The organism is Streptomyces sp. NPDC052016 (genome assembly GCF_044548445.1).
Classification (GTDB): domain Bacteria; phylum Actinomycetota; class Actinomycetes; order Streptomycetales; family Streptomycetaceae; genus Streptomyces.
In genome coordinates, this window is the sequence record NZ_JBIUBX010000044.1 from 1 (window position 1) to 55917 (window position 55917).

Here is a 55917-nt window from a genome sequence, read left to right on the forward strand (position 1 = left end):
CGGACGCTTCCTTTGTACTCACCCGAGAGACTCTCTCAGGCTTTCCTCCGGGCGCTTCCCTTCGGTCTTGCGTTTCCGACTCTATCAGATCTTTTTCTCGATCCGATTCCCTGTCGGCGGGATTGTGTCGAGGGCTTCTGGCTTTCGCCTGTCGGCCTTTCGACATTCACTACGTTAGCCGATCCCCTCGCCAACTCATAATCGAGTTCCGCCGAGTTCGAATTCGAGCATGCGGGCACATCGAATTCGACCCCGCTGAGGGGCGTCGTAGGTAGTGGGTTGGCCGCTTCCGGCTGCAGGCGATCGCCGTACCCGGTTCAAGCGGCTCGGGCCACGTTACGCGTCTGCCGGGGGCGAGTCAACTTCGTCGGCGCCTCGGGACATGGGCCCTGTAGGGGCTCACCGTCGGGTCGGCGGCGATCCAGTAGCGCCAGGGGTGGACGGCTCCGTCGCCGGAGACTCCCGTGCGGGGCCCGTTACGTACCTGGTCATGAGGAACGGGGGTGCCCGTCAGGATGCGGAGGGGGGTGTCTCCGGGGGTGCAGGCGTCGGTGCCGTCGAGGGCTCGGTCCACGTCCAGGGCCGTCGCGAGACGTGCGGGGCCTTTGGCCAGTTCCTTGTCATTGCGGGCCGATAGTCGACGGGTGCGTGCCAGCTCGGCGCCCTCGACGATCTCGCCGGCGCGGAGGAGTACGGCGCTCGCTCTGCCGTCGGGGCCGCAGACGAGGTTCATGCAGTGCCACATGCCGTAGGTGAAGTAGACGTACACGTGCCCGGGCGGACCGAACATCACGCTGTTGCGGGCCGTGCGGCCTCGATAGGCGTGGGAACCGGGGTCGTTCTCGCCGTCGTAGGCCTCGACCTCGGTGAGGCGGAGGGTGATCGGACCGTCCGGGGTCGTGCGGACGAGGAGGCGGCCGAGGAGGTCGGGGGCCACTTCCAGGACAGGGCGGTCGAAGAAGGACCGGGGAAGGGGCGTACGGTCGGGGGTCGCGATCATGCCCTCCGAGCGTAGTGCAGACGGGTGGGTGCGTCGGGGTGGTCGGTGGGCACTCGGCTTGCCAGGGTGGGTGTACGGAACCGGCCACGGTCGGATCGCGTTTGTAGGGATCAAGGATCCCGTCACAGAGGTCGTAGAGGGAGAGTCATGGCGTTCAAGAAGCTGCTCGCGAGTCTCGGGGCCGGTGGGGCTTCGGTCGAGACGGTGCTGACGGAGGTCAACGTCGTCCCGGGCGGCGTCGTCCAGGGCGAGGTGCGCATCCAAGGCGGGGCCGTCAACCAGCAGATCGAGGGGCTGTCGGTCGGGCTGCAGGCCAAGGTCGAGGTCGAGAGCGGCGACCAGGAGTACAAGCAGGACATCGAGTTCACCAAGCAGCGTCTCGGCGGGGCGTTCGAGCTGCAGGCGAACGCGGTGCACGCCGTGCCGTTCGGTCTGGAGATCCCGTGGGAGACGCCGATCACGATGATCGACGGGCAGGCGCTGCGCGGGATGAACATCGGTGTGACCACCGAGCTGGAGATCGCGCGGGCCGTGGACTCCGGCGACCTGGACCCGATCAACGTGCACCCGCTGCCGGCGCAGAAGGCGATCCTCGACGCGTTCATCCAGCTGGGCTTCCGTTTCAAGAACGCGGACCTGGAGCGCGGTCTCATCCGGGGTACGCGGCAGAAGCTGCCGTTCTACCAGGAGATCGAGTTCTTCCCGCCGGCGCAGTACCGGGGGCTGAACCAGGTCGAGCTGAGTTTCGTGGCCGACGCGCAGGCGATGGACGTCGTACTGGAAATGGACAAGAAGCCGGGGCTGTTCAGCGAGGGCAGTGACACCTTCCGGTCGTTCCAGGTGGGGCTGAACGACTACCAGGGGACCGACTGGACGGCGTACCTCAACCAGTGGCTGTCCGAGGTCGGCAGCAAGCGCAACTGGTTCTAGTTCAGGCGGGCGATCGTCGCGGAGAGGGCCTGGAGCGCCGTGGATGCTCCGGGCCCTCTCGCCGTGTGCGCGCGCGGCGGGTGACAGATCGCCGATCGGCGCGGGAGTGACCGGATGTGACGCCCTGTTGGTCGTAGGCTCGCGGATGGATCTCTTTCCGACTGATCAGGAGGTATCGAGGTGACCGAGCTGAAGAGGCGGCCGCTGCCCCACGACTTCCATCCGCCGGTGCCGTCGTTCACGGTCACGAGCGATGACGTGCAGGAGGGGGCGACGCTCAAGGCCGCTCAGGTTCACGCGGAGGGCAACACCTCGCCGCAGCTGCGGTGGGAGGGGTTCCCGCCGGAGACGAAGAGCTTCGCCGTGACCTGCTACGACCCGGACGCGCCGACGGGCAGCGGGTTCTGGCACTGGGTGCTGTTCGACATCCCGGCCTCGGTGACCGAGCTGCCGGCGGGTGCGGGCAGCGGCAAGTTCGAGGGCCTGCCGGCGGGCGCCGTGCACGTGCGCAACGACTACGGGTCGAAGGACTTCGGCGGGGCCGCGCCGCCGCCCGGGGACGGGCCGCACCGGTACGTCTTCACGGTGTACGCGGTCGACAAGGAGAAGCTCGGACCGGATGCCGACGCCTCGCCGGCCGTCGTCGGGTTCAATCTGCGGTTCCACGCGATCGCGCGCGCCCAGCTGATCGGTGAGTACGAGAACCCCGCGAAGGGCTGAGGAAGCGGCAGAGTCAGCTCATCGTTCATTCAACGTTTGCCCGCCCCTGGTCTTGGAAGTGATCAGGGGCGGGCATTTTTGTTGCCGGGGGTCGCGGGGGTCACCCCCCGTGGGAGCAGCAGATATTGCGTTGTCCATCTCGGCGTGCCCGGCCAGAGTTGATCCCAGCCCGCCAGGGGGTGGGCCGGTGCACACGGGAGGTGGGCTGGTATGCGGGACACGCTGGTACTGAACGCGAGCTTCGAGCCGCTGTCGACGGTGACGTTGAACCGAGCCGTCGTTCTGGTGCTTCAGGACAAGGCCGTCGTCGAGCAGGCCCACCCCGAACTGCGGATGCGCGGCGCCGAGGTCGACATACCGGCGCCCCGGGTGATCAGGTTGTGCAGGTACGTACGGGTGCCGTTCCGAAGACAAGCGCCGTGGTCGAGGCGGGGTGTGCTGGTCAGGGACCGGCACCGGTGCGCGTACTGCGGGCGGCGGGCGACGACCGTGGATCACGTGGTGCCGCGGGCGCAGGGTGGGCAGGACTCGTGGCTGAACACGGTCGCGTCGTGCGCGGAGGACAATCACCGCAAGGCGGACCGGACGCCGGAGCAGGCGGGGATGCCCTTGCTGCGGCTGCCGTTCGAGCCCACGCCGCAGGACGCGATGTTGCTGGCGCTGGGGCAGGACGACCTGGCCGCGCTGCCGGAGTGGCTGACGGGTGAGGCTGCCTAGCGGTTCGCCGTAGGACTTCGGGTTGTTCATGGGCTGCGGGCTGCCGGCGCAGCAACGGGCGGTTCCCCGACCTCCTAGAGGTGCGGGGAACCGCCCGTTGCTGCGCCGGCAGTTGTCAGTCGATCGACGGCTTCTCCCGGCGCTCCGTGCCGTTGCCGGTGCCGGACGAGCCTCCGCCGTTGGAACCGCCGCCCAGAGGGCCGAAGTTGCCCATGGCTCCGGAGAGGCCCTTGAGGGCGTCGCCGATTTCGCTGGGGACGATCCAGAGCTTGTTGGCGTCGCCCTCGGCGATCTTCGGGAGCATCTGGAGGTACTGGTAGGACAGGAGCTTCTGGTCCGGGTCGCCGGCGTGGATCGCCTCGAAGACCGTGCGGACGGCCTGGGCCTCACCCTCGGCGCGCAGCGCGGCTGCCTTGGCCTCACCCTCGGCGCGCAGGATCTGGGACTGCTTCTCGCCCTCGGCGGTGAGGATCGCGGCCTGGCGCGTACCTTCGGCGGTGAGGATCGCGGCGCGCTTGTCACGGTCGGCGCGCATCTGCTTCTCCATCGAGTCCTGGATGGAGGTGGGCGGTTCGATCGCCTTGAGCTCGACGCGGTTGACGCGGATGCCCCACTTGCCGGTTGCCTCGTCGAGGACGCCGCGCAGGGCCGCGTTGATCTCCTCGCGGGAGGTCAGGGTGCGCTCGAGGTCCATGCCGCCGATGATGTTGCGCAGCGTGGTGACGGTGAGCTGCTCGATCGCCTGGATGTAGCTGGCGACTTCGTAGGTGGCGGCGCGGGCGTCGGTCACCTGGTAGTAGATGACGGTGTCGATGTTGACGACCAGGTTGTCCTGGGTGATGACCGGCTGCGGCGGGAACGGCACGACCTGTTCGCGCAGGTCGATGCGGTTGCGGATGGTGTCGATGAACGGGACGACGATGTTGAGGCCCGCGTTGAGTGTGCGCGTGTAGCGGCCGAAGCGCTCCACGATGGCGGCACTTGCCTGCGGGATGACCTGGATCGTCTTGATCAGGGCGATGAAGACCAACACCACCAGAATGATCAAGACGATGATGACCGGTTCCATCGTGCTCCCCGTACCCTTCTCCGCCTCGGCGCTTTCGGAAGATCTTATGGCTGTTGAAGATCTTGCTGGTCGAGTCTGACAGACCGTCGTCCGGCTCGTGGTGCGTTCGGTTCACTTGCGTCGTGCGGGAGTTGTGCAAGGTCAGATGACGATCGCCGTGGCCCCCTCGATGTCCACGACGTCGACTTCCTGGCCGACGTCGTAGGTGCGGTCGGTGTCGAGGGCGCGGGCCGACCAGACTTCACCGGCCAGCTTGATGCGTCCGCCGGAACCGTCGACCCGCTCCAGCACGACGGCCTGTTTGCCCTTCAACGCGTCCACGCCCGTGGCGAGTTGGGGTCGCTGCGCGCTGTGCCGGGCCGCGATGGGCCGTACGACGGCGATGAGAGCGACCGACACGGCGACGAACACGAGCACTTGGGCGACGGTTCCGAGGCCGAGACCCGCGCCGACCGCGGCCGCGACGGCGCCGACCGCGAGCATGCCGAATTCAGGCATCGCGGTCACCACGAGCGGGATTCCGAGCGCTGCCGCGCCGACGAGCCACCACACCCACGCGTCGATGTCGTTCACGCGTTCATGGTAGGACCGCGGTCCTGCCGCCGACAGGGCGCGAAGGGGGGCGGTCAGGACGGCCGTCGGGACAGTGGTCGGTGAGGCGGTCGGGGCGGTGGCCGGTGAGGCGGTCAGGACAGCGGCAGGCCCTGGGCGGTCCAGCGGTCGCCGACCTGCTCCACGACGAGGGGGAGGCCGAAGCAGTGGGAGAGGTTGCGGGAGGTGAGCTCCAGCTCGACCGGGCCGGCGGCGAGGACCTTGCCCTGGCGGATCATGAGGACGTGGGTGAAGCCGGGGGCGATCTCCTCGACGTGGTGCGTCACCATGATCATCGACGGGGCGATGGGGTCGCGGGCGAGACGGCCGAGCCGGCGCACGAGGTCCTCGCGGCCGCCGAGGTCCAGGCCGGCGGCGGGCTCGTCGAGGAGCAGCAGCTCGGGGTCGGTCATCAGGGCGCGGGCGATGAGGGTGCGCTTGCGCTCGCCCTCGGAGAGGGTGCCGAACTTCCGCTCGAGGTAATCGCTCATGCCGAGTCGGTCGAGGAAGGCGCGGGCGCGCTGCTCGTCGACCGCCTCGTACTCCTCCTGCCAGCCGGCCGTCATGCCGTACGCCGCGGTCAGGACGGTCTGCAGGACGGTCTGGCGCTTGGGGAGCTTGTCGGCCATGGCGATGCCGGCCATGCCGATGCGGGGACGCAGCTCGAAGACGTCGGTGCCGGGCTTGCCGAGGGTCTCGCCGAGGATGGTGGCGGTGCCCTTGCTGGGGTAGAGGTAGCTGGACGCGACGTTCAGCAGGGTCGTCTTGCCCGCTCCGTTGGGACCGAGGATGACCCAGCGCTCGCCCTCCTTGACCGACCAGGAGACCTGGTCCACCAGAGCCCGGCCCTCGCGGACCACGGATACGTCCTGAAGCTCCAGAACATCGCTCATGAGCGCGTTGTCTCCCCTTGCAGTGTGGCCGGACTCGGTCGTCGCGTACGCCTGTGGCTCGGACCGCCGCGCGCGGGTGGGCGCGGCCCTCCAGGAAAATCTACGCCACCGGTCGGGGAAGCCGTTCCATCGGTCCGGTCCTTAGGGTGGGGGCATGCTCTCGGAACCGCGCTCTGGTCGCCTTGCCGCTTGGGGAAATGCACTCTTGGCCGGACTTGTCTCTCCGGACGACGCCGTGCTCGCCGTCGTCGGCGAGGACGCCGTGCACCGGGTGGAGGGGTTGCCCGGCGAGGCGGCGCCCGTCGGTCTCACGCTGGCGCTGGGGCGGCTGCGGGCGCTGGGGGTGAAGGGGCTGCGGGTGGCGTTGCCCGCGCCCGGGCATCCGCTGGGGCTGAGCGGGCCGCCGGAGTTCAACGCGCGGGCGCTGGAGGCGGAGGAGGCCGTGGTGTGCCACGGGGCTGCGCTGGGGCTGGTGCCCGAGGTGCACGAGGCCGGGCCCTCGGGCGATGTGCACGCCGAGGTGGTGTGGCACTGCCTCGCGGTGCGGGAGGCGCCGCCTGCCGACGTGCCGTCGCTGGGTGAGGCCGAGCGGGAGCTGGCGGAGGCGTTGCGGGAGGCCACGGCGGTGTTGTCGCGGTTGGACGTGGCGGCGTCGGGGCCGGTGGCGGAGGCGGCGATCGACGCGTACCGGGCTCGGGCGGAGCGGGGGCGGGAGGTGTTGGCGCCGGGGTATCCGCCTCGGGCTGTGCGGGTGCTGGAGTTGGCGCAGCGGGTGGGGTTGTTGATCTCCCTTGCCTTGGAGAGGGGGCATGGGGGTGCGGTGAGTGCGTCGGAGATGGTGGCTCGGGGGGAGGCGCTGCGGCCGGTGGAGCGGACGGCTCGGCGGGCGCAGGTTGCTGCGTACAACGCGTATGTGGAGGAGATGGAGCGGGGGGTGCGGTGAGGTTGGGGGCGGCGCTGTGAGGTTGGGGGCAGGGCAGGGCGGGGGGTGAGGTTGGGGCGCGGTGCGGTCGGGGGTGCGGTGCGGTCAGGTCGGGTGAGGCGGGCGTCGGTCGGGTGGTGGCCGGGGCGGTGCTGGGAGGTGGGGTGCGCAGCCCGGCGCTGACGGGGTGCCGCCGCGCCCACCCGTGCCGCCCCAGGCGGCACGACTGCCCGCGGATTGACGGCTTCGGGGCGGGCGGCACGGGTCGACGGGGCACCGGCGATCGGCGTGCGGCGAGGCCTCGACGACGGTTGAACGGCCAGGGGCGGCGCGGATTGACGGTTACGGGGCAGCGGGGATCGGCGGCTTCGGGGCGGGGCGAGGTCTCCGCCGCCGTTCGCCGGGGATCGGCGGCTTCGGGTGGGGCGGGGAAGGGCCCCGCGTCGGGGGACGTGGGGCCCTGTGGGGTGTTGAGCAGCGTGGGGAGTGGTCGGGACGGTGCGGGGGTCGGTCCCGGCTCTGTCCGTTCTGGTTGTTGGGGTGACGAGCGGACCGGCCTCCCCCGGCGCGTTGCCGGTGGAGGCCGGTGGTGCTGCGGGGTGCGGGAGGGTCTCAGTGGTTGAGGCCCGTGTTGCCGAAGGCCGGGTTCAGCGCGCCGATGACGTTGACGCTGTTGCCGACGGCGTTGACCGGGATGTGCACCGGAGCCTGGACGACGTTGCCCGAGCCGACGCCCGGCGAGCCCTTGGCCGCGCCGGCCGCCGAGGCGCCGCCGGTGGCGGAGGCCATGCCGGCGCCCGCGGCCACCAGGCCGCCGGCCACCATCGTCACGGCCACTGCCTTCTTCAGGTTCTTCACTTCTCATGCCTCCTAGCGACTGCCGCGGCAGTCGCCGCGGCACGCACTGGAGAACGGCGGAGAGCGGCGGAGGATGCGCCATGTGGGGGACATTCCCACGACGGTATGAATCTCGGACCGGAGGTAACTCGTCCGCATCAGCGCCACCCCCTGCCCCCGGTGGTGCGCCGGAGCGTGTTTCAGCCGGTCACGCCATGGCGTACGGCCCACAGGGCCGCCTGGGTGCGGTCGGCGAGATCGAGCTTCATCAGGATGTTCGAGACGTGGGTCTTGACGGTCTTCTCCGACAGCACGAGGGCTCGGGCGATCTCGCGGTTGGAGCGGCCGTCCGCTATCAGGCCGAGCACCTCGCGCTCCCGTTCCGTGAGCGAACCGCCTCTGCCCTGGCCGGAGTTGGCCTCCTCCTGGGAGAGGAGGGCACCGGCGACCTCCGGCTGGAGCAGGATGTGGCCGGCGTGGACCGAGCGGATGGCGCCGGCGAGCGCCTCTGGATCCACGTCCTTGTAGACGTACCCGGCGGCGCCCGCGCGCAGGGCGGGAACCACGGTGCGCTGTTCGGTGAAGCTGGTGACGATCAGCACGCGCGCGGGGTTGTCGAGTTCGCGGAGCTTGCGGAGCGCCTCCACGCCGTCCATGCCGGGCATCTTGACGTCCATCAGGACGACGTCGGGCTTCAGCTCCTCGGCGCGGGCGACTCCTTCGGCGCCGTCGGAGGCCTCGCCGACGACCTCGATGTCGTCCTGCACCTCCAGGAAGGTGCGCAGGCCCCGGCGGACGACCTGGTGGTCGTCGACGAGCAGCACCTTGATTGGGTCAGCCACCGGGGGCCTCCATCTCGATCGTGGTGCCCTTGCCGGGCGCCGATTCCACCGTCAGGCTGCCGCCGATGCCGCTCGCCCGGTCGCGCATGGACACCAGGCCGAGATGGCGGCCGGCCCTGCGGACGGTCGTGGGGTCGAAGCCGCTTCCGTCGTCCGTGACGCGCAGGAGCGTGTCGGAGCCGCGCTTGTGGAGGGTCACTTCGACGTGCTCCGCGCCGGAGTGGCGCAGCGCGTTGTGCAGGGCCTCCTGGGCGACGCGCAGCAGGGCCTCCTCCTGGGCGGCGGGCAGGGCGCGGACGCCGTGGCTGCTGAAGGTGACGCGCGCGGAGTGGGCGCGGTCGAGGACCTGTATCTGGGTGCGGAGGGTGGCGACGAGGCCGTCCTCGTCGAGGGCAGCGGGACGCAGTTCCACGACGGCGGCGCGCAGTTCGTCGGCGGCCTCGGCGGCGAGCGCGGCGACCTGCTGGAGTTCGCCCTTGGCGCGGGAGGGGTCGCGGTCGACCAGGGCGGAGGCGGCCTGGGCGGTCAGGCGCAGGGAGAACAGCTTCTGGCTGACCGCGTCGTGCAGTTCGTGGGCCAGCCGGGAGCGCTCCTCGGCGATGGTCAGTTCGCGGCTGCGCTCGTACAGGCGGGCGTTGGTGAGGGCGATCGCGGCGTGCTGGGCGAGGATGGAGAGGAGTTCCTCGTCGTCCTCGGTGAAGCCGCAGGTCCCCTCCGGTTTCGGGCACGGGGGGTGTCCCTCCGCAGGACGCAGCTTGTTGGCGAGGAAGAGGGCGCCGATGACCTCGTCGCCGTCGCGGATGGGCAGGCCGAGGAAGTCGGACATGTCGGGGTGGGCGGAGGGCCAGCCCTCGAAGCGCGGGTCCTTGCGCACGTCGGCGAGGCGCTCGGGCCTGGCTTCGTGCAGCATCGCGGCCAGGATGCCGTGCTGGCGGGGCAGGGGGCCGATGGCCTTCCACTGCTCCTCGCTGACGCCGTCGACGACGAACTGGGCGAAGCCGCCGTGGTCGTCCGGGACGCCGAGCGCGGCGTACTGCGCGTCGAGCAGTTCGCGGGCCGAGGCGACGATCGTCTTGAGGACGTCGCGCACCTCGAGGTGCCTGCTCATGGCCAGCAACGCGGAACTCACCGCGGCCAGGCCGGACCGGGGGCCTTGACTCATGCCCTCACGGTACCGGCGAGGTGCGACAGCGGGGATCGGACCGGTGGCGGCCGCGGGTGGGGCCGGAGACCTAGGGCCGCAGACCTCGGTACTGGGGCGTAGGGCCGGGGCCGGGGTGCGGGGGCGTACGACGAAGGGCCCCGGTGTCTCCCTTCCCTCGTCCGAGGCGGGGCGGGCGGTCCGGTTCCTACGGTGAGGCCACCGCCGAGTGGCGGCGGATCGGACGAGGGGACGGGTGTCATGCCGGTGGCGATCATCACGGGGGCGTCTAAGGGGCTGGGGCGGGCGCTGGCCGAGGCGCTGGCCGCGCGGGGCTGGGACCTGGTGCTCGACGCCAGGACGGCGGAGGTGCTGAAGGAGGCGGCGGCCGTGGTCGGGGAGCACGGGACGCGGGTCGAGGCGGTCGTGGGGGACGTCACGGATTCCGCGCACCGGTCCGCGCTGGTGGCGGCCGCCTGGCGGCTCGGCGGCTGCGATCTGCTGGTGAACAACGCGAGCGCGCTGGGTGCCGAGCCGCTGGTCCGGCTGGAGGATCTGCCGCTGGACGGGCTGCGCCGGGCGCTGGAGGTGAACGTCGTGGCCGCGCTGGGTCTGGTCCAGGAGGCGTTGCCCCTGCTGCACGGGGCGCGGGCGGGCGGTTCGGTGATCACCGTGAGCTCGGACGCGGCAGCGGAGGCGTACGCGACGTGGGGCGGTTACGGGGCCTCGAAGGCGGCCCTCGACCAGCTCGCGGCGGTGCTCGGCGAGGAGGAGCCGGAGCTGCGGGTGTGGGCGGTGGACCCGGGGGACATGGCCACGGACCTGTATGCCACGGCCGTACCGGAGGACGACGGTCCGAGGCCGGAGCCGGGCAGTGTGGTGCCGGCGTTCCTGCGGTTGCTGGACGAGCGGCCGGCGAGCGGGCGGTACGGGGCGCCGGCCCTGCTGGAGGGGCGGCGATGACCCTGGCCCTGCACGTTCCGGAGGGTTTGTCGGCGCGCGTTCCGGCCGAGCAGCGTGGCCCGGGGCGGGACCGGGACTCCGTGCGGCTGCTGGTGACGCGGGGGACGGACGTCGCGCATCACGTGTTCCGGGAGCTTCCCCGGCTGCTGCGGGCCGGGGACCTGCTCGTGGTGAACACCTCGCCGACGCTGGCGGCCGCGGTGGACGGGCGGCTGGGGCACGCGCGCGTGGTGGTGCACTTCTCCACGCGGGGGGACGACGGTCGGTGGGCGGTCGAGCTGCGGGAGCCGGACGGGAGGGGAACCACACGCGCGCGTGCGGGAGGGCCGGCGGGGGCGGAGGTACGGCTGGCGGGAGGTGCGCGGCTGGTGCTGGAGGAGGCGTTGGGCGGCAGCGGACGGCTGTGGTGGGCGCGGGTGTCCGGCGGGACGGTCCTGGGCCTGCTGCGGGAGCACGGGCGGCCCATTCGTTACTCCTATACGGAGCGGGACCAGCCGTTGTCCGCGTATCAGACGGTGTTCGCGCTGCCGTCGGCCGACGGGGCGGGGAGTGCCGAGATGCCGAGTGCCGCCCGGCCTTTCACGGCGCGTCTCGTGGCGGAGCTGGTGAGCCGGGGGGTGCAGTTCGCGCCGGTCACGCTGCACACGGGGGTGGCTTCGGCGGAGGCGCACGAGCCGCCGTATCCGGAGCGGTTCGCGGTGCCCGAGGCGTCGGCGCGGCTGATCAACGCAGCCCGGGCCGGTGACGGACGCGTGGTCGCGGTGGGGACGACGGCGGTGCGGGCCGTGGAGTCGGCGTCCGGGTCCGACGGGGTGGTCCGCGCGCGTGAGGGGTGGACGGACCTCGTGGTCACGCCCGCGCGGGGCGTGCGGGTGGTGGACGGGCTGCTGACCGGGCTGCACGAGCCCGAGGCCTCGCATCTGCTGATGCTGGAGGCGGTGGCGGGACGGGTCGCGATCGAGCGGGGCTACGAGGAGGCTCTCCGCGGGCGCTACCTGTGGCACGAGTTCGGGGACGTGCACCTCGTCCTCCCGGCGGAGAACGCTCACCGAGCGCATTGCTTGAGCAACCTGGAGTGAGCTGAGCGAGGGACCGGTGTGAGCCCGCGCATAGGGTGCACGTCACGTACTAAGACCCATAGGAGTGAAAAGAGCACGGTGTGAACGGGACAGACGGCCTGGTCTGTCCCGTTTTGCCCTTCCCTGATCCACTATGAGGCTTCGTACATCACACCTTTGCCTGCGAATTTTGCGGCCGCTAACAATTACTGCCGTCGCTCAGCGCCGCGGTTTCCCCCCGCGACGTTCGTGCCGAAAGCACCCGTGTCCGCCGACGGACAAACAGAGCGACCTCCGCGCAATCCGAAGAGGTCCTTCACCATGCCCAAGAACACTCACAAGATCGCGATCGCCGGTGTCACCACGCTCGGTGCCGCCGCCCTCGCCTTCTCCGTGGTGCCGGCGGACGCCAGGACGACCACGACGGACGCCGTCCCGTCCGCCCGCGTCGCCTACAGCTCCGAGCAGGTGAAGGACGTCAAGGCCAGCGTGACCGACCAGCTGGCGGGCGCCAGCCTGAAGGTCGAGGCCATCGAGGCGAAGAAGCAGGCCGCGGCCGCCGCCGTGGCCAAGAAGAAGGCCGCCGCCGCTGCCGCCGCCGCGCAGAAGAAGGCCGCGGCCGCCGCGCAGAAGAAGGCCGCCGAGAGGGCCGCCGCCGAGCGCGAGGCGCAGGAGATCGCGAGCCGGGCCGCGAAGCGCGCCGTGATGGCGAAGGCCGTCTCGAAGAGCTACTCGAACAACCTCGACGGCTGGATCCGTGAGTCGCTCGACATCATGAAGAAGCACGGCATCCCGGGCTCCTACGAGGGCATCCACCGCAACATCATGCGGGAGTCCTCCGGCAACCCGAACGCCATCAACAACTGGGACATCAACGCCATCAACGGCGTCCCCTCGAAGGGGCTGCTGCAGGTCATCCCGCCGACCTTCAAGGCCTACCACGTCCCCGGCACCTCCTGGAACATCTACGACCCGGTCGCCAACATCACCGCCGCCTGCAACTACGCGGCCGACCGGTACGGCTCCATGGACAACGTCAACAGCGCGTACTGAGCCTCCGCGCACGCCGAAGGGCGGCACCCCGGCCGGGGTGCCGCCCTTCGGCGTCGTACGAGGACGACTACTTCCGCATGACCTCCGGCTCGTGGCGGCGCAGGAAGCGGGCCACGAAGAAGCCGCAGATCACGCCGAGGGCGATCAGGGCGGCCATGTCCAGACCCCAGGCGCCGAGGGTGTGGTCCCACAGCGGGTCGGTGTCGCCGCCCTCCTTGGGCGGGCTGATCTTGTTGAAGTCCAGCGTGGCGCCGGCGGCGGCGACCGCCCAGCGCGACGGCATCAGGTACGAGAACTCGTTGACGCCGATCGAGCCGTTCAGCGTGAAGAGGCAACCCGTGAACACGACCTGGATGATCGCGAACATGACCAGCAGCGGCATGGTCTTCTCGGCCGTCTTCACCAGCGAGGAGATGATCAGGCCGAACATCATCGAGGTGAAGCCCAGCGCCATGATCGGGATGGAGAGCTCGATCATGGTGGCGCTGCCGAGGACCAGGCCCTCCTCCGGGATCTCGCGGCTCGCGAAGCCGATGACGCCCACCAGCAGGCCCTGGAAGACGGTGATCAGGCCGAGCACGAACACCTTGGACATCAGATACGCGGAACGCGACAGGCCGGTCGCGCGCTCCCGCTCGTAGATGACCCGTTCCTTGATCAGCTCACGCACGGAGTTGGCGGCGCCGGCGAAGCAGGCGCCGACCGCGAGGATCAGCAGGACGGTGGTGGCCGTGCCGTTCGGGATGATCCGGCCGGTCTTCGGGTTGACCGGGTTGGGCAGCAGGCTGTTGCCCGAGTCGATCAGCAGGCTCACCGCGCCCAGGACGGCCGGGAGGATCACCATCAGGGCGAGGAAGCCCTTGTCGGAGGCGATCACCGAGACGTAGCGGCGCACCAGCGTGATGAACTGGGACATCCAGCCCTGCGGCTTCGGCGGCTTCATCGCCTGCATCGGCGGCATCTGTACGGACTGCGGCGCGATGGCGTCGATGTCCGCGGCGTACATCTGGTAGTGCTGCGAGCCCTTCCAGCGGCCCGCCCAGTCGTAGTCGCGGTAGTTCTCGAAGGCGGAGAAGACGTCGGCCCAGCTGTCGTAGCCGAAGAAGTTCAGCGCCTCCTCCGGCGGGCCGAAGTACGCCACCGCACCGCCCGGCGCCATCACCAGCAGCTTGTCGCACAGGGCGAGCTCGGCGACGGAGTGGGTGACGACGAGCACCGTGCGGCCGTCGTCGGCGAGGCCGCGCAGCAGCTGCATGACGTCGCGGTCCATGCCCGGGTCGAGGCCGGAGGTCGGCTCGTCAAGGAAGATCAGCGACGGCTTGGTGAGCAGCTCCAGGGCCACCGAGACGCGCTTGCGCTGGCCGCCGGAGAGGGAGGTGACCTTCTTCTCCTTGTGGATGTCCAGCTTCAGCTCGCGCAGCACCTCGTCGATGCGGGCCTCGCGCTCCTGCGCCGTGGTGTCGGCGGGGAAGCGGAGCTTGGCCGCGTACTTGAGCGCCTTCTTGACCGTCAGTTCCTTGTGCAGGATGTCGTCCTGCGGAACCAGGCCGATGCGCTGGCGCAGCTCGGCGAACTGCTTGTACAGGTTCCGGTTGTCGTAGAGGACGTCGCCCTGGTTGGCGGGCCGGTAGCCGGTGAGCGCCTTGAGCAGGGTGGACTTGCCGGAGCCGGACGGGCCGATGACCGCGATCAGGGACTTCTCCGGGACGCCGAAGGATACGTCCTTCAGGATCTGCTTGCCGCCGTCGACGGTGACCGTCAGGTGCCGTGCGGAGAAGGAGACCTCACCGGTGTCGACGAACTCCTCGAGGCGGTCGCCGACGATCCGGAACGTCGAGTGGCCGACACCCACGATGTCGGCCGGACCGAGCAGCTGCGAGCCGCCCTTGGCGATCGGCTGACCGTTGACGTACGTGCCGTTGTGCGAGCCGAGGTCGCGGATCTCCATCCGGCCGTCGGGCGTCGAGTGGAACTCCGCGTGGTGACGGGACACCTGCAGGTCGGACACGACCAGGTCGTTCTCCAGGGCACGGCCGATGCGCATGACGCGGCCGAGGGAGAACTGGTGGAACGTGGTCGGGCTGCGGTCGCCGTACACCGGCGGCGCCCCCGCGCCGACGCCGGGGCCCTGCTGGTGCGGAACCTTCGCCACGGGCGGCTGCGGCTGCTGCCAGCCGGCCTGCGGCTGCGGCTGCTGCTGCTGCGCCCAGCCGGGGTTCGCCGCCTGCGCGGCGTACGGCTGCTGCTGCGGCTGGGCGACAGCCGCGGCGGCTCCGGAGAGGTTCAGGCGCGGCCCGTCGGTCGCGTTGCCGAGGTGCACGGCCGAGCCCGGGCCGATCTCCACCTGGTGGACCCGCTGGCCCTGCACGAACGTGCCGTTGGTGCTGCCGTGGTCCTCCAGGACCCAACCACGGCCGTTGAAGCTGATCGTGGCGTGACGCCAGGAGACCCTGGCGTCGTCGAGGACGATGTCGCCCTGCGGATCGCGTCCCAGGGTGTAGGTCCTGGACGGATCGAGCGTCCAGGTGCGTCCGTTCAATTCCAGTACGAGTTCCGGCACTCCATGCCCCACTGAGTAGTCCCCCGAGTTACCCCCATCACAGGGAGTCTAGGGATGTCGAACATCGTCGGGAACTATTTCAGGCGCGGCCCCCTGACCGAAAGTCGGGCCTTGTGAAGACCGCGCACGGGCTCATCGGCCGTTCCCGTTGACGGGGTTGAAACCCGGCCGGAGAGTGGTAAACGCACGCGAGGGGGACGGAAGCGGCGATCTTCGCCGCTCCGCACCGCGGATCGGGGGGTTCGCATGGGTGCCGGTACGGATGTCGAGGCCGTCGGGAGCGCGGAGTACGGCAAGGGTGTGCCGTGGGCGGACGTGGTGCTGTCCGCGATCGCCGCGGTGAGCTGGGCGTTGATCGGGATGGCGGGGACCGCGGCACTCGGGCTGCATCTGCTGGGGGCGGACGCGGCGGGCTCGTTGGGGCCGATGACGGCGGCGGTCGTGGCGCTCGCGGCGGGTGGTTCGGTGACGCCCTCGGGCGACGTGTCGGCCTTCGGTCTCACGGGCGCGCAGGCCGACACGGCGATCGAGATCACGCCACTGGGCGTGGGCCTGGTCGGGGCGCTGCTGCTGTCGTGGTTCTTCCTGCGGTCCCTGCGGGCGGCGGGAGTTGTCGTCGCGCCGGCCGAACTCCTCGCCCGGGCGGGCGCGGTGGCCGCGCTGTTCGTGGCCATGCTGGGCGGGCTGGCCTGGGCGGGGCACGACGTCATCACGATCGACGGGGGCGCGCTGGGGCTGGACGGCCTGCCCGGCGGGGACGGCGGCGGAGGCGGCGGAGGTGCCGGGATCCCCGGGCTTGGTGAACTCGGGGACATCGGCGGGCTGCTGCCGGACCGGATCGGGGATCTGGTCGACGCTCAGGCGGCCGTCGGCTTCACCGTCGACACGGTTCCGACGCTGCTCGGTGGGCTGGGCTGGTCGGTGGCAGTCCTGACGATCGCCCTGCTGGCCTCGCGCCGTACGCCGCTTCCGCGCGGGTGGCAGGCCGTGCACCGGGTGGTACGGCCCGCCGTGTCCGCCGTCGTCACGGTGCTGCTGGTGGCCGTGGCGGCCGGCTTCGCCGCGGCCGCGTACGCGGCGATCGGCGACGACCGTCCGAAGCGGATCGCGGGAGCAGCGCTGCTCGGCGCGCCGAACGGGGTCTGGCTCGGCGTCGACATCGGCCTGTGGGTGCCGTGGGACGGCCGCGCGTCGGGCGCCCTGACCGGCGTGCTGCCGGACCCGCTGGACGAGTTGCTGGGCGTGGGGACCGAACAGTCGGTGACGCTGGGGCGCCTGGCCGAACTCGACGCCCGCGTGTGGCTGTTGGGTGCCGCGACGACTGTGATGATGCTGTCGGCGGGGGTGTTGATGGGCGCGCGGACGCCGTTCGGCGGGACACGGGGTGCGGGCGTCCGCGGTTTCGTCGGGCGCTGCGCGCTGCGGTTGGGGCTGGTGACCGCGGTGACGCTGCCGCTGCTCGCCCGGCTGACGGACGTGTCCGTGGGCGCCTCCCTGTCCGTCCTCGGGTTCGACGCGTTCGACGCCGGCCTCGAGTTGCGCGGGCACCTCGGCCTGGCCTTGCTGCTCGGCGCCGTGTGGGGCGCGGGGGCGGGCGCCGCCGGCGCGGCGCTGGCCTGCGCGACGGGCGCGGCGGGGCGACGGGCGGCCCCGCTGGCACTGGGTGACAGCGGGGCGGGGGCCGGGGCGAGGGGTGGCGGGGCGAGGGATGGCGGGGCGAGGGGTGGCGGGGTGAGCCATGGCGGGGCGGATTCGCGATCGTACGGGGATGACCGGCCGGGGGGTGCGGGGACTGCGGCGGGAGCCGGGCGGGCGTCGTACGGGGACGACCGGAGGACGGTGGCGGGGGGATCGGCAGCGGGAGCCGGGCCGGCGTCGTACGGGGACGACTGGAGGACGGTGGCGGGAGGTGCCGGGGCTGCATCCGGGCAATCGCCGCACGCGGACGATTGGTCGACGGTGGCGGGGGATGCCGGGGCTGGGACCGGGCAACCGCCGCACGGCGACGACTGGCGGATGGTCGGCGGGACGGCGACGGGGGGCCCGGGGGACGCGCGGCGCAGGGGCGAGCGGTCCGGGCCGTACGCGCCGGGCACGCCGTACCGGCCGCCCAACCCGGCGACGAATCCGTATCTGCGGGTTCCGGAAGACCTGGGTGACCCGGAGGACGCACGGCCGGAGGGCCAGGGCCGCCGGCCCTCCCCCCGCCCGCCGGGAGGTGGGCGGGGGGAGGCGGCGACCGGCGGCGAGGAGGCGGGGTGGGCCGACGGGCCGGGCGAAGGGTCCAGGTCCGGCGCGAGCCCGCCCGTGCCGCCTCCGCCCGGTTCTCGGTCGGTCTCCGGTGAGGGCGGTGTGCGGCCGGACAGCTCACGGACGGACAGCTCACGGACGGACGACTCACGGACGGACGACTCACGGACGGACGAGGCGTCCGGCCCTGGTGCCGAGCAGGCGTCGGGAGGGCCGCCGTCCCTGGGGGACCTGTACGACGCCCCCACGATGGTCCGGCCCGTCGGGCCGCCGCCCCGGGCGCCCCGGCGTCCGAGCGAGGCTCCGGGCTCGGGTGAGCGGCCGTCGCGGCCCTCGGACGAAGGACCTCCGCCGCCTCCTCCCCCGCCACCGGCCGCCCCTCCACCCGACAGGCCGAAGCGGACCCGCTGAGCCGTCCGGTCGTCACCCCGTGCGTGGAGCGCGCGCGGGGCGCGGGCGGGGCGCGGGCGGGGCGCGGGCGGGGCGCGGGCGGGGCGCGGGCGCGAGCCGCCGTCGTCCTGGCGTAAGGCGTGCGCCACCCGCATGTCACGCACTGTTCCGTGTCCGCCAGGCGGACCTCGGCGGCGGTGGGCACGGGGTGCCGGATACGGTGGGTACACCATGAGCGCTGAGCAGATCTCACCGACCGACGTCCCGACTCTCCTCGTCAAGATCTTCGGCAAGGACCGTCCGGGCATCACGGCCGGCCTCTTCGACACCCTGGCCGCCTACTCCGTCGACGTGGTCGACATCGAGCAGGTCGTCACCCGTGGCCGCATGGTGCTGTGCGCGCTCGTGACCGAGCCGCCGCGCGGGCTGGAGGGCGACCTGCGGTCGACCGTCCACAGCTGGGCGGAGTCGATGAAGATGCAGGCGGAGATCATCTCCGGCATCGGTGACAACCGCCCGCGCGGCCTCGGCCGCTCCCTCGTCACCGTGCTGGGCCACCCGCTGACCGCGGAGGCCACGGCCGCCGTCGCCGCCAAGATCACCAAGGTGGGCGGCAACATCGACCGTATCTTCCGGCTCGCCAAGTACCCGGTCACCGCCGTCGAGTTCGCGGTCTCCGGCGTGGAGACGGAGCCGCTGCGCACCGCCCTGGTCACGGACGCGGCGGCGCTCGGTGTGGACGTCGCCGTCGTGGCGGCGGGCCTGCACCGGCGCGCCCAGCGGCTCGTCGTCATGGACGTCGATTCCACGCTCATCCAGGACGAGGTGATCGAGCTCTTCGCCGCGCACGCCGGCTGCGAGGCCGAGGTCGCCGAGGTGACGGCGGCGGCGATGCGCGGCGAGCTGGACTTCGAGCAGTCGCTGCACGCGCGCGTGGCGCTGCTCGAGGGCCTGGACGCGTCGGTCGTGGAGAAGGTGCGCGCGGAGGTGCGGCTGACGCCGGGCGCGCGCACCCTCATCCGCACGCTGAAGCGGCTCGGCTATCAGGTGGGGGTCGTCTCCGGCGGCTTCACCCAGGTCACCGACGACCTCAAGGACCGGCTGGGGCTCGACTTCGCCCAGGCGAACACGCTGGAGATCGTCGACGGCAAGCTGACGGGCCGGGTCACCGGGGAGATCGTGGACCGCGCGGGCAAGGCGCGGCTGCTGCGCCGGTTCGCCGCGGAGGCGGGCGTGCCGCTGTCGCAGACGGTGGCGATCGGCGACGGCGCCAACGACCTGGACATGCTCAACGCGGCGGGTCTCGGTGTCGCCTTCAACGCCAAGCCCGTCGTCCGCCAGGCGGCGCACACCGCGCTGAACGTGCCGTTCCTGGACACGGTGCTGTATCTGCTGGGCATCACCCGCGAAGAGGTCGAGGCGGCGGACACCCACGACGAGCAGTAAGACAGCCGGAAGAAAACGTTTCGCCAAACGTCTCGGCAGTCTCGGGTGCCGACGGCGAGGGCCCGGCACCGTCGCGGTGCCGGGCCCTCGCGATGTTGGACCTTCGCAGACGCCCGACCCGCGCGGAAGCCGGAAGCGCCCGGAAGCCCGACCCATGCAGACGCCCGACCCGCGCGGAAGCCCGACCCGCACAGACTCCGGAACCGCGCAGACCCCGGAACCGCATGGAGTCCGACCCGCGCGGACGCCGCACCCTCACGGAAATTCCGACCCGCACGGAAACCCGACCCGCGCAAACGCCGCACCCGCGCGGAAACCGGACCCGCACGGAAACCGGACCCGCACGGAAGCCCAGAGTCACGTCCGTCGGAGGCTCAGTCGGAGGGCGTCCAGAAGTCGAGCAGGGTGCCCACGCCGGGCTCCACGGACTTCCAGGAGCCCTCGAAGGACACGACGGCGAAGGTGGCGGCCGGGAAGCCGCGGCGGTTCATCCGCTCCCGGGCGTCGCCCTCGTCCGCTCCGGAGAGGATGTCGGCGAGGCCGTGGATACCCGGGTTGTGGCCGACCAGGAGGACGTTGCGCACCTCGTCGGGGGTTTCGTTGAGCAGGGCGATCAGCTCGCCCGGCGAGGCCTCGTAGATCCGCTCCTCGTACACGGTTTTCGGCCGCTGCGGGAACTCCTGGACGGCGAGCTTCCAGGTCTCGCGGGTGCGCGTGGCGGTGGAGCACAGGGCCAGGTCGATGGGGATGCCGGTGTCGGCCAGCTTGCGTCCGGCGACGGCGGCGTCCTTTCGGCCCCGCTCGGCGAGCGGCCTCTCGTGGTCGTTCACCTGGGGCCAGTCGGCTTTCGCATGCCGGAAGAGGACGATCCTGCGGGGTTCTGCGACGCTCATGGCTCCCAGCTTCGCACGAAACAGGCCACGCGGCGCAGGGAGTTGACATGCGCCTTCACCGGTGGACCGGGCTGTGAAGGGTGTGCCCGGGGCGTGATCGACACGGCTAGCGCGAGAGAAGGTCCCGCACGCGCTCGACGAGGTGCGCTATCGCCGGGTCGCCGGTGGACGCGTGGGCGTCGGACGGGTGCAGTATCAGCGCGAGCAGGGTGACGAAGGCCAGGGTCGGGAGGGCGAGGGCCCACCAGGGCAGCCGGGTGCCGACGCCGCCCGGGGTGGCCGGGTGGGGCCGGGTGTGCGTGGGAGCCGACATGAGTGCCTCCGCTGTCCTCGAGTGGTCCGTGGGCCGCGTCCCGCGGTCACGATTCGAAGGTACGGATCCGGCGGCGCCCGGCCCATCCGGTGATCCACCCACTTGACCCTGACCTTGGCCCCCTAGGGGACAGGGGGGTTAACCCCACCACCAGGTCGCCGCGGCCGTCGGCGCGGGTCGGAGGGGCGGAGCAACCGAGCAGCCGAGCAGCGGAGCAGAAAGATCAGCGGGGGGGTCCGACCGTCAGGGCGAGGCGATCGTCGCGATGATCCCGATGATCACGAAGATGAGGAGGAACGAGCCGAAGACGATCAGCATCTTCTTCTGGCCGTTCTGGGGGTTCGGGTCGAGCACGGGCATGCGCCCAGTCTCGCACCCGGCGCGGGCAGCGGTGCGCCCGGGGTCAGCGGGCGGCCTCGTCCTCCACGGTGCGGTCACGTCCTGCGAGGACGCCCACGACCATCTGCGGCACCATCAGCGCCGCCATCAGGGCGAGGGGCAGGCCCCAGCCTCCGCTGTGCTGGTAGAGCACGCCCACCAGCAGGGGTCCCGGGATCGAGATCAGGTAGCCGGTGCTCTGCGCGAAGGCCGACAGCTGCGCCACGCCCGCGCCGGTCCTGGCCCGCATGCCGACCATGGTGAGGGCCAGCGGGAAGGCGCAGTTGGAGACGCCCAGCAGCAGCGCCCAGGCCCAGGCGCCGCCGGCGGGAGCGAAGTGGAGGCCGGCGTATCCGGCGAGGCCGCAGACGCCGAGCACGAGCACGATGGGGCCCTGGTGCGGCAGCCGGGCCGCCACGCGCGGGATGACGAAGGCCAGCGGCACGCCCATGACCATCGTGACGGCGAGGAGCAGACCCGCCGTGCCGGCGGCCACGCCCGCGTCCCGGTAGATCTGCGCCATCCAGCCCATGGTGATGTAGGCGGCGGTCGCCTGGAGCCCGAAGAAGACGGCGAGCGCCCAGGCCGTACGGCTCCGGGTGACGCGCGGGGCGGCCGGCGTCTCCGTGCGCGCGGAGGTCTGCTCGGCGGGAGCCGTGTCCCGCTTCCGCACCTGCGGCAGCCAGGGCAGTACGGCGGCCGCCGCCAGGACCGCCCAGACCGCGAGCCCGGGCTGCCAGCCGCCGCCCAGCGTCTCGGTCACCGGCACGGTGATCGCGGCGGCCGCGGAGGTGCCGAGGGCGAGGGCCATCGAGTACAGGCCGGTCATGGAACCGACCCGGTCGGGGAACCAGCGCTTGACGATAACCGGCATCAGGACGTTGCTGACGGCGATGCCCATGAGGGCGAGGGCGCTGGCCGCCAGGAAGCCGGCCGTACCGCCGGCGTACGGCCGTATCAGCAGGCCCGCGGTGATGGCGGCCATGCCGGCGCACACCACCGCGCCCGGCCCGAAGCGGCGGGCGAGACGGGGGGCCATGACGCCGAAGACGGCGAAGCAGAGCGGGGGCACGGAGGTGAGCAGCCCGGCCACGCTGCCGCTCATGCCGAGGCCGTCGCGGACCTCTTCGAGGAGGGCGCCGAGGCTGGTGATGGCGGGACGGAGATTGAACGCGGCCAGCACGATGCCGACCACGAGCAGCCGTTGCGCCCACGCGCGCGTGGACGCCCGCGGGGGCCCCTCGGCCATCGGGGTGCGCACGGCCGGGGGCGTCTTCGTCCGGGTTTCCTCACTAGCCATACAGCCATCATAGAATCATGGGATGATTGGTTGTCCATCCCTGGGCGCTCCTCCCCCGCCCGGACCGTGCGAAGGTGTGCCATGCCCCTGAGCCATCCCCGTCGCTCGGCACTCTCCGAGCAGGTCATCGCCGCGCTGCGCCACCAGATCACCTCGGGCGAGTGGCCGGTGGGCTCGCGCATCCCCACGGAGCCCGAGCTGGTCGAGCAGCTGGGCGTCGCCCGCAACACCGTCCGCGAGGCCGTGCGCGCGCTCGCGCACAACGGCCTGCTGGACATCCGGCAGGGCTCGGGCACGTACGTGGTGGCGACCAGCGAGCTGGCCGGCGTGATGCACCGCCGCTTCGCCGACGCCGATCCGCGGCACATCGCCGAGCTGCGCTCCACACTGGAGTCCGGCGCGGCGAAGCTGGCCGCCGTGCGGCGCACGGAGAAGGACCTGAAGCAACTGGACACGCTGCTGCTGCGGCGCGAGGAGGCGTGGGAGTCGGGCGACACGGAGGCCTTCGTCGCGGCGGACGCGACGTTTCACCTGGCGGTGGTGGCCGCCTCCCACAACGACGTCATGACCGCGATGTACGCGGACCTGGGCGAGGTGCTGCGGGACTGGCTGCGTGAGGACGTCGGCCAGGAGCTGACCCCGGAGACGTACATGGACCACACGCGGCTGGTGGACGCCCTCCGCGCCGGGGACGCGGAGCGGGCCGCCGCCGAGGCGGCGAGCTATCCGTTCCTGTGCCGGCCCGGGCGGTTCACGGCCTCCGACGGCTGACGCGCTTCACGGCACGGCCTCCGACGGCTGACGCTTTCACGTACGGCCGACGGCGGGCTGACCGCCGTGCACCGCCTCCGGCGACCCTCTGACCGCTGTGCACGTCCTCCGGTGGCCGGCCGACGCGCTCAGGTCCTCTGGTGGCTCACCCAGGCCTTGTCGACCTCCTTCCAGCACCGGCCGGTCAGCCGTACGGTCATGGCGGGTCCGACGTCGGCAGGGGCGCCGTCGGTGTCCAGGTCCCACCAGCGGGCGCACTCGATGTGCAGGCGGACGCGGTCGGTGTCGGCGTAGGGGTTGTGGCAGTAGGCGACGACATGGGAGCCGTGGACGCTGGTGCGGCACTCCGCGCCGAACGGCTCCGACGTGACGATGGCGGGTTCCGGCACTTCCGGGCGCGGTCCCCCCACGCGGGGCGCCTCCCCGCGCGCGTGGGGCAGCGCGTCGTACGGCACGGAGAGGACGAGACAGACGGCGACGGTCACTGGGGCCACGCTGCGGGACAGGCGCACAAGGGGACCTCCTCGGCCGTGCTGGGGAGGGAAGCGCGTGCGGACACGCACTTCAGCGTGCCTGGTGGTGCCCCTCCCCCGCCCGGCCAAGTGAGCCGAACGGGTGACGCCCCGCTCCCGCGCGGTGCGGGAACGGGGCGTCGGGGACGTGCGAGGGGATCAGGCGCCGATGGCGTGCAGACCGCCGTCCACGTGGATGATCTCGCCCGTGGTCTTCGGGAACCAGTCGCTCAGCAGGGCGACGACACCGCGTCCGGCGGGCTCGGGGTCCTTCAGGTCCCACTCCAGCGGGGCGCGCGTGTCCCACACGGAGGCCAGCTCGGCGAAGCCCGGGATGGACTTGGCGGCCATGGAGCCGATCGGGCCGGCCGAGATCAGGTTGCAGCGGATGTTCTGCTTGCCCAGGTCACGGGCCATGTAACGGCTGGTGGCCTCCAAGGCGGCCTTGGCCGGGCCCATCCAGTCGTACTGCGGCCAGGCGTACTGCGCGTCGAAGGTGAGGCCGACGACCGAGCCGCCGTTCTGCATCAGCGGCAGGCAGGCCATGGTGAGCGACTTCAGCGAGTAGGCCGAGACGTGCATGGCGGTGGCGACCGACTCGAACGGCGTGTTGAGGAAGTTGCCGCCGAGCGCGTCCTGCGGGGCGAAGCCGATGGAGTGCACGACGCCGTCCAGGCCGCCGAGCTCCTCGCCGACGATGTCGGCCAGCCGACCCAGGTGCTCGTCGTTGGTCACGTCGAGCTCGATGACCTTGGTGGGCTTGGGCAGCTTCTTGGCGATGCGCTCGGTCAGCGTGGGCCGCGGGAACGCGGTCAGGATGATCTCGGCACCCTGCTCCTGGGCCAGCTTGGCGGTGTGGAAGGCGATGGAGGACTCCATCAGCACACCGGTGATCAGGACGCGCTTGCCCTCGAGAATTCCGCTCATGGTGATCAGTGACCCATTCCCAGTCCGCCGTCAACGGGGATGACGGCTCCAGTGATGTACGAGGCGTCGTCCGAGGCGAGGAACCGCACCGCCGCGGCGACCTCCTTCGGCTGCGCGTACCGGGCGAGCGGAACCTGCGACACGATGGCCGCGCGCTGCTCGTCGGTGAGCACCTTGGTCATGTCGGTGTCGACGAAACCGGGCGCGACGACGTTGAAGGTGATGTTGCGCGAGCCCAGCTCACGGGCGAGGGAGCGCGCGAAGCCGACCAGGGCGGCCTTGGAGGCGGCGTAGTTCGCCTGGCCGGGCCCGCCGTAGAGGCCCACGACCGACGAGATGAGGACGACGCGGCCCTTCCTGGCGCGCAGCATGCCGCGGTTGGCCCGCTTGACGACCCGGAAGGTGCCGGTGAGGTTGGTGTCGATGACCGAGGTGAAGTCCTCCTCGGACATGCGCATCAGGAGCTGGTCCTTGGTGATGCCGGCGTTGGCGACCAGGACCTCGACGGGACCGTGCGCCTCCTCGATCTCCTTGTAGGCCTGCTCCACCTGCTCGGGGTCGGTGATGTCGCACTTGACGGCGAGGAAGCCCGCCGGCGGCTCCCCCGAGCGGTACGTGATCGCGACCTTGTCGCCGGCATCGGCGAACGCGCGGGCGATGGCGAGGCCGATGCCCCGGTTACCTCCGGTGACGAGAACCGAGCGGCTCAACGGATCACCCTTTCCCTAGGGGTCTGACACAACCGCCAGGACGCTGGGCGACAGGCGGCTTCCTTCGAAACCTATCGGTCCGATCCGGCCTGCGGACATTCGGGCACCGACAGTGGCGCACCGGACTCGCTGTGGGGTCCCTACAGAAAGTCGCGGACCGGGACGGAAAGGTGTGGTCCGGGGGTCGGCTCCCGCGACATGATCGGAGCCATCACAGGCGACGACCACAGGGAGAGACGTAGGTGCCTCATACCATCGATGAAAGTTTCACGGCACTACCCCTGCGCGCCCTGGCCGACGCCGCGCTCGCACGCGCGCGTGCGCTGGGCGCGGAGCACGCGGACTTCCGTTTCGAGCGGGTGCGCAGTGCGTCCTGGCGGCTGCGGGACGCCAAACAGTCCGGGTCGTCGGACACCACCGACCTCGGGTACGCGGTGCGCGTCGTGCACGGCGGGACCTGGGGGTTCGCCTCCGGTGTGGACCTGACCATGGACGCGGCCGCGAAGGTCGCCTCGCAGGCGGTCGCGATGGCGAAGCTGTCCGCGCAGGTGATCAAGGCCGCCGGGGCGGACGAGCGCGTGGAGCTGGCCCACGAGCCGGTGCACGCGGAGAGGACGTGGATCTCCTCGTACGAGATCGACCCGTTCACCGTGCCCGACGAGGAGAAGTCCGCGCTGCTCGCGGACTGGAGCACGCGGCTGCTGGCCGCCGACGGCGTCAACCACGTCGACGCCTCGCTGCTCACCGTGCACGAGAACAAGTTCTACGCCGACACCGCGGGCACGGTGACCACGCAGCAGCGGGTACGGCTGCACCCGCAGCTGACGGCGGTGTCGGTCGACGAGTCCAGCGGCGAGTTCGACTCGATGCGCACGATCGCGCCGCCGGTCGGGCGGGGCTGGGAGTACCTCACGGGCACCGGCTGGGACTGGGACGAGGAGCTGGCGCGCATCCCCGAGCTGCTCGCCGAGAAGATGCGGGCGCCCAGTGTCGAGCCGGGGCTGTACGACCTGGTCGTGGACCCGTCCAACCTGTGGCTGACCATCCACGAGTCCATCGGGCACGCCACCGAGCTGGACCGGGCCCTCGGCTACGAGGCCGCCTACGCCGGCACCTCCTTCGCCACCTTCGACCAGCTCGGCAAGCTCAGGTACGGCTCGGAGCTGATGAACGTCACCGGCGACCGCACCGCCGAGCACGGGCTGGCGACCGTCGGCTACGACGACGAGGGCGTCGAGGCGCAGTCCTGGGACCTGGTGAAGGACGGCACGCTCGTCGGCTACCAGCTGGACCGGCGGATCGCGCGGCTCACCGGGTTCGAGCGGTCCAACGGGTGCGCGTTCGCCGACTCCCCCGGCCATGTGCCGGTGCAGCGCATGGCCAACGTGTCGCTGCTGCCGGATCCGGCGGGGCTGTCCACGGAGGACCTCATCGGGGGCGTCGACCGGGGCATCTACGTCGTCGGGGACCGGTCCTGGTCGATCGACATGCAGCGTTACAACTTCCAGTTCACCGGCCAGCGTTTCTTCCGGATCGAGAACGGGCGGATCACCGGGCAGCTGCGGGACGTGGCCTACCAGGCGACGACCACCGACTTCTGGGGCTCCATGGCCGCCGTGGGCGGCCCGCAGACGTACGTGCTCGGGGGTGCCTTCAACTGCGGCAAGGCCCAGCCGGGGCAGGTCGCGGCGGTGTCGCACGGCTGCCCGTCGGCCCTGTTCAAGGGCGTCAACATTCTGAACACCACGCAGGAGGCCGGCCGATGAGCGCCCGTGTGTCCAACGGCACCACTTCGCCGACGAACAAGCCGCACGAGATCGTGGAGCGGGCGCTGGAGCTGTCGCGGGCCGACGGCTGTGTCGTGATCGCCGACGAGCGGTCGACGGCCAACCTGCGCTGGGCGGGCAACGCGCTCACCACCAACGGCGTCACCCGCTCACGCACGCTCACCGTGATCGCGACGGTCGACGGCAAGGAGGGCACCGCCTCCGGGGTCGTCTCGCGGGCGGCGGTGACCGCGGACGAGCTGGAGCCGCTGGTGCGGGCCGCCGAGGCCGCCGCGCGCGGGGCCGGGCCCGCGGAGGACGCGCAGCCGCTGGTGACGGGGGTGGCGCAGTCCCCCGAGTTCACCGAGGCGCCCGGCGAGACCTCGTCGGCCGTCTTCGCGAACTTCGCGCCGGCGCTGGGCGAGGCGTTCGCACGCGCGCGTGCGGGCGGTCGCGAGCTGTACGGCTTCGCCAACCACGAGCTGGTGTCGACGTACGTGGGCACGTCGACCGGGCTGCGGCTGCGGCACGACCAGCCGAACGGGACGCTGGAGCTCAACGCCAAGTCGCCGGACCGTACGCGCTCGGCGTGGGCGGGCCGGTCGACCCGGGACTTCAAGGACGTCGACCCGGCGGCGCTCGACGCCGAGCTCGCCGTACGCCTGGGATGGGCGGAGCGGCGGATAGAGCTGCCCGCCGGGCGGTACGAGACGCTGCTGCCGCCGACCGCCGTCGCGGACCTGATGATCTACCAGCTCTGGTCGGCGTCGGGCCGGGACGCGGCCGAGGGGCGGACGGTGTTCTCCAAGCCGGGCGGCGGCACCCGTCTCGGCGAGAAGCTGACCGCGCTGCCGCTGACCCTGCGCAGCGACCCGCACGAGCCGGGACTGGAGTCGGCGCCGTTCGTCGTCGCGCACTCCTCCGGCGGTGACCAGTCGGTGTTCGACAACGGGCTGCCGATCCGGGCCACCGAGTGGATCGGCGGGGGCGAGCTGAAGCACCTCGCCACCAGCCGGCACAGCGCGGCCCTGACCGGCCTGCCGGTGGCGCCCGCGGGCGACAACCTGATCCTGGACGGCGGCGCCGACCGCTCCCTGGAGGAGATGGTCGCGAGCACCACGCGCGGGCTGCTGCTGACCTGCCTGTGGTACATCCGGGAGGTCGATCCGGCGACGCTGCTGCTGACCGGCCTGACCCGGGACGGCGTGTACCTCGTCGAGGACGGCGAGGTGGTCGGCGAGGTCAACAACTTCCGGTTCAACGAGTCCCCGCTGGACGTGCTCGGCCGGGCCACGGAGGCCGGGCGCACGGAGAAGACGCTGCCCAGGGAGTGGAGCGACTGGTTCACCAGGGCCGCGATGCCCGCGCTGAGGGTGCCGGACTTCAATATGAGCTCTGTCAGCCAGGGCGTATAACCTCGTACCTGATTACGACCCACTCGAGGAGACACGAGAACCGTGACGGACATCGTCGACGAGCTGAAGTGGCGGGGGCTGTTCGCCCTGTCCACTGACGAGGACGCTTTGCGCAAGGCGCTCGCGGACGGTCCCGTCACCTTCTATTGCGGCTTCGACCCGACCGCCCCGTCCCTGCACGTCGGGCACCTCGTGCAGGTGCTCACCGTGCGCCGGCTGCAGCAGGCCGGTCACCGGCCGCTGGCGCTGGTCGGCGGGGCGACCGGCCTGATCGGCGACCCCCGCCCGACGGCGGAGCGCACCCTGAACGACCCGGAGACGGTCGCCGGCTGGGTCGGCAAGCTGCGCGCCCAGATCGAGCCCTTCCTCTCCTTCGAGGGGGAGAACGCGGCCGTCATGGTGAACAACCTCGACTGGACGGCCGGCCTGTCCGCGATCGAGTTCCTGCGCGACATCGGCAAGCACTTCCGTGTCAACAAGATGCTGACGAAGGACTCCGTGGCCCGCCGCCTGGAGTCCGACCAGGGCATCAGCTACACCGAGTTCAGCTACCAGATCCTGCAGGGCATGGACTTCCTCCAGCTCTACCGGCGCTACGGATGCACGCTCCAGCAGGGCGGCAGCGACCAGTGGGGCAACCTCACGGCCGGCCTGGACCTGATCCACAAGCTGGAGCCGCACGCGAACGTGCACGCGATGGCCACGCCGCTGATGACCAAGGCGGACGGCACCAAGTTCGGCAAGACCGAGGGCGGCGCCGTCTGGCTCGACCCGGAGATGACGACGCCGTACGCGTTCTACCAGTTCTGGCTGAACGTGGACGACCGGGACATCTCCACCTACATGCGGATCCTGTCCTTCAAGTCCCGCGAGGAACTGGAGGAGCTGGAGCGGCAGACCGAGGAGCGACCGCAGGCCCGGGCCGCTCAGCGGGCGCTGGCGGAGGAGCTGACGACGCTGGTGCACGGCGCCGACCAGACGGCCGCCGTGATCGCCGCGTCCAAGGCGCTCTTCGGTCAGGGCGAGCTGGCGGACCTCGACGACCGGACGCTGGCGGCGGCCCTGTCGGAGGTGCCGCACATCCGGGTCGCCGAGCTCGGACCGGTCGTGGACCTGTTCGCCGAGGTCGGCCTGGTGGCCAGCAAGTCCGCCGCGCGGCGCACGGTGAAGGAGGGCGGCGCCTACGTGAACAACGTCAAGGTCGCCGCGGAGGACGCCGTGCCGGCGAAGGAGGACCTGCTGCACGGGCGCTGGCTGGTGCTGCGGCGGGGCAAGAAGAACCTGGCCGCGGTGGAGGTCACCGGCGCCTGAGCGTCGCCCGGTGCTCCGCGGGGTGCGGGTTCTCCCGTGCTGCCGGTCGTCGTGGCCGGCAGCACCCCCGGCGGAGCCGTGGAGACGGTACGGTCCCACGCCCCCGTCACGGTGCCCTTCGGGGCGGCCGTGACGGGGGCGCCGCGCGTCAGACCCGGTGCTTCCTCTTCCCCAGCGTCTGCATGTACAGCATGTCGCCGAAGGCCACGATGATGATGGCGGCGATCAGCTGGAAGATGTGACGGCTCCAGTCGATGCCGGGTGTCTCGTCGATACCGAACCCCCGGGCGACCGCGTTGCCGACGATGGCGCCGAGGATGCCGAAGATCGTGACCAGCCACAGCGGGCTGTGCTGCTTGCCCGGGATGACCGCCTTGGCGATCATGCCCAGCACGAATCCCACGATGATCGCCCACAACCAGCCCATGGCTGCCTCCTCGTACGGCTCGACGTGAGCATTGATCCCAGTTTCGGTCCGTGCGCCGTACGGCGCATGTCGGGTGTGGGCGTACGCGGTACGACGCAGGTCGGCCGCCTCGGTGGGAGGCGCCCCGGTCTCCGGGTCGGCGGAGCCGCGGCGTACCGTGGTTGCCGGGGAGTGTTCGACGCGGGCGGATGGTGGAATGCGATGCGGAAGCAGGGTGGCGGCGGCAACGTCCAGGTGTTCCGGATCACCGGGGCCCGTCAGGGGCTCCAGGAGGACGTGCGGGGCCGGCAGCGGCGCTATGTGATCTCGATGTCGATCCGCACGCTCTCGGTGATCCTCGCGGCGGTGCTGTGGAACGTGGAACGGCATGTGGCCGTGGTGGCGCTGGTCCTCGGGGCGGTGCTGCCCTACATCTCGGTGGTGATCGCCAACGCCGGGCGGGAGAACGCGCCGGGTCTGCCCTCGACGTTCGTGGCCACGCCGACGCGGCCGATGCTCACGCCGCCGCGTGCGGAGGACGGCGCGGGGGCGCCGGGCACCGAAGAGGAGCGCTTCGCGGAATCGGCCCGTGAGGACGCGCAGGCCGATCCGACCGAGCGGCGGCCGTGAACCGGCCCTGCGCCGGCTGTGGGCCAAGCTCAGGAAAAGCTCAGATCAATCATGTTGTTCCGGTGCCGTCGGGCCCGTGACCCATGACATACTTCGTACGCGCTCCGCATCCCCCGTCGGAGCGACGGACCGACGCCGGGCAGCTCCCCCCGTGGCTGCTCGGCGTCGCCTTTTGCGGCCGATCGGCCGGCCACGATGGCGCGGACCTCGCGCGGGTTAGGGTCGACGCGTGAACATCCTCGACGTCCCCGGCTCCGACCCCGCCTCCCCGATCTGCTCCGCCAAGGGCTGCCGTACCGACGCGGTCTGGGTCCTCGCCTGGAACAACCCGAAACTGCACACGCCGGAGCGGCGCAAGACGTGGCTAGCGTGCGAGGAGCATCGCGAGCATCTGTCGCAGTTCCTCGGCATCCGGGGGTTCCTGAAGGACGTCGTCCCGCTCGAGGAGTGGCAGGCGCGGGAGGTGTGACGACCCCGCGCCCCGCGGGTGCCGTCCTAGCCGCCGATGGCGGACATCGGCCGGTCCGGCTGGACGAAGGACGGGTCGTCCAGGCCGGCGCCCGCCTTCTTGCCCCACATCGCCAGGCGCCAGATGCGGGCGATCTCCTCGTCGGGGGCGCCGGAGCGCAGGGCCGCCCGGAGGTCGGTCTCCTCGCGGGCGAAGAGGCAGGTGCGGATCTGGCCGTCGGCGGTGAGGCGGGTGCGGTCGCAGGCCGCGCAGAACGGGCGCGTGACGGAGGCGATGACGCCGACGCGGTGGGGGCCGCCGTCGACGATCCAGCGCTCGGCGGGGGCGGAGCCGCGTGCCTGGGAGCCCTCGGGGGTGAGGTCGAAGCGGGTGCGCAGGGCGGCCAGGATGTCCCCGGCCGTGACCATGCCGTCGCGCTTCCAGCCGTGCTGGGCGTCGAGGGGCATCTGCTCGATGAAGCGCAGTTCGTAGTCGTGCTCGACGGCCCAGGCCAGCAGGTCGGGGGCCTCGTCGTCGTTCAGGCCCGGCATGAGGACGCTGTTGACCTTCACCGGGGTCAGGCCGGCCTCGCGGGCGGCCTGGAGGCCTTCGAGGACGTCCTTGTGGCGGTCGCGGCGGGTGAGGGCCTTGAAGACGTCCGGGCGCAGGGTGTCCAGGGAGACGTTGACCCGGTCCAGGCCCGCGGCCTTCAGGGCGGTCGCCGTGCGCCGGAGGCCGATGCCGTTGGTCGTCAGTGACATCTGGGGGCGCGGGGTGAGGGCGGCGACCCGCTCGACGATGCCGACGAGGCCGGGGCGCAGCAGGGGCTCGCCGCCGGTGAAACGGACCTCCTCGATGCCGAGGGAGGTGACGGCGATGTCGATCAGGCGGACGATCTCGTCGTCCGTGAGGAGGTCGGGCTTGGACAGCCACTGCAGGCCCTCCTCGGGCATGCAGTACGTACAGCGCAGGTTGCAGCGGTCGGTCAGCGAGACCCTCAGGTCGGTGGCCACTCGGCCGTAGGTGTCGATGAGCACGCGGGCCCCCTCCCTCGTCGCGGAGCGCATGTGTTCCGTCATCTGCGAGCCTACGTGACGGCGCCGACATCGCCACAGACCCGATCCCACGAGGCAAGACGCGGCCGCGTCGTAGGGACCTACAGGTGACCTACGACGCGGCCGCTCCGGAGCGTCCCGGTGGGCGTCCCTCAGTGGGCGCCGGTGCCGGTCAGGGACCGGACCTCCAGCTCCGCGTACTTGCCGCTGTCCGGCCCCTCCTTGGACAGGACGGTGCCGAGCCAGCCCATGAGGAAGCCGAACGGGATGGAGATGATGCCGGGGTTCTTCAGCGGGAACCAGGCGAAGTCGACGTCGGGGAACATCGCCTTGGGGTCGCCGGAGACCACGGGCGAGAACAGCACCAGGCCGACGGCGACGATCAGGCCGCCGTAGATCGACCACAGGGCGCCCTGGGTGGTGAACCGCTTCCAGAACAGGCTGTAGAGGATGGTCGGCAGGTTCGCGGACGCGGCGACCGCGAAGGCCAGGGCGACCAGGCCGGCCACGTTGAGGTCCCGGGCGAGGGCGCCCAGGCCGATGGAGACGACGCCGATGAAGACGGTCGCCCAGCGGGCCGCCCTCATCTCCTCCTTCTCCGTGGCCTTCCCCTTGCGGATGACGTTGGCGTAGATGTCGTGCGCGAAGGACGACGACGAGGCGAGGGTGAGGCCGGCGACCACCGCGAGGATCGTCGCGAACGCCACCGCGGAGATCGTGGCGAGCAGGATCGCTCCCCAGGCCGAGTCGACGCCGCCCAGGTGGAGGGCGAGCAGCGGGGCCGCCGTGTTGCCGGACGGGTTGGACGCGATGATTTCGTCCTGGGAGATCAGGGCCGCGGCGCCGAAGCCCAGCGCGATGGTCATCAGGTAGAAGCCGCCGATGATGCCGATGGCCCAGTTCACGGACTTCCGGGCGGCCTTGGCGTTGGGGACGGTGTAGAAGCGGATCAGGATGTGCGGCAGGCCGGCCGTGCCGAGTACCAGGGCGATGCCCAGGGAGATGAAGTCCAGCTTGGTGGTGCCGGTCGCGCCGTACTGGAGGCCGGGCTCCAGGAAGGCGGCGCCCTTGCCGCTGTTCTCGGCGGCCGTGCCGAGCAGGTCGGAGATGTTGAAGTCGAACTTCAGCAGCACCAGGAAGGTGATCAGGATGGTGCCGCCGATGAGCAGCACGGCCTTGACCATCTGGACCCAGGTGGTGCCCTTCATACCGCCGATGGAGACGTACACGATCATCAGGACGCCGACGAGGGCGACGATGAGGACCTTGCCGGCGTCGGAGGTGATGCCGAGCAGCAGGGAGACCAGGACGCCGGCGCCCGCCATCTGGGCGAGCAGGTAGAAGATCGACACGACGATCGTGGAGGTGCCGGCCGCCGTACGGACCGGGCGCTGGCGCATGCGGTAGGCCAGCACGTCGCCCATGGTGTAGCGGCCGGAGTTCCTGAGGGGCTCGGCCACCAGGAGGAGAGCGACCAGCCAGGCGACGAGGAACCCGATGGAGTACAGGAAGCCGTCGTAGCCGAAGAGGGCGATCGCGCCCGCGATGCCGAGGAACGACGCGGCCGACATGTAGTCGCCGGAGACGGCGAGGCCGTTCTGGAAGGCGCTGAACTGGCGGCCGCCCGCGTAGAAGTCCGCGGCGTCCTTGGTCTGGCGGCCCGCCCAGATGGTGATGCCGAGGGTCGCGACGACGAACAGCGCGAACAGGGTGATGATCAGCGGGCGGTGCTCGCTGGCCTCGTTCGCGGCGAGGAAGGTTTGCTGTACGGGGCTCATGCGCCGCCCTCCATCCGGGACTTGATGGCCTCGGCCTTGGGGTCGAGCTTCGCGGCGGCGTGCCGCGAGTACCACCAGGCGATGAGGAACGTGGTGACGAACTGGGCGACGCCGAGGACGAACGCGACGTTGATGTTGCCGAACAGCTTGGCGCCCATGAAGTCGCCCGCGTAGTTGGACAGCAGGACGTACAGCAGGTACCAGGCGATGAAGGCCACGGTCAGCGGGAAGGCGAAGCTGCGGTAGGAACGGCGCAGTTCACCGAACTCCGCGCTCTCCTGCACCGCGACGAACTCCTCGGTGGACGGGAGTTGGGCTTGGGTATTCGAGGGTGGCGGTGTCTCGGTGGCCACGGAGTCTCCTCGCGTTGCGGATGACGGCTGGGTGCGGGGGCTCGATCGTCCTCGGGCTCCCTGCCCAAGGTCACGGCGGCGCGCAAGGGCCGGTTCAACTCGATCGGGTTCTTTCGAAAGTCGTCGATCGGTGTCTTTTCGTCAGCCGCCGACCGGGTTGTTTCGGAAGTCGTCGCCTTAGGTCATTGCTGGCCGGCGAGTCAGGAAGATAGCTTCGGGCGAGCACCACCCGTCATGTACCTGTCCAGGCGCCACCTGCGCCCGGACGGTCTCGTTTCCGGATGATGTGGAGACCCCATGGCTCATCTGCCTTCCAGACGCCGCCTCGCCCTCGCGGTGCCCGTCGTGCTCTCGCTGACCGCCTCCCTCGGCTTCCTGCCGGCGGCGGCCTCGGCGGCCCCGGTGGCGACCTCCGCCGCCCAGGCGGCCGACGCCGGGACCCTGGCTTACGTCGTCAACACGAAGGTGGACCACCGCACGGTCGAGTCGGTGAAGAAGGCGATCGCGGCGGCCGGCGGCACGGTCACCGCGGCGTACGAGAAGATCGGCGTGCTCGTCGTGCACTCGGCGAACCCCGACTTCGGGCCGACGATACGCGCGGTGCGCGGCGTGCAGTCGGCGGGTGCGACCCGTACCGCGCCGCTGAGCCTCGCGGGCACCACCGACGAGGGCGCGGCGCAGCTCCTGTCGAAGGCGGAGGCGGCGAGGACCGCGAGCGCTTCCGCCGCGGCGGGCGAGAGCGAGCCGCTCGAGGCCGACCAGTGGGACCTGCGCGCGATCGGCGCCGACAAGGCCGCGCAGATCAACCCGGGCAGCGAGAAGGTGACGGTCGCCGTCATCGACACCGGCGTCGACGACACCCACCCGGACCTCGCCCCGAACTTCTCCGCGTCCCAGTCGGCCAACTGCGTCGGCGGCGTCGCGGACACCTCCGAGGGAGCCTGGCGCCCGTACACCGAGCAGGACTACCACGGCACGCACGTCGCCGGTGAGATCGCGGCGGCCCGCAACGGCATCGGCGTCGCCGGTGTCGCGCCCGGGGTGAAGGTCTCCAGCATCAAGGTGAGCGACCCCAAGGACGGCCTCTTCTACCCGGAGAACGTCGTCTGTGCCTTCGTCTTCGCCGCCGACCACGGCGTCGAGATCACGAACAACAGCTACTACGTCGACCCGTGGCTGTACAACTGCATGGACGACCCCGACCAGAAGGCCATCGTCGACGCGGTCAACAGGGCGCAGCTGTACGCCCAGAAGAAGGGCACGCTGAACGTCGCCTCGGCGGGCAACTCCAACCACGACCTCGACGCCGACGAGATCGTCGACACCAGCAGCCCGGACGACTCGACCCCGGTGACGCGGACCGTCGACCCGCACGAGTGCCTCGACGTGCCGACCCAGCTGCCGGGCGTCGTCACGGTGAGCGCGACGGGCGTCAACGGCGCCAAGTCGTACTACTCCAGCTACGGTCTGGGCGTCGCCGACGTCGCGGCGCCGGGCGGCGACCGGTACCAGATCCCGGACACCCCGTCGGCCAACGGCCGCATCCTGTCGACGATGCCGAACAACGGGTACGGCTTCCTGCAGGGCACCTCGATGGCCTCCCCGCACGTCGCGGGCGTGGCGGCGCTGCTGAAGTCGAAGCACCCGTACGCCTCCCCGGCGATGCTGCAGGCGCTCCTCAAGGCGCAGGCGGACAACCCGGGTTGCCCGACCGAGCCGTACGACGGCAACGGTGACGGCGTGGTGGACGCCACGTGCGCCGGCGGCAAGCGGATCAACGGGTTCTACGGCTTCGGCGTCGTGAACGCGTTGCGTGCGGTGAAGTAGCCGGTGTGTGCCTCGAGGGCCGGGCGGGCTTCCGTCCGGCCCTCGTTGGTCGCCACCACTCGTGCACAGTGTCGTCATGACTGACATCGAGTTCGCCTGGTCGGCGCTGGGCGGCGATCCCGCCCTCCTCGCGCGCGTGTCGACGGTCGTCCGGGAGGGCGCCCTCCCGGCACGGCTCCCCGTACGGGAGCTGGCGCGGGCCTGTGTCGGCGTGTGCGCGCTGGCGGGGGCCGAGCTGGGGGCGCGGCGGGCCGGGCTCGCGGAGGCGCCCCGGGTGCGGGTGGACGACGGGGCGGTGGCCACCGCGTTCGTCAGTGAGCGCCATCTGCGCGTCGACGGGAGGGCGCCGGTCGGCTTCGCACCGCTGTCGAGGTTCTGGCGGACGGCCGACGGGTGGGTGCGCACGCACGCCAACTACCCGCACCACCGCGCCCGGTTGCTCCGTGCGCTGGACCTTGGCCCGTCGGAGGACCCGGCCGCCGTCGAGTCGGCACTCGCCGGACGCGCCGCCCTCGAGGTCGAGGAGACGGTGTACGCCGCCGGAGGCCTCGCCGTGGCGCTGCGCACGCCGAAGGAGTGGGCCGCGCACGAGCAGGCGGCGGAGATCGCCCGGCGACCCCTCGTCGAGAGCGCCCGTGTGGACACCGCACGCGCGCGTGCGCTGCCGCCGCTGGACGGCGTCTCTCCCCTGCTGCCCGCCGCCGGGCTGCGCGTGCTGGACCTGACCCGGGTCATCGCCGGTCCGGTCGCCACCCGCACCCTCGCCCTGCTGGGCGCGGACGTCCTGCGCGTCGACGCCCCGCACCTGCGCGAACTCCCCGATCAGCAGGCCGACACGGGCTTCGGGAAGCGGTCGGCGGCCCTGGACCTCGGCGTCGACCGGCGGACGTTCGAGGAGTTGCTCGGCGCGGCGGACGTCGTCGTCACCGGCTACCGCCCGGGCGCCCTGGACCGGTTCGGCCTCTCGCCGGAGGCGCTGGCCGCGCGCCGGTCCGGGCTGGTCGTGGCGCAGCTGTCGGCGTGGGGCGCGTACGGGCCGTGGGGCGGGCGGCGCGGCTTCGACAGCCTCGTACAGGTGGCGACCGGTGTCGCGGCGACCGAGGGGACCGCCGGACAGCCCGGCGCACTGCCGGCCCAGGCGCTCGACCACGGCACCGGCTACCTCCTCGCGGCCGCGGTCCTGCGCGCGCTCACCGAGCGCTCCGCCGAGGGACACGGCCGGGTGCTGCGGGTGGCGCTCGCGCGGACGGCGGCCTGGCTGACCGAGGGGACGCGGCCGGAGCAGGCGAGCCCGCGGCGGCCGCGGCCGGGGAGGGCTCGGCCGGGCGAGGAGGAGGTGGGCGCCGCCTACGACAGCCAGGTCGCGCAGGCGTGGCTCAGCGAGAGGGACAGCCGTATCGGACGGCTGCGGTACGCCCTGCCGCCGGTGTCCTTCGCCGGCGGACCCGGCGACTGGGCACGGCCGCCTGGACCGTGGGGGGCCGATCCGGCCCACTGGGAGAACTGAGCCACCGGCTGCGGCGCGCGGGCAGGCCGGGGCGTCGGGGGCGGGACACGCGGCCCGCATCTCCTCGACCGGCGCGGGGGTCGCCGCGGGGCGCACCGGCTGCCGGCCCGGCCCGGCCCGCGGAACACATGCCCCGCCCCAGCCGCGGGCCGCCTTCACCACGCGCGGACCGAGGCTGCCGAGTGCCCGGGTGATCAGTGCCTTGGTGAGCGCCTCCTCCTCGCTCATGGCCTGCAGCCACATGAGGAACCCGGCACCGTCATGGGGGCGGACGGCGTAGGAGACGACGCCGACCACGTGCCCATCCGCGTCGTGCAGAACGTCCGTCACGGGCGTTGCCGGTTCGGCCCACCAGTCGCCGTCCACCGGCGACCGGCCGGCCAGGGCCTCGGCGAGCATCTCCGGCGTGGTCTCGGGCTGTCCCGGCAGCCTGTCGGCGTTGACCAGGTCGAGCACCGCTCGCTCGTCAGCCGCCGTGGACCGCTGTACCGAAAGCTGCGTCGCCGGACCATGCGATGAGGTTGCCAAGGGTCCTTGCCGCCCTTCCTGGTCGCCGCTTCTCTGCTCCAGCCTGCGCCACGGCACGACCGCGATCCGTTCCGCGTGAGGGCGAACCCCTCGATCTCCCCCCGGGCGTGCGTGAGCGGCACGGCACACATGAGTGGCGCAGCGGCGCCGGTCCGCGCAGTAAACAAGTGGCGCCCGTTCTCGCGCCCGTTCTACAGTCAGGGCCACGGGGGCGGCTCCGCCGGTGTGCTTCCTTCTTCCTTCCTGCGAATCCCGTAGCGCGCCCACTCTCCGCCCCCGCTCCGCACCCGTCTCGCGTCAGAGCCTCGCTCACGACGAGTCCGGGTGCCCGTCGAGGCTCTCTTCCCCGCGCTCCGGAGGAACTCCGCTTGTCCGTACTCGCGTCCGTGCTGCTCCGCCGTCTCCGTACCGTCTACGTCGACCAGGCCGGGCCACGGCCGGGCGACCCGTCGACGGACGAGGGACTCGTCGCGCTCGAAGCCGAGCTGCTGGAACGGGGGTTCGCGCCGAACGCGCGGCTGCGGGCGGCGCTGGCATGGCTGGGGCCGGCCGGACTGGCCGACGCCGGGCGGCAGTTGGTCGCGCACATCGACGCCGAGCTGGGCGCGGACCGTACGCACATGCCGCTGTTCCGCACCTTCCCGGCGTCGGTTCCCGACGACACGTTCCAGCTGTGGGTCGACCGCGTCTTCACGCTGTTGCTGCAGTGGCCGAAGCAGCCGTGCGTGCTGTGCGGCACGGTCGGCAGCGTCCACCCGGTGGCGCCGTGCGCGCACCTGGTGTGCCGGGAGTGCTGGGACGGCGCGGACTACTCGGGCTGCCCCCTCTGCCACCGCCGCGTCGATCCGGCCGACCCCTTTCTGAAGCCGGCGCCGCCTCGGCACGCGCGCGAGATGTCCGTGGGCCCGCTGAAGCTGCTCGCACTCGGCCGGGACGCGCGCGCGGACGCCGTGACGGCGCTGCGGACGCTGCTGGCCCGTCGTACGCCGCTGCCGCCGCGGGACCGGGAGGACCTGGCGGTGCTGCTGGCGCACGCGCCCGCGGGAGTCGCCTGGTTCCCGGAGGAGATTCCGGTGCGGGAGACGAAGGCGCTGGTGCTGGGGCGCATGCTGCGGGCGCGCGACCGGCGCGCCGACGCGCTGGAGCTGATCGACGGTCACCTCACGACCGCGACGGACGTGCTGCGGCTGCTGTGCGTGTGGTCCGGGGGCGAGGCCGATCTGATCGAGCCGCCGCGGCTGCGGTCGCTGCCGCGCGGACTGCGTCGCCGGCTGCTCGCCGTGCTCGACGGGCTGCCGGCCCCTTCGCTGGTGGAGGACGTACTGCGGCATCCGGTGCTCTGGAAGCGGGCCGCGGAGATCCTGCACCCGTACGAGCAGCACGCCCGCCATCCGAAGGCGGCGTTGGCCTTCGCCGTGCTGCGGGGCACGGACGTCTCGGTGCCGGCTGGGAGCGGCGCGGGCGTCTCGGGGGCGTCGCCGGCCGAGGTCCCCCGGCGCGGCGCCGGCACCGCGGGAGGCACCGCGTCGGGCGGGTCGCTGCCCGACGCCGCGCACCACCCGGGCGCCGCCCTCGCCGAGGCGCTCCTGCGGACCGCCGCCGCCCACCCCGACGCCGTCCGTGCCGACGGCTCCCGGCTGCGTGCCGTCACCTGGAGTGCCCGCGTCGAGCAGGCGCTGGCCGAGAAGGACATCGAGGGGGCGCTCGCGCTGCTGGCGCGGCGGCCCGGTGAGCTGCTCCGCCGCCTCGACCACCTGCTGCGGCTGCGTCCGCTCGACGCCCTGCCGGAGGGCTTCGCGGAGGTCCTGCGGCGGGTCCTGCCCCAGGCGGGCCCGGCCCCGCTGCTGGCCGCGCTCGGTCGGCTGAGGATCCGTCATGTGCCATCCGAACGGCGCGTGTTCTTCCCGCGCGGCCAGGTCACGCACGCGTACACCGTGGACGACACCCGCCCCCCGCTGTCACCGGCGGTGACGCGTGAGGTGTGCGCGCTGCTGGAGGCGGAGGCGGTGCGCCGGCTGTCGGCCGCCCCGCGCGTGGAGCTGGCCGTGCTCGACTCGGGTCTCACCGGCCTCGCGGTGCCGGCCACCGAGCGCGCCGACACCAAGACCCTGATCGCGGTACCGCGCGGCAGCACACAGCCGCTGCCCGAGGGCGAGGTCATGCGGCTGTTCCTGCACTGGACGGAGCCCGCGAAGACCCGCGTCGACCTCGACCTGTCGGTGGCGCTGTACGACGAGAACTGGGAGTTCGTCGACCTGTGCGACTACACCAACCTGGTGTACGGCGACCGGTGGGCGGTGCACTCGGGCGACCTGACCTCGGCTCCCGCGCCGTGCGGCGCCACCGAGTACGTCGACCTGGACCTCACCGCGCTCGGCGGCCTGGGCGTGCGGTACGCGCTGCCCGTCGTCTTCAGCTACAACGACATCCCCTTCGAGCGGCTCCTGGACGCCTTCGCGGGCTTCATGACGCTCGCCTCGGCCGCCGAGGAGGACCGTGACGCCTCGTACGACCCGCGCACCGTGCGCCAGCGCTACGACCTCGTCGGCGACTCGCGCGTCCACGTCCCGCTCATAGTGGACCTGCGCCACCGCACGTTCCTGTGGACGGACCTGCACGTGTCGGCCGCCGAGGGCTACCACAACGTGCACCGGCACGCCGCCGACCTGGGCCGGGCGGGCCGGGACCTGTACCAGTACTTCGCCTCCGGCCGTACGACGCTGTGGGACCTCGCGGTGTGGCACGCCGCCGCGCGCGCGGACGAGGTCGCGGTGGTGCGGCGCGCGCCGCGACCGGGTGCCGTCGACGAGCTGTGGCACTACGTGCGGCGGGACGGCGAGAGGGACACGGCGTTCGCGGCCCGCGTGCGTGCGCTGGAGGAGCCCGAGCGGCGGGAGCGTCCGGAGGGCGGCGACGGCGCCGACGGGCTGGCCGCCGAAGCCGCCGCGAAGAAGCGGGTGTTGCTGGCGCTGGTGCACGGCGGCGTGGCGCCGGAGCGCGCCTGCGGGGAGGTGTACCGGCTGCTGCCCGGGCCGGTCGACGGCTGTGGTCTGACGCCGCTGGCGGCCGGCGACCTGGTGGCGGCGCTGGGCTGACGGCACCGGGCCGACGGCACCCCCGTGCGGGTACGCCGGCCGAACTCCCGTACGGCCCCCGTACTTTCCGTCCTTCTTCGTCCCGCACGCGCGTGTGGCCGTGCCCGCTGCTCCGCCGGGACGCGTGCACGGGGTGTCAGTGGCGGCCCGTATCCTCAGGAACCATGCTCGAAGACGTCACGACCACAGCGTCCTCCCCCACGGAGTGGCCGGCCGCGTATCCCCCGGGATACGCGGTCGTTGACGTGGAGACCACCGGCCTGGCCCGCGACGACCGGATCATCTCCGCCGCCGTCTACCGGCTGGACGCGCGCGGTGAGGTCGAGGACCACTGGTACACGCTGGTCAACCCGGAGCGCGACCCCGGGCCGGTGTGGATCCACGGTCTGACGAGTGAGGCTCTCGAGGGAGCGCCCCTCTTCCGGGACGTGGCCGAGGAGTTCGCGGCCCGGCTCGCGGACCGGGTGCTCGTCGCGCACAACGCGGTCTTCGACTGGCAGATGATCGCGCGGGAGTACGCGCGCGCGGATCGCGAGGCGCCGGTGAAGCAGCGGCTGTGCACCATCGCGCTCTCCAAGGAGCTGGGCCTGCCGCTGCCCAACCACAAGCTGGAGTCGCTGGCGGCCCACTTCGGCGTCGTCCAGCGGCGGGCGCACCACGCGCTGGACGACGCGCGCGTGCTGGCGGAGGCGTTCCGTCCGAGCCTGCGGGCCGCGGCGGCGGGGGGTGTCCGGCTGCCGCTGCACGAATGCCGTCCGCTCACGGAGTGGCAGGACCGGCCCGTCCCCCGGATCGGGCGGCAGCCGGGCGGTTCCGGGGGGTACGGCGGTTACCGCCCCACCAGTTGGCGTCCGTCCCGCAAACGGCCCGCATGCCCCTATCCCAACCCCGGCCGGTACGAAGAGGGCAAACGGCTCAAGCAGGGCATGCGGGTGGCCTTCTCGGGTGACACGTCGGTCGAGCGGGATCTGCTGGAGGACCGGGCGACCGAGGCGGGGCTGCATGTCGCGACGAGCCTGTCGCGGCTGACCAGCCTGCTGGTCACCAACGACCCCGACTCGGGCACGTCGAAGGTGGTCAAGGCCCGGCAGTTCGGGACGCCGGTCGTCGACGAGGCCGCCTTCGGACAGCTGCTGCGGGACGTGGAGCCGGCGACGGGAGACGCGACGGCCGCGGAGGAGTGACCCGTACGTCCGGGTGATTGCCGCACGACTCGCCCACCGCCCGCTCGCCCCCGCCGCCCCGACCGCTCACCCTGTGGCGCATGGCGACATGTGAAGTTTGCGGAAATAACTACGGAATGACCTTCGAGGTGCACGCGCAGGGCGCGGTGCACGTCTTCGACTGCTTCTCCTGCGCGATCCACCGCATGGCCCCCATCTGCGAGCACTGTCGTGTTCAGATCATCGGTCAGGGCGTCGAGGTCGAGGGCCACTGGTACTGCGGCGCCCACTGCGCGCGGGCGGAGGGGAAGGTGGGCATCGTCGACCGCGTCTGAGACCAGCCCCGCCGCGGAAATCACTCTCCCGGCAGCCCGCCTCTCCCCCGAAGCGCACCCCTGCCGGGAGCACCCCACGGTCCGAGATGTACGGTCGTGGGGTGTACCGCTTCCTGTTGTCCCGGCAGTGGGTGATCCTCACGCTGGTCGCCCTGCTCCTCATCCCCACGATGATCCGGCTGGGCTTCTGGCAGATGCACCGCTACGACGAGCGCACGGCCCGGAACCAGCTGGTCTCCGACGCGCTCACGGCACAGCCGGTGCCCGTCGAGAAGCTGACCTCCCCGGGACACACCGTCACCACCGACCAGCGGTACCGCTCCGTGACCGCCGAGGGCCGCTTCGACCCCGACCGGGAAGTCGTCGTCAGGCGGCGGGTCAACGCCGACGAGGAGGTCGGCTTCCACGTCCTCACCCCGTTCGTCCTGACGGACGGCAAGGTGCTGCTGGTCAACCGCGGCTGGATCCCCGCCGACGGCCCGAGCCAGACCGCGTTCCCCGCGGTCCCCGCACCCCCCGCCGGCACGGTCACCGTCACCGGACGGCTGATGCCCGACGAGACGACCGCGGCCAGCGGCATCAAGGACCTCAAGGGGCTCCCGGACCGGCAGGTCATGCTGATCAACAGCGAGCAGGAGGCGCAGCGTCTCGACGCCCGGGTGCTCGGCGGCTACGTCGTGCAGACCGCACCCGAGCCCAAGGGCGAAACCCCGCAGCTGATCGGCCGGCCCGGCAACGAGGACGCCGCCCTGAACTTCGCGTACGCCATACAGTGGTGGCTCTTCGCCGCGTGCGTGCCCGTCGGCTGGGTGATCCTGGTCCGCCGCGAGCGCCGCGACCGCGCGGAGACGGCCGGCCCGAAGGGCCGGGAGGAAGCGGCGCCCACTCCGGTGTGAGGTCGACGGCGCACGGAGCACCGCGCACGCCGTCGACCGTGTCGTTCCGCTCGACCAGGCCCCGGCGCACCCCGGCGTGATCTTCCCGGGTGCCGGCGGCGGGGTGGGCCAGGCGCGGCTCCCGCGGCCGCGGCCCTGAATGTCATCGCTGCCGCCGGGAACCCGCACTCCGTGCAGCCCCGTATCGAGGACTACGCCCTCATCGGCGACGAACAGACCGCGGCCCTGGTCGGCGTGGACGGCTCCGTCGACTGGCTGTGCCTGCCCCGCTTCGACTCCGCGGCCTGCTTCGCCCGCCTCCTCGGCGACGAGGAGAACGGCCACTGGCGCGTCGCGCCCAAGGGCGCCCAGGGCCCGTGCACACGCCGCGCCTACCGCCCCGGCACCCTCGTCCTGGACACGGAGTGGGAGACCGGCGAGGGTGCGATCCGCGTCACCGACCTGATGCCGCAGCGCGACCGCGCCCCCGACGTCGTCCGCATCGTGCGGGGGCTGCGCGGCCGGGTCACCGTCCGCTCCACGCTGCGGCTGCGCTTCGACTATGGGTGGGTCGTGCCGTGGATGCGCCGGGTCGACGGCCACCGGGTGGCGGTCGCCGGGCCGGACGCGGTGTGGTTCCGCAGCGAACCGGCCGTGCGCACCTGGGGCGAGGACTTCTCCACCCACGCGGAGTTCACCGTGGGCGAGGGCGAGTCGGTGGCGTTCGTGCTCACCTGGCACCCCTCGCACCATCCGCGTCCGCCGCTCGTCGACCCGTACGAGGCGCTGCGGGCCAGTGTCGAGGACTGGCAGGCGTGGTCGGCCCGCTGCCGCTACGACGGCCCGCACCGGGACATGGTCGTGCGCTCCCTGATCACGCTGAAGGCCCTCACCTTCGTGCCGACCGGCGGCATCGTCGCCGCGCTCACCACCTCCCTGCCGGAGGAGATCGGCGGCGTGCGCAACTGGGACTACCGCTACTGCTGGCTGCGCGACTCCACCCTCACCCTGAACGCCCTGCTGGCCGCCGGCTACCAGGAGGAGGCCGAGGAGTGGCGCAACTGGCTGCTGCGCGCCGCCGCCGGCGACCCGGCGGACCTCCAGCTCATGTACGGGCTGGGGGGAGAACGGCGGATGCCGGAGTGCGAACTGCCGTGGCTGTCCGGCTACCTGGGCTCCCGGCCCGTACGCATCGGCAACGGGGCCGTGAACCAGCTCCAGCTCGACGTCTACGGCGAGGTCATGGACTCGCTGTCGCTGGCCCGCGCCGCCGGCCTGTCCCCCAAGCCGCACATCTGGTCGCTGCAGTGCGCGCTGATGAAGTGGCTGTGCCGGAACTGGCGGCAGCCGGACGAAGGGCTCTGGGAGGTGCGCGGCGGCCGCCGCCAGTTCGTGCACTCCAAGGTCATGGTCTGGGTGGCCGCCGACCGTGCCGTCCGCACGCTGGAGAGCCACCCCGGGCTGCACGGCGACCTGGAGGGCTGGCGGGCACTGCGCGACGAGGTGCACCGCGAGGTGTGCGAGAAGGGCTACGACGCCGAGCGGAACACCTTCACCCAGTACTACGGCTCGCGCGACCTCGACGCCTCCCTGCTGCTCATCCCCCGCGTCGGGTTCCTGCCGCCCGGCGACCCGCGGGTGGTCGGCACCATCGACGCGGTCCGCGAGGAGCTCGGCCACGACGGGCTGGTACGCCGCTACAGCACCGACGGCGCCACGGTCGACGGCCTGCCGGGCGGCGAGGGCTCCTTCCTGGCGTGCTCGTTCTGGCTCGCCGACGCCCTGCACATGACGGGCCGCACGAAGGAGGCCCGGGAGCTGTTCGAACGGCTCGTCGACCTGGCCAACGACGTGGGCCTGCTGGCGGAGGAGTACGACCCGGTGAACGGCCGGCACCTCGGCAACTTCCCCCAGGCCTTCAGCCACATCGGCCTGGTCAACACCGCCCTCACGCTGTTCGAAGGCGAGGAGGCAGGATAGGGGCCATGGATCTTGGACTGAAGGACCGGGTGTACGTCGTCACCGGGGCCACGCGCGGCCTCGGCAACGCCGCCGCGCGCGAGCTGGTCGCGGACGGCGCGAAGGTCGTCGTCACCGGACGGGACGAGCAGCGGGCCGCCGACGCGGCGAAGGAGCTGGGGCCGAACGCCGTCGGCCTCGCCGTCGACAACGCCGACCCCGAGGGGCCCGCGCGGCTGATCGCGGCCGCCCGCGAGCACTTCGGCGGGTTCGACGGCATCCTCGTCAGCGTCGGCGGGCCGCCGCCTGGGTTCGTCGCCGACAACAGCGACGAGCAGTGGCAGGCGGCTTTCGAGTCGGTGTTCCTCGGTGCGGTCCGGCTCGCGCGGGCGTCGGCGGCCGAGCTGGAGGCGGGAGGTGTCATCGGGTTCGTGCTCTCCGGGTCGGTGCACGAGCCGATTCCCGGGCTGACGATCTCGAACGGGCTGCGGCCCGGGCTCGCGGGGTTCGCGAAGTCGCTCGCGGACGAGCTGGGTCCGCGAGGGGTCCGGGTCGTGGGGCTGCTGCCGGCGCGGATCGACACGGATCGCGTGCGCGAGCTGGACGGTCTGTCGGCCGACCCCGAGGCCACGCGGGCCGCGAACGAGTCCCGGATCCCGTTGCGGCGGTACGGGACGCCCGAGGAGTTCGGGCGGACGGCGGCCTTCCTGTTGTCGCCGGCCGCGTCCTATCTGACCGGAATCATGGTGCCCGTCGACGGCGGTATGCGACACGGGTTCTGAGCGGCGCGACGCGGCGTGCGGGTGTGAAGCGCCCGCCGCCGCGTTCGGGTAAAGGGCTCGCCGCCGCGCGCGGGTGTGAAGGGCTCGCCGCCGCGCGCGGGTGTGAAGGGCTCGCCGCCGCGCGCTGCAGGTCAAGGGCCCGCCTCCGCATGCCGGAGTGAGGGGCCCGCCGCTGCGTGCGGGAGAGAAGGGCCCGCCTCGCTCTGCGGGTAAAGGGCTCGCCGCCGCATGCGGGAGTCAACAGCCAGCCGCCGCGTGCGGGACTGAAAAGCCCGCCGCGCGCTGCAGGTGAAGGGCCCGCCGCCGCATGCCGGAGCGAGCAGCCCGCCACCGCGTGCGGGACTGAAAAGCCCGCCGCGCGCTGCAGGTGAAGGGCCCGCCGCCGCATGCGGGAGTGAGGGGCCTGCCGCCGCATGCGGGAGCGAGCAGTCCGCCACCGCGTGCGGGACTGAAAAGCCCGCAGCCGCATGCGGTAGTCAACAGCCGGCCGCCGCGTGCGGGACTGAAGAGCCCGCCGCGCGTTGCGGGCGAAGGGCCCGCCGCCGCGTGCGGGTGCGGGCGGAGGGCTGGTCGTGCGTCCGCGCGGGCGTGGGGACCGCGTTTCCGACACGGCCCCGCGTCCCTGTGACGCTCCCCCGCACCCGGATTCAGCTCACCCTTTCCGCACGGTGCCTGGCCGTCCTCAGCCGGACCTCCGCCGGGAGGGTCTCGAGGGCCGCGGAGTCCCTTGCGTGGGCCAGGGACTCGGTCGTCAGGTCGGCCAGGACCTCCGCCGGGTCCACATGCGGTTCCAGGAGGAGTCGCACGCGGGCCTCCGGGGCGTGCCTGCGGCCCGTCAGACGGGCGTGGGCGTGGGACACGCCGTCCAGGCGGGCCGCCTCCGTGGCCAGCACGCCTTCCAGGGCCCGGCCCCGGAGCAGGGCTCCCGCGCCGTCTCCGGTGTCGACGAGGACCTCGCCGAGCCGACGGCGCCGCAGGACGGCGATCAGCCACCACAGGGCGAGCAGGACGAGGAGCGCGAGGACGGCGATGACGGCGGGCCACCACCACGTCTCGTCGCGCCACCGGGTGCGTTCGGCGGTGCTCAGCAGGACGTCACGGGGTCCGTCGTGGATCCACCAGGAGGGCGGGGAGACGCCCAGGCCGACGGCCAGCACCGCACCGCCGACGACGACCAGGACGAGGCCCACGACCCCGAGTGCCACACGGTCGACCGCCCGGATCACCGGCCTCACCCCTTCCTGCCGAGCCGGCGCACACGGACCGACAGCGTGGGCGGGTGGGCCAGGCCCAGGCCGCGGACGGCGTCGCCGAGCACGGCGTCCAGGTCGGCGCGTACGTCGTCCAGTTCGCGGAAGTGGGAGACCGCACGGACGTCGGCCCTGCGGCGGCCCATGCGCACCCGTACCGACTGCACGCCCGCGACCTCCATGGCCCGGTCGCGCAGCACCAGCTCGGCGGCACCCCGGTGGAGCCCGGCGCGGACGTCGGGGCCGGTGCGGCGCATGGGGAGGACGTCGCGCAGGCCCGGGGTGAGGGCGAGGACGATCAGCCACAGACCGAGGGCGACGGCGACGCCCGCGCCGACGAGCACCCAGATGTCGTCCAGGGGCCGTTCGGCGAGCTGCCGGGCGAGCTCGCGACGCGCGTGCAGGGCGGGCCGGTCGGCGCGGACGGCGGCGACGTCGTAGAGGAGGACCCCAGCGAGGGCCAGCAGCAGGAGGGCGATGACGCCCGCCGGGACGCGGCGCGCGGACCAGAAGCGGCCGCTCCGCGGGGCGGGGCCCGGGGTGGTCTCCGGTGGGTCCGGGGTGGTCTTCTCCAGGACCGGCAGTTGCTGTGTGGTGCCCTCGGAGCTCCGGGGCTCGCTCATCGCGTCCTCCCGTGTGCCGCGCCGTGCGCCGCCGTCGGATGCAGCCGTTCCACCAGGACGGCGACTTCCGGCACCTCCATTCCCACCAACGCGCCTACCCGCTCGCTGACGTGACGACGCACCGCGTGGCAGCGCGGGCCGATGCCGGTCGGGTAGTCGAGTTCGAGGTGGACGCTGATGTGGGCCGCTTCGACGGGGGTCCTTCCATCTGCGGGTGGCCGGGCGTGGGGGCGGACGACGACCGTGGCGTACGGGCGTGCCGCTTCGGGCGGCAGAGGGCCCACGGCCTCGAGGGCGGCCTGAGCCGCGACCTTGGCGACGACCCGGTCGGCGATGTGGGTCGCGCCCCGCTCACCCGGCGGGACGACGCCCGGGCCACGGCCGAGGGCGTCGTTCCCCTCACTCACGGACGTCACCGTCGACGGTCGTCACGTGTGCGCAAGAAGTCGCTCAGTTCCATGTCACCCTCCAGGAACCGGCCGACGAAGAAGCCGACGGCGCCCAGCGCCGCCACCAGCAGGAAGGCCCCGAACCCGCCGAAGTATCCGGCGAAGCCCAGCGCCATGCCGGCGATCATTCCGACCACGGCCATGCTCAAGGTGTTCTCCCCTCACCGGTCTCCCGGTTGCCGTGTCACTGGATCCGGGGTTCCGGCTCCTCTTCCTCTTCCTCCGGCAGTTTGACGTCGCTCACCGCGATGTTGACCTCGACGACCTCGAGTCCGGTCATCCGCTCCACGGCCGCGACCACGTTCTCCCGCACGTCCCGGGCGACGTCCGCGATGGACACGCCGTAGTCGACGACGATCTCCAGGTCCAGCGCGGTCTGCACCTCGCCGACCTCGGCCTTGACGCCCCGGGTGACCGACTTGGACCCGCCGGGAACCCGGTCGCGCATGGCACCGATGGTGCGGCTGAGGCCGCCGCCCATGGCGTGGACGCCGAGCACGTCCCGGGCCGCCAGGCCGGCGATCTTCTCCACGACTCCGTCGGCGATGGTGGTGCGCCCTCGGGTGCCCGGGTCTCCACCGCCACGCCTGGTGGCCTTGCGGGTCTGCACCGCTTCCGAGCCCCCGACCGGGGTCTGCGTCCGGTTCTGCTCCGATGTCTCGCTCATCACCGTACGTCCTTTTCGGTTGCCTTCCTTCGACCACGGTAAGCGCGGTTTCACGTCCGCGCCCCGGGGATGGGGCAGGCTGGAGGAATGACGGCGGACGGATGGACGCGCGCGGTGCGGGACCGGCTGGTCGTGGGCCGACTGCTCCCCCTGGGTGGACCGCGCGACGGTGCCTGGATCACGGAAGAAGCGGCGCAGGCGGTGCTGCGGCGGGCGGTGCGGGGGCTGCCGGGTGTACGCCTGGGTCCGCTGCGGATCGCGGTGGCCGATCCGGAGGGAGCGTACGAGCCGGTCGTGCCGCCACCGCCGAGCGCCCTGCCGCCGGGGCCGCTGCGGGTGTCGGCGGACTGCGCGGCGACGGCCGCCGAGCCGCTGCCGGCGACGGCGGCCCGGCTGCGGACGGCGCTGGCGACGGCCGCGGCGGAGCGGCTGGGGCTGGTGGTGGCGGAGGTGGATCTGCGGGTGACCGCGCTGCTGGACGCTGTCGACGCGGAGGACGCCGAGCCGGAGCGGGCGGAGGGGGTGCGTGGCCCGCGGCCGTCGGAGGCGGCCGGTGGGGGCGAGGGGGACGCGGCGCGCGTCGCCGCCGCGGCGCTGTCCGTGCCGGGCGTCGCGGCGCTGACCGATCTGCTCGGGCGGGCGGTGCACGTCGAGGAGCGGCAGGGCGGGGGCACCGCCCTGCCGCGCCGGCACGCGCGCGTGGAGATCGCGGTGGCCGCGGACCACCGGGCGCTGGACGTGGCCCGGGAGGTCCGCGGCGTGGTGTCGGGGGCGTTGCGGGATCAGCCGACGGTGGCGGTGCTGGTGACCTCGGCGGGGTGAGCGTCCGGCGCGACCGCTGTCCGGGATCCCCGGACACGCGGGAGCGTGCGCACCCGGCTCATTCGCCCAGGCCGGCGAGGTCCCGCAGCCGTCGGGCCTGGGCGGCGCGCTCGGCGGCCCGCTGCTCGTCGTAGGTGCGGTCGGCCGCGCCGCGCAGCAGCGCCTTGGTCTCGACGACCGCGTCACGGGGCGCGGCCAGGAGCGCCGCGGCCAGTTCACGGACCGCCGCGTCCAGTTCTGCGGCGGGCACGGCGATGTTGGCGAGCCCGGAGCTCACCGCCTCCTCGGCGTGCACGAAGCGGCCGGTCAGGCACATCTCGACGGCGCGGCCGTAGCCGACCAGGGAGACGAGGGGGTGCGTGCCGGTGAGGTCCGGGACGAGGCCGAGGCTGGTCTCGCGCATGGCGAACTGCACGTCGTCCGCGACGACGCGCAGGTCACAGGCGAGGGCGAGTTGGAAGCCCGCACCGATGGCGTGGCCCTGGACGGCGGCGATGGACACGAGGTCGCTGCGTCGCCACCAGGTGAAGCCCTCCTGGAACTCGGCGATGGCGCTGTCGAGTTCGGCGTCGCCGCTGCGGGCGAGGTCGATGAAGGAGGGTTCGCCCTCGATCCCCTCGGGCGTGAACATCTGCCGGTCGAGGCCGGCGGAGAAGGACTTGCCCTCGCCGCGCAGCACGACCACACGCACGGAGCCCGGCAGTTGCCGCCCGGCTTCGGCGAGCGCGCGCCACATCGCGGGACTTTGCGCGTTGCGCTTGGCCGGGTTGGTCAGCGTCACCGTCGCGAGCGCGTCGTCGACGGTGAGCCGTACGCCGTCCTTGTCGAGCAGGGGAACGAGTTCCTGGTCGGGCGTGGCCATGGGGCGCCTCCGGTGGGTGCGGTCAGCAGAGCATGCTGCGAGCGATGCTAAGTGACTGCACAGTAACCACCCGGCCGATCCAGGGTCTCCTCAGGCCCCCTCGGGGGCACCTCGGAAGACCGACCGGGTGGCCACCATCGGCGCCGGTGGGCCGCCCGGGGTCAGGACGAGGCGGCCTTCTTGCCCCGTGTCGCCCCGCCACGCCCACGGAGCGTGACGCCCGACTCGCTGAGCATCCGGTGTACGAAGCCATACGAGCGGCCGGTTTCCTCGGCCAGCGCCCGGATGCTCGCACCGGAGTCGTACTTCTTCTTCAGGTCTGCCGCGAGCTTGTCGCGCGCGGCGCCGGTCACCCGGCTGCCCTTCTTCAGAGTCTCGGCCACCCGTGCCTCCTCATGGGAAGTGCGCTCTGGTCTCCTCATGATCACCCCTCCGGGGCGTGATGGCCACCCATTCGGCAAGGTCCGTGCGACAGGCTTGTGACGACAGGAGTGCGTCCCCACAAACGGAACGCGTCATTCCAACCGGTGATGTTCGTGGGGCCGAACGGGTTGTTCCGCGAAGTGGCAGGTCAGGGACGCGAGACGGCCGGCCCCTTGTCGACAAAGGGACCGGCCGCGACTTCGATGTAGGACACACCTCGATACGAGGAGATCTCACACAGATGATGGATCAACGGTAAGCCGAATGATCCATACGCCGTGGATCACTCATTCGATCAAGCCAGGGCGACGAGATCCGCGTAGTCGGAGCCCCACAGGTCCTCGACCCCGTCGGGGAGCAGGATGATCCGCTCGGGCTGCAGCGCCTCGACGGCGCCCTCGTCGTGCGTGACGAGGACGACCGCGCCCTTGTAGGTGCGCAGCGCGCCGAGGATCTCCTCGCGGCTCGCCGGGTCGAGGTTGTTCGTGGGCTCGTCGAGCAGCAGCACGTTCGCCGAGGAGACCACCAGCGTGGCGAGCGCGAGACGGGTCTTCTCACCGCCGGACAGCACACCCGCCGGCTTGTCGACGTCGTCGCCGGAGAACAGGAACGACCCGAGCACCTTGCGGACCTCGACCAGGTCCATGTCGGGCGCGGCGGAGCGCATGTTCTCCAGGACCGTGCGGTCCGCGTCCAGGGTCTCGTGCTCCTGGGCGTAGTAGCCGAGCTTGAGGCCGTGGCCGGGGACGACCGCGCCCGTATCGGGCTGTTCGACGCCGGCGAGAAGCCTGAGCAGGGTGGTCTTGCCCGCGCCGTTGAGGCCGAGGATGACGACCCTCGACCCCTTGTCGATGGCCAGGTCGACGTCGGTGAAGATCTCCAGCGAGCCGTACGACTTCGACAGTCCCTCGGCCATGAGCGGCGTCTTGCCGCAGGGCGCGGGCTCCGGGAAGCGGAGCTTGGCGACCTTGTCGGACTGCCGGACCGCCTCCAGACCGGACAGCAGCTTGTCGGCGCGGCGGGCCATGTTCTGCGCGGCGACGGTCTTGGTGGCCTTGGCGCGCATCTTGTCGGCCTGCGAGTGCAGTGCGGCCGCCTTCTTCTCGGCGTTGGCGCGCTCGCGCTTGCGGCGCTTCTCGTCCGCCTCGCGCTGCTGCTGGTAGAGCTTCCAGCCCATGTTGTAGACGTCGATCTGGGAGCGGTTGGCGTCCAGGTAGAACACCTTGTTGACGACCGTCTCGACCAGGTCGACGTCGTGGGAGATGACGATGAAGCCGCCGCGGTAGGTCTTGAGGTAGTCCCGCAGCCAGATGATCGAGTCGGCGTCCAGGTGGTTCGTCGGCTCGTCGAGGAGCAGGGTGTCCGCGTCGGAGAACAGGATCCGGGCCAGTTCCACACGGCGGCGCTGACCGCCGGAGAGCGTGTGCAGCGGCTGGCCGAGCACGCGGTCGGGCAGGTTGAGCGCGGCGGCGATGGTGGCGGCCTCTGCCTCGGCGGCGTACCCGCCCTTGGTGAGGAACTCCGTCTCCTGGCGCTCGTACTGCCTCAGGGCCTTCTCGCGGGTGGCGCCCTGCCCGTTGGCGATGCGCTGTTCGTTCTCCCGCATCTTGCGGATCAGGACGTCCAGGCCGCGCGCGGAGAGGATGCGGTCGCGGGCGAGGACGTCCAGGTCGCCGGTGCGGGGGTCCTGCGGGAGGTAGCCGACCTCGCCGGAGCGGGTGACGGTGCCGCCGGCCGGGATGCCCTCGCCGGCCAGGACCTTGGTGAGCGTCGTCTTGCCGGCGCCGTTGCGCCCGACCAGGCCGATGCGGTCACCCTTGGCGACACGGAAGGAAGCGTTCTCGATGAGGATGCGGGCACCGGCGCGCAGCTCGATGCCGGAGGCGGAAATCACGGTCAGACTCCAGGGCGGGGTCGTTGGCGGGATGGGCGGCTGAGGACGTTCCCGCCGTCTAATGCGCGAGGAGAATGGCCATGGGGCCAGTCTAACGGGGTCGTGCAACCACTTTTTCTTGGTTCGGGTGTTCGATCTTTCCGTGGGGGTGTGACTTTCGGGGGAGGGGCGGTGGGCGCGCTGTCAGACTGGGCGGTGACTCTTCCGGCAGTCGTCACAAGGGAGTGATCGGCATGGCAGGGGCGAACGGCGGGCGTCCGAGCATCTATCCGACGGTGCTGTACCGGGACGCCAAGGCGGCGATCCAGCAGCTCACGGAGGCTTTCGGGTTCACCGAGCTGTCGGTGTACGAGGGTGAGGACGGGTCGGTGCTGCACGCCGAGCTGGTGCAGGGCAACGGCGCGGTGATGCTGGGCTCGAAGGGCCGGGGCGGTGTCTTCGACACGGCGATGAAGGACGCGGGCCCGACCGGGGTGTACGTCGTCGTGGACGACGTCGACGCCCACCACCGGCGGGCCGTGGAGCACGGCGCGGAGATCCTGATGCCCCCGACGGACCAGGACTACGGCTCCCGGGACTACATGGCCCGCGACGCCGAGGGCAACGTCTGGAGCTTCGGCACGTACGCGCCCGAGATACAGGGCTGACGGCCTCCCCGCCCGCTCGCCGGTGGCCTCGCCCTCCCCGGGCTTCTAGGGGGTCAGTTGCCCCCGGTGTGGACCTGGAAGGCCGCCCGGCGGACGGCCTTGGCCAGGGCCGGGTCGGGGTGCGCGGCCGCGAGCGCGACCAGGACCTGCACGGTGCGCGGGTGACCGACCGCGCGCACCTCGTCCAGGAGCGCCGGCACGGTCGGCTGCACCGCGGACTCCAGGTGCCGCACCAGCATCGGCGCCTCGCCGTGGTCGGCGACGGCCGCGGCGGTGTCGACCCACAGCCAGGTCGCCTCCTCGCGGGTCAGCACCTCGTGCGCGTCCTCGGGGTCCGCGCCGTCGTGCTCAGCCAGCCACAGCAGGGCGTACGGCCGCAGGGCCGGCTCCTCGACGACGGCCCGGACGTCGGGCTCGGCGGGCGCGCCGACGACGCGCAGCGCCTCGAAGGCGAGGCCCCGCAGCAGGGCGTCCTCGCCGCGGGCGGCCGACAGCAGCTCGGTGACGGCACTCCCGACGGGGCGGGCGGCCAGCCAGGCGCGGTACTCGGCACGGGCCGCGTTCGGGCGCAGCTGGGCGCAGCCGCGCAGCATCTCCTCGGCGGCGACCTCGATGTTGCCGGCGGGGCTCTGCGCGGCGACACAGATCTGCTCCAGCTTGACCCAGACCGCCCAGCTGCCGAGCGGGGTGAGGGTGGCCTGTCCGTCGCCGCAGGTGAGTGCGCCCACGGAGGCGAGGGCGTGCAGGGCCCAGTCGAGGAGCGGGGCGAGTTCGGCGGCTTGGGCGGGTTCGGCCTGGTCTGCGTCGGTCTCGGCACGTGTGGCGGTGCCAAGGGTGGCGCCGGAGGGGCTGGTGGGGCCTGTGGCCCCGGGGGACCCTGTGGGGCTCGCCGTGTCGGTCTCGGGATCGTAGGTGACCTCGCAGCGCTCGGTGCGCAGTTCGGTGACACGCTGACGCAGGAGGTCGAGGAGCTGGTCCACGGGGACGGGGCCGGCGGACAGCTGCAGGAAGGAGAGCACCTGCGGCATGGCCGAGACGACCTCGGCGACGGCGGCGGGCTCCTGGTCGGAGGGTTCCGGGGTGGCGAGCGACCACGCGTCGAAGAGGGCGACCCAGCCGCGCAGTACGGCGCTGTCGTCGCGGTCCCAGGCGCGCAGGCGCCAGCCGGGGCGGGCGCTGTCGCCGTGCACCTCCACGAGGCCGGCGAGGCGGGCGGTGTCCCAGTCGGCGCGGACCTGAGCCGGGGTCAGGGCGAGGTCGCGGGCGGCTCGTTCGGCGGTCGCGTCGGAGAGGGTGGCCTTGCCGTCGTCGGTCGCCGCGTCGCTGCCGGGGCCGAGGGCGGCGTCGGCCCAGCGGGCGACGCGAGCGGCGGCGGCGAGACCCGAGCGCGCCATTCTGGCCAGCTCCGCTGGGGCGGGCGTGCCCTCCGGCGGGCGAGGCGCGGGGCGGCGCGGGCGCCGCTGGTTCACAGCTGTGGGGGCGGCGGCCAGGGGTCGCGGGCGGACGAGTCGAAGCCTGGAGTCGCGCGGGATACGGGACGTCACGGGTGCAGTCTTCCGGTTGACGGTCCGAAAACCCAAACGGAATGTCGTGGGGGGCTGCGGGAGTGGGTGGTGTACGGGGGTGGGAGAGGGGTGGGGAGGTGTGATCAAGCCAGTGGTACGGGGTTAAACGGAACCTTTGGGGCGGGTGGCCGCGTATGCCTGCGGCGCTGGCGGGGGGCGCCTGAGGGGTGGGGGGTGGGTCGGGGGGGGGGGGGGGGGGGGGGGGGGGCGGGGGGGGGGGGGGGGGGGGGGGGGGGGGGGGGGGGTGGGGGGGGGGGGGGGGGGGGGGGGGGGGGGGGGGGGGCGCCCCCCCCGCC

53 protein-coding genes are annotated in these 55917 nt (G+C 72.2%); 25 read left to right on the forward strand and 28 right to left on the reverse strand.

Going from position 1 to position 55917, the window contains the following annotated elements:
* Positions 1 to 358 precede the first annotated feature (358 nt).
* Positions 359 to 1000 (reverse strand): DNA-3-methyladenine glycosylase, encoded by a 642-nt coding sequence (locus tag ACIHAR_RS37815; protein WP_365468090.1) that lies wholly within the window; start codon positions 998 to 1000, stop codon positions 359 to 361.
* A gap of 147 nt (positions 1001 to 1147) precedes the next feature.
* Here ACIHAR_RS37815 and ACIHAR_RS37820 point away from each other — a divergent pair, with 147 nt between their 5' ends.
* From ACIHAR_RS37820 to ACIHAR_RS37830, 3 genes are all read left to right on the forward strand, one after another.
* Positions 1148 to 1930, forward strand: a complete 783-nt coding sequence (locus ACIHAR_RS37820; protein ID WP_365468093.1) for a sporulation protein — start codon at positions 1148 to 1150, stop codon at positions 1928 to 1930.
* Between the two features lie 180 nt (positions 1931 to 2110).
* Positions 2111 to 2650: a YbhB/YbcL family Raf kinase inhibitor-like protein gene (locus tag ACIHAR_RS37825; protein ID WP_365468096.1), complete on the forward strand. Its 540-nt coding sequence runs from the start codon at positions 2111 to 2113 to the stop codon at positions 2648 to 2650.
* A 210-nt stretch (positions 2651 to 2860) separates the two neighbouring features.
* Positions 2861 to 3367 (forward strand): HNH endonuclease, encoded by a 507-nt coding sequence (locus ACIHAR_RS37830; RefSeq protein WP_365468099.1) that lies wholly within the window; start codon positions 2861 to 2863, stop codon positions 3365 to 3367.
* Between the two features lie 115 nt (positions 3368 to 3482).
* On the opposite strand, the gene ACIHAR_RS37835 is transcribed toward ACIHAR_RS37830, so the two are convergent.
* From ACIHAR_RS37835 to ACIHAR_RS37845, 3 genes are all read right to left on the reverse strand, one after another.
* Positions 3483 to 4436, reverse strand: coding sequence for an SPFH domain-containing protein (locus ACIHAR_RS37835; RefSeq protein ID WP_365468102.1), 954 nt, complete (start codon positions 4434 to 4436; stop codon positions 3483 to 3485).
* A 141-nt stretch (positions 4437 to 4577) separates the two neighbouring features.
* On the reverse strand, positions 4578 to 5009 hold the full coding sequence (locus tag ACIHAR_RS37840) for an NfeD family protein (protein WP_365468104.1): 432 nt from the start codon (positions 5007 to 5009) through the stop codon (positions 4578 to 4580).
* Between the two features lie 113 nt (positions 5010 to 5122).
* Complete coding sequence (locus ACIHAR_RS37845; protein ID WP_365468107.1) at positions 5123 to 5920, reverse strand: ABC transporter ATP-binding protein; 798 nt, start codon at positions 5918 to 5920, stop codon at positions 5123 to 5125.
* 154 nt (positions 5921 to 6074) lie between these two features.
* Between ACIHAR_RS37845 and ACIHAR_RS37850 the strand changes: the two genes are divergently transcribed.
* Positions 6075 to 6863 carry a hypothetical protein gene (locus tag ACIHAR_RS37850; protein ID WP_400023782.1) on the forward strand — a complete coding sequence of 263 codons (789 nt, stop codon included), beginning with the start codon at positions 6075 to 6077 and terminating at the stop codon, positions 6861 to 6863.
* A 591-nt stretch (positions 6864 to 7454) separates the two neighbouring features.
* Here ACIHAR_RS37850 and ACIHAR_RS37855 read toward each other — a convergent pair.
* The 3 genes from ACIHAR_RS37855 to ACIHAR_RS37865 form a co-directional block, all read right to left on the reverse strand.
* Positions 7455 to 7700, reverse strand: a complete 246-nt coding sequence (locus ACIHAR_RS37855) for a chaplin (RefSeq protein WP_365468113.1) — start codon at positions 7698 to 7700, stop codon at positions 7455 to 7457.
* A 179-nt stretch (positions 7701 to 7879) separates the two neighbouring features.
* A complete protein-coding gene (locus ACIHAR_RS37860) occupies positions 7880 to 8521 on the reverse strand; it encodes a response regulator (protein WP_400023785.1) in 642 nt (213 codons plus the stop codon).
* A complete protein-coding gene (locus ACIHAR_RS37865) occupies positions 8514 to 9683 on the reverse strand; it encodes a GAF domain-containing sensor histidine kinase (protein WP_365468119.1) in 1170 nt (389 codons plus the stop codon). Before ACIHAR_RS37865 ends, ACIHAR_RS37860 begins: the two co-directional genes overlap by 8 nt.
* Positions 9684 to 9923: 240 nt before the next feature.
* On the opposite strand from ACIHAR_RS37865, the gene ACIHAR_RS37870 reads away from it, so the two are divergent.
* From ACIHAR_RS37870 to ACIHAR_RS37880, 3 genes are all read left to right on the forward strand, one after another.
* On the forward strand, positions 9924 to 10625 hold the full coding sequence (locus ACIHAR_RS37870) for an SDR family NAD(P)-dependent oxidoreductase (protein WP_365468122.1): 702 nt from the start codon (positions 9924 to 9926) through the stop codon (positions 10623 to 10625).
* Positions 10622 to 11704 (forward strand): S-adenosylmethionine:tRNA ribosyltransferase-isomerase, encoded by a 1083-nt coding sequence (locus ACIHAR_RS37875; RefSeq protein ID WP_400023787.1) that lies wholly within the window; start codon positions 10622 to 10624, stop codon positions 11702 to 11704. Before ACIHAR_RS37870 ends, ACIHAR_RS37875 begins: the two co-directional genes overlap by 4 nt.
* 300 nt (positions 11705 to 12004) lie before the next feature.
* Entirely contained in the window at positions 12005 to 12736 is a 732-nt protein-coding gene (locus ACIHAR_RS37880) for a transglycosylase SLT domain-containing protein (protein WP_365468127.1), read from the forward strand.
* A gap of 67 nt (positions 12737 to 12803) precedes the next feature.
* On the opposite strand, the gene ACIHAR_RS37885 is transcribed toward ACIHAR_RS37880, so the two are convergent.
* A complete protein-coding gene (locus ACIHAR_RS37885) occupies positions 12804 to 15296 on the reverse strand; it encodes an FHA domain-containing protein (RefSeq protein ID WP_400023788.1) in 2493 nt (830 codons plus the stop codon).
* 246 nt (positions 15297 to 15542) lie between these two features.
* Here ACIHAR_RS37885 and ACIHAR_RS37890 point away from each other — a divergent pair, with 246 nt between their 5' ends.
* Both ACIHAR_RS37890 and serB read left to right on the forward strand, forming a co-directional pair.
* Positions 15543 to 17957: a streptophobe family protein gene (locus ACIHAR_RS37890; RefSeq protein ID WP_400023790.1), complete on the forward strand. Its 2415-nt coding sequence runs from the start codon at positions 15543 to 15545 to the stop codon at positions 17955 to 17957.
* A gap of 210 nt (positions 17958 to 18167) precedes the next feature.
* Positions 18168 to 19382, forward strand: a complete 1215-nt coding sequence (serB, locus tag ACIHAR_RS37895) for a phosphoserine phosphatase SerB (RefSeq protein WP_365468133.1) — start codon at positions 18168 to 18170, stop codon at positions 19380 to 19382.
* A 374-nt stretch (positions 19383 to 19756) separates the two neighbouring features.
* Here the strand turns inward: serB and ACIHAR_RS37900 are convergent, their stop codons facing one another.
* The 4 genes from ACIHAR_RS37900 to ACIHAR_RS37915 all read right to left on the reverse strand — a co-directional run bounded on the left by ACIHAR_RS37900 (position 19757) and on the right by ACIHAR_RS37915 (position 22215).
* A complete protein-coding gene (locus ACIHAR_RS37900) occupies positions 19757 to 20275 on the reverse strand; it encodes a SixA phosphatase family protein (RefSeq protein WP_400023792.1) in 519 nt (172 codons plus the stop codon).
* Positions 20276 to 20381: 106 nt separating this feature from the next.
* On the reverse strand, positions 20382 to 20588 hold the full coding sequence (locus ACIHAR_RS37905; protein ID WP_400023794.1) for a hypothetical protein: 207 nt from the start codon (positions 20586 to 20588) through the stop codon (positions 20382 to 20384).
* A gap of 243 nt (positions 20589 to 20831) precedes the next feature.
* Entirely contained in the window at positions 20832 to 20948 is a 117-nt protein-coding gene (locus tag ACIHAR_RS37910) for an SGM_5486 family transporter-associated protein (protein ID WP_365468142.1), read from the reverse strand.
* 43 nt (positions 20949 to 20991) lie between these two features.
* Complete coding sequence (locus tag ACIHAR_RS37915) at positions 20992 to 22215, reverse strand: CynX/NimT family MFS transporter (RefSeq protein WP_400023812.1); 1224 nt, start codon at positions 22213 to 22215, stop codon at positions 20992 to 20994.
* A gap of 132 nt (positions 22216 to 22347) precedes the next feature.
* On the opposite strand from ACIHAR_RS37915, the gene ACIHAR_RS37920 reads away from it, so the two are divergent.
* On the forward strand, positions 22348 to 23037 hold the full coding sequence (locus tag ACIHAR_RS37920) for a FadR/GntR family transcriptional regulator (RefSeq protein WP_365468145.1): 690 nt from the start codon (positions 22348 to 22350) through the stop codon (positions 23035 to 23037).
* A gap of 128 nt (positions 23038 to 23165) precedes the next feature.
* Here the strand turns inward: ACIHAR_RS37920 and ACIHAR_RS37925 are convergent, their stop codons facing one another.
* The 3 genes from ACIHAR_RS37925 to fabG all read right to left on the reverse strand — a co-directional run bounded on the left by ACIHAR_RS37925 (position 23166) and on the right by fabG (position 25186).
* The gene (locus ACIHAR_RS37925; RefSeq protein WP_365468148.1) at positions 23166 to 23549 is read right to left on the reverse strand and encodes a hypothetical protein; all 384 of its coding nucleotides are present in this window, start codon (positions 23547 to 23549) and stop codon (positions 23166 to 23168) included.
* Between the two features lie 159 nt (positions 23550 to 23708).
* The gene (fabI, locus tag ACIHAR_RS37930; protein WP_351064757.1) at positions 23709 to 24476 is read right to left on the reverse strand and encodes an enoyl-ACP reductase FabI; all 768 of its coding nucleotides are present in this window, start codon (positions 24474 to 24476) and stop codon (positions 23709 to 23711) included.
* A gap of 5 nt (positions 24477 to 24481) precedes the next feature.
* Entirely contained in the window at positions 24482 to 25186 is a 705-nt protein-coding gene (fabG, locus tag ACIHAR_RS37935) for a 3-oxoacyl-[acyl-carrier-protein] reductase (protein ID WP_400023796.1), read from the reverse strand.
* Positions 25187 to 25428: 242 nt separating this feature from the next.
* On the opposite strand from fabG, the gene ACIHAR_RS37940 reads away from it, so the two are divergent.
* The 3 genes from ACIHAR_RS37940 to tyrS are packed head-to-tail and all read left to right on the forward strand — an operon-like array spanning position 25429 to position 29678.
* Positions 25429 to 26952, forward strand: coding sequence for a TldD/PmbA family protein (locus tag ACIHAR_RS37940; RefSeq protein ID WP_365468155.1), 1524 nt, complete (start codon positions 25429 to 25431; stop codon positions 26950 to 26952).
* Positions 26949 to 28367, forward strand: a complete 1419-nt coding sequence (locus ACIHAR_RS37945) for a metallopeptidase TldD-related protein (RefSeq protein WP_400023797.1) — start codon at positions 26949 to 26951, stop codon at positions 28365 to 28367. The genes ACIHAR_RS37940 and ACIHAR_RS37945 overlap by 4 nt, the downstream gene beginning before the upstream one ends.
* Positions 28368 to 28409: 42 nt before the next feature.
* Positions 28410 to 29678, forward strand: coding sequence for a tyrosine--tRNA ligase (gene tyrS, locus ACIHAR_RS37950; protein ID WP_388761034.1), 1269 nt, complete (start codon positions 28410 to 28412; stop codon positions 29676 to 29678).
* A 148-nt stretch (positions 29679 to 29826) separates the two neighbouring features.
* On the opposite strand, the gene ACIHAR_RS37955 is transcribed toward tyrS, so the two are convergent.
* Positions 29827 to 30105 carry a GlsB/YeaQ/YmgE family stress response membrane protein gene (locus ACIHAR_RS37955; RefSeq protein ID WP_365468164.1) on the reverse strand — a complete coding sequence of 93 codons (279 nt, stop codon included), beginning with the start codon at positions 30103 to 30105 and terminating at the stop codon, positions 29827 to 29829.
* Positions 30106 to 30306: 201 nt separating this feature from the next.
* Between ACIHAR_RS37955 and ACIHAR_RS37960 the strand changes: the two genes are divergently transcribed.
* The gene (locus ACIHAR_RS37960; protein WP_365468167.1) at positions 30307 to 30714 is read left to right on the forward strand and encodes a DUF3099 domain-containing protein; all 408 of its coding nucleotides are present in this window, start codon (positions 30307 to 30309) and stop codon (positions 30712 to 30714) included.
* A 229-nt stretch (positions 30715 to 30943) separates the two neighbouring features.
* Positions 30944 to 31183, forward strand: coding sequence for a hypothetical protein (locus tag ACIHAR_RS37965; protein ID WP_365468170.1), 240 nt, complete (start codon positions 30944 to 30946; stop codon positions 31181 to 31183).
* A gap of 26 nt (positions 31184 to 31209) precedes the next feature.
* Here ACIHAR_RS37965 and moaA read toward each other — a convergent pair whose 3' ends face one another.
* From moaA to ACIHAR_RS37980, 3 genes are all read right to left on the reverse strand, one after another.
* Positions 31210 to 32199, reverse strand: coding sequence for a GTP 3',8-cyclase MoaA (gene moaA / locus ACIHAR_RS37970; protein ID WP_400023814.1), 990 nt, complete (start codon positions 32197 to 32199; stop codon positions 31210 to 31212).
* Between the two features lie 170 nt (positions 32200 to 32369).
* Positions 32370 to 33995 (reverse strand): cation acetate symporter, encoded by a 1626-nt coding sequence (locus ACIHAR_RS37975; protein ID WP_388761029.1) that lies wholly within the window; start codon positions 33993 to 33995, stop codon positions 32370 to 32372.
* Positions 33992 to 34348, reverse strand: a complete 357-nt coding sequence (locus ACIHAR_RS37980) for a DUF485 domain-containing protein (protein WP_365468176.1) — start codon at positions 34346 to 34348, stop codon at positions 33992 to 33994. The genes ACIHAR_RS37975 and ACIHAR_RS37980 overlap by 4 nt, the downstream gene beginning before the upstream one ends.
* Positions 34349 to 34645: 297 nt before the next feature.
* On the opposite strand from ACIHAR_RS37980, the gene ACIHAR_RS37985 reads away from it, so the two are divergent.
* From ACIHAR_RS37985 to ACIHAR_RS38020, 8 genes are all read left to right on the forward strand, one after another.
* Entirely contained in the window at positions 34646 to 36175 is a 1530-nt protein-coding gene (locus ACIHAR_RS37985) for a S8 family serine peptidase (protein ID WP_365468179.1), read from the forward strand.
* A 76-nt stretch (positions 36176 to 36251) separates the two neighbouring features.
* On the forward strand, positions 36252 to 37682 hold the full coding sequence (locus tag ACIHAR_RS37990) for a CoA transferase (protein WP_400023802.1): 1431 nt from the start codon (positions 36252 to 36254) through the stop codon (positions 37680 to 37682).
* 896 nt (positions 37683 to 38578) lie between these two features.
* Positions 38579 to 41305, forward strand: coding sequence for an MXAN_6230/SCO0854 family RING domain-containing protein (locus ACIHAR_RS37995; protein ID WP_400023804.1), 2727 nt, complete (start codon positions 38579 to 38581; stop codon positions 41303 to 41305).
* A 164-nt stretch (positions 41306 to 41469) separates the two neighbouring features.
* The gene (locus tag ACIHAR_RS38000) at positions 41470 to 42489 is read left to right on the forward strand and encodes a DEDDh family exonuclease (protein ID WP_365468193.1); all 1020 of its coding nucleotides are present in this window, start codon (positions 41470 to 41472) and stop codon (positions 42487 to 42489) included.
* An 80-nt stretch (positions 42490 to 42569) separates the two neighbouring features.
* Positions 42570 to 42803, forward strand: a complete 234-nt coding sequence (locus ACIHAR_RS38005) for a hypothetical protein (RefSeq protein ID WP_188291435.1) — start codon at positions 42570 to 42572, stop codon at positions 42801 to 42803.
* A gap of 101 nt (positions 42804 to 42904) precedes the next feature.
* Entirely contained in the window at positions 42905 to 43699 is a 795-nt protein-coding gene (locus ACIHAR_RS38010; protein ID WP_400023805.1) for an SURF1 family protein, read from the forward strand.
* Between the two features lie 171 nt (positions 43700 to 43870).
* Complete coding sequence (locus tag ACIHAR_RS38015; protein ID WP_365468199.1) at positions 43871 to 45658, forward strand: glycoside hydrolase family 15 protein; 1788 nt, start codon at positions 43871 to 43873, stop codon at positions 45656 to 45658.
* A 5-nt stretch (positions 45659 to 45663) separates the two neighbouring features.
* Positions 45664 to 46419 carry an SDR family oxidoreductase gene (locus ACIHAR_RS38020; RefSeq protein ID WP_388761005.1) on the forward strand — a complete coding sequence of 252 codons (756 nt, stop codon included), beginning with the start codon at positions 45664 to 45666 and terminating at the stop codon, positions 46417 to 46419.
* Positions 46420 to 47066: 647 nt separating this feature from the next.
* Here the strand turns inward: ACIHAR_RS38020 and amaP are convergent.
* Genes amaP through ACIHAR_RS38045 form a run of 5 tightly spaced genes read right to left on the reverse strand, consistent with a single transcriptional unit; the run spans position 47067 to position 49408 of the window.
* Complete coding sequence (amaP, locus tag ACIHAR_RS38025; RefSeq protein WP_400023807.1) at positions 47067 to 47645, reverse strand: alkaline shock response membrane anchor protein AmaP; 579 nt, start codon at positions 47643 to 47645, stop codon at positions 47067 to 47069.
* A gap of 5 nt (positions 47646 to 47650) precedes the next feature.
* Entirely contained in the window at positions 47651 to 48292 is a 642-nt protein-coding gene (locus ACIHAR_RS38030) for a DUF6286 domain-containing protein (protein WP_365468208.1), read from the reverse strand.
* Positions 48289 to 48708: a hypothetical protein gene (locus tag ACIHAR_RS38035; RefSeq protein WP_365468211.1), complete on the reverse strand. Its 420-nt coding sequence runs from the start codon at positions 48706 to 48708 to the stop codon at positions 48289 to 48291. The genes ACIHAR_RS38030 and ACIHAR_RS38035 overlap by 4 nt, the downstream gene beginning before the upstream one ends.
* Positions 48705 to 48890: a hypothetical protein gene (locus tag ACIHAR_RS38040; RefSeq protein ID WP_365468214.1), complete on the reverse strand. Its 186-nt coding sequence runs from the start codon at positions 48888 to 48890 to the stop codon at positions 48705 to 48707. Before ACIHAR_RS38040 ends, ACIHAR_RS38035 begins: the two co-directional genes overlap by 4 nt.
* A 35-nt stretch (positions 48891 to 48925) precedes the next feature.
* Positions 48926 to 49408: an Asp23/Gls24 family envelope stress response protein gene (locus ACIHAR_RS38045; RefSeq protein ID WP_365468217.1), complete on the reverse strand. Its 483-nt coding sequence runs from the start codon at positions 49406 to 49408 to the stop codon at positions 48926 to 48928.
* 87 nt (positions 49409 to 49495) lie between these two features.
* Here ACIHAR_RS38045 and ACIHAR_RS38050 point away from each other — a divergent pair, with 87 nt between their 5' ends.
* Positions 49496 to 50230, forward strand: a complete 735-nt coding sequence (locus ACIHAR_RS38050) for a nucleopolyhedrovirus P10 family protein (protein WP_365468220.1) — start codon at positions 49496 to 49498, stop codon at positions 50228 to 50230.
* A gap of 58 nt (positions 50231 to 50288) precedes the next feature.
* On the opposite strand, the gene ACIHAR_RS38055 is transcribed toward ACIHAR_RS38050, so the two are convergent.
* The 3 genes from ACIHAR_RS38055 to abc-f all read right to left on the reverse strand — a co-directional run bounded on the left by ACIHAR_RS38055 (position 50289) and on the right by abc-f (position 53409).
* Entirely contained in the window at positions 50289 to 51092 is an 804-nt protein-coding gene (locus ACIHAR_RS38055) for an enoyl-CoA hydratase/isomerase family protein (protein ID WP_365468223.1), read from the reverse strand.
* Between the two features lie 161 nt (positions 51093 to 51253).
* Positions 51254 to 51475 (reverse strand): helix-turn-helix domain-containing protein, encoded by a 222-nt coding sequence (locus tag ACIHAR_RS38060; RefSeq protein ID WP_004002281.1) that lies wholly within the window; start codon positions 51473 to 51475, stop codon positions 51254 to 51256.
* 335 nt (positions 51476 to 51810) lie between these two features.
* The gene (gene abc-f / locus ACIHAR_RS38065) at positions 51811 to 53409 is read right to left on the reverse strand and encodes a ribosomal protection-like ABC-F family protein (protein ID WP_365468226.1); all 1599 of its coding nucleotides are present in this window, start codon (positions 53407 to 53409) and stop codon (positions 51811 to 51813) included.
* Positions 53410 to 53642: 233 nt separating this feature from the next.
* Between abc-f and ACIHAR_RS38070 the strand changes: the two genes are divergently transcribed.
* Positions 53643 to 54056 carry a VOC family protein gene (locus ACIHAR_RS38070; protein ID WP_365468228.1) on the forward strand — a complete coding sequence of 138 codons (414 nt, stop codon included), beginning with the start codon at positions 53643 to 53645 and terminating at the stop codon, positions 54054 to 54056.
* Between the two features lie 53 nt (positions 54057 to 54109).
* Here ACIHAR_RS38070 and ACIHAR_RS38075 read toward each other — a convergent pair whose 3' ends face one another.
* A complete protein-coding gene (locus ACIHAR_RS38075; protein WP_365468231.1) occupies positions 54110 to 55600 on the reverse strand; it encodes a hypothetical protein in 1491 nt (496 codons plus the stop codon).
* Between the last annotated feature and the right edge of the window lie 317 nt (positions 55601 to 55917).

Excerpts from the sequence above, each read along its gene's own strand:
- ACIHAR_RS37850 (WP_400023782.1), top strand. The coding sequence starts at position 6,075 with ATGCTCTCGGAACCGCGCTCTGGTCGCCTTGCCGCTTGGGGAAATGCA.
- ACIHAR_RS37865 (WP_365468119.1), bottom strand. The coding sequence starts at position 9,683 with ATGAGTCAAGGCCCCCGGTCCGGCCTGGCCGCGGTGAGTTCCGCGTTG.
- ACIHAR_RS37920 (WP_365468145.1), top strand. The coding sequence starts at position 22,348 with ATGCCCCTGAGCCATCCCCGTCGCTCGGCACTCTCCGAGCAGGTCATC.
- ACIHAR_RS38020 (WP_388761005.1), top strand. The coding sequence starts at position 45,664 with ATGGATCTTGGACTGAAGGACCGGGTGTACGTCGTCACCGGGGCCACG.
- ACIHAR_RS37910 (WP_365468142.1), bottom strand. The coding sequence starts at position 20,948 with ATGCCCGTGCTCGACCCGAACCCCCAGAACGGCCAGAAGAAGATGCTG.
- ACIHAR_RS37900 (WP_400023792.1), bottom strand. The coding sequence starts at position 20,275 with ATGAGCGTCGCAGAACCCCGCAGGATCGTCCTCTTCCGGCATGCGAAA.
- ACIHAR_RS37870 (WP_365468122.1), top strand. The coding sequence starts at position 9,924 with ATGCCGGTGGCGATCATCACGGGGGCGTCTAAGGGGCTGGGGCGGGCG.
- ACIHAR_RS37985 (WP_365468179.1), top strand. The coding sequence starts at position 34,646 with ATGGCTCATCTGCCTTCCAGACGCCGCCTCGCCCTCGCGGTGCCCGTC.
- ACIHAR_RS37820 (WP_365468093.1), top strand. The coding sequence starts at position 1,148 with ATGGCGTTCAAGAAGCTGCTCGCGAGTCTCGGGGCCGGTGGGGCTTCG.
- ACIHAR_RS37960 (WP_365468167.1), top strand. The coding sequence starts at position 30,307 with ATGCGGAAGCAGGGTGGCGGCGGCAACGTCCAGGTGTTCCGGATCACC.
- ACIHAR_RS37830 (WP_365468099.1), top strand. The coding sequence starts at position 2,861 with ATGCGGGACACGCTGGTACTGAACGCGAGCTTCGAGCCGCTGTCGACG.
- ACIHAR_RS37955 (WP_365468164.1), bottom strand. The coding sequence starts at position 30,105 with ATGGGCTGGTTGTGGGCGATCATCGTGGGATTCGTGCTGGGCATGATC.
- ACIHAR_RS37945 (WP_400023797.1), top strand. The coding sequence starts at position 26,949 with ATGAGCGCCCGTGTGTCCAACGGCACCACTTCGCCGACGAACAAGCCG.
- ACIHAR_RS37875 (WP_400023787.1), top strand. The coding sequence starts at position 10,622 with ATGACCCTGGCCCTGCACGTTCCGGAGGGTTTGTCGGCGCGCGTTCCG.
- ACIHAR_RS37975 (WP_388761029.1), bottom strand. The coding sequence starts at position 33,995 with ATGAGCCCCGTACAGCAAACCTTCCTCGCCGCGAACGAGGCCAGCGAG.
- ACIHAR_RS37845 (WP_365468107.1), bottom strand. The coding sequence starts at position 5,920 with ATGAGCGATGTTCTGGAGCTTCAGGACGTATCCGTGGTCCGCGAGGGC.
- ACIHAR_RS37890 (WP_400023790.1), top strand. The coding sequence starts at position 15,543 with ATGGGTGCCGGTACGGATGTCGAGGCCGTCGGGAGCGCGGAGTACGGC.
- ACIHAR_RS38050 (WP_365468220.1), top strand. The coding sequence starts at position 49,496 with ATGACGGCGGACGGATGGACGCGCGCGGTGCGGGACCGGCTGGTCGTG.
- serB (WP_365468133.1), top strand. The coding sequence starts at position 18,168 with ATGAGCGCTGAGCAGATCTCACCGACCGACGTCCCGACTCTCCTCGTC.
- ACIHAR_RS38030 (WP_365468208.1), bottom strand. The coding sequence starts at position 48,292 with ATGAGCGAGCCCCGGAGCTCCGAGGGCACCACACAGCAACTGCCGGTC.
- ACIHAR_RS37905 (WP_400023794.1), bottom strand. The coding sequence starts at position 20,588 with ATGTCGGCTCCCACGCACACCCGGCCCCACCCGGCCACCCCGGGCGGC.
- ACIHAR_RS38070 (WP_365468228.1), top strand. The coding sequence starts at position 53,643 with ATGGCAGGGGCGAACGGCGGGCGTCCGAGCATCTATCCGACGGTGCTG.
- ACIHAR_RS37915 (WP_400023812.1), bottom strand. The coding sequence starts at position 22,215 with ATGGCCGAGGGGCCCCCGCGGGCGTCCACGCGCGCGTGGGCGCAACGG.
- ACIHAR_RS37880 (WP_365468127.1), top strand. The coding sequence starts at position 12,005 with ATGCCCAAGAACACTCACAAGATCGCGATCGCCGGTGTCACCACGCTC.
- ACIHAR_RS38045 (WP_365468217.1), bottom strand. The coding sequence starts at position 49,408 with ATGAGCGAGACATCGGAGCAGAACCGGACGCAGACCCCGGTCGGGGGC.
- fabI (WP_351064757.1), bottom strand. The coding sequence starts at position 24,476 with ATGAGCGGAATTCTCGAGGGCAAGCGCGTCCTGATCACCGGTGTGCTG.
- ACIHAR_RS38055 (WP_365468223.1), bottom strand. The coding sequence starts at position 51,092 with ATGGCCACGCCCGACCAGGAACTCGTTCCCCTGCTCGACAAGGACGGC.
- ACIHAR_RS38000 (WP_365468193.1), top strand. The coding sequence starts at position 41,470 with ATGCTCGAAGACGTCACGACCACAGCGTCCTCCCCCACGGAGTGGCCG.
- ACIHAR_RS38005 (WP_188291435.1), top strand. The coding sequence starts at position 42,570 with ATGGCGACATGTGAAGTTTGCGGAAATAACTACGGAATGACCTTCGAG.
- ACIHAR_RS37990 (WP_400023802.1), top strand. The coding sequence starts at position 36,252 with ATGACTGACATCGAGTTCGCCTGGTCGGCGCTGGGCGGCGATCCCGCC.
- ACIHAR_RS37815 (WP_365468090.1), bottom strand. The coding sequence starts at position 1,000 with ATGATCGCGACCCCCGACCGTACGCCCCTTCCCCGGTCCTTCTTCGAC.
- ACIHAR_RS37835 (WP_365468102.1), bottom strand. The coding sequence starts at position 4,436 with ATGGAACCGGTCATCATCGTCTTGATCATTCTGGTGGTGTTGGTCTTC.